At 69.6% G+C, this 55,697-nt stretch carries 54 protein-coding genes and 3 tRNA genes (1 of these 57 running past the window's edge); 24 read left to right on the top strand and 33 right to left on the bottom strand.

Translation table 11 applies throughout. The features are described 5' to 3' along the window. The 4 genes from rpoB to ACX80F_RS00270 form a co-directional block, all read right to left on the bottom strand. A protein-coding gene (rpoB, locus tag ACX80F_RS00285; protein WP_459334400.1) for a DNA-directed RNA polymerase subunit beta crosses the window boundary here: on the bottom strand, positions 1-892 show its 5' portion. 2,618 nt of this gene lie to the left of the window's left edge; the window shows 892 of its 3,510 coding nt (coding positions 1-892); the start codon lies at positions 890-892; its stop codon lies beyond the left edge, outside the window. Between the two features lie 313 nt (positions 893-1,205). After that, positions 1,206-2,828, bottom strand: coding sequence for a phytoene desaturase family protein (gene crtI, locus ACX80F_RS00280; protein ID WP_459334399.1), 1,623 nt, complete (start codon positions 2,826-2,828; stop codon positions 1,206-1,208). Next, complete coding sequence (locus ACX80F_RS00275; RefSeq protein WP_459334398.1) at positions 2,825-3,724, bottom strand: phytoene/squalene synthase family protein; 900 nt, start codon at positions 3,722-3,724, stop codon at positions 2,825-2,827. The genes crtI and ACX80F_RS00275 overlap by 4 nt, the downstream gene beginning before the upstream one ends. Next, entirely contained in the window at positions 3,725-4,792 is a 1,068-nt protein-coding gene (locus ACX80F_RS00270; RefSeq protein WP_459334397.1) for a polyprenyl synthetase family protein, read from the bottom strand. A 121-nt stretch (positions 4,793-4,913) separates the two neighbouring features. Here ACX80F_RS00270 and idi point away from each other — a divergent pair, with 121 nt between their 5' ends. Together idi and ACX80F_RS00260 are read left to right on the top strand one after the other, a co-directional pair. Continuing rightward, positions 4,914-5,516, top strand: a complete 603-nt coding sequence (idi, locus tag ACX80F_RS00265) for an isopentenyl-diphosphate Delta-isomerase (RefSeq protein ID WP_459334396.1) — start codon at positions 4,914-4,916, stop codon at positions 5,514-5,516. Between the two features lie 73 nt (positions 5,517-5,589). After that, complete coding sequence (locus tag ACX80F_RS00260) at positions 5,590-6,789, top strand: acetyl-CoA C-acetyltransferase (protein WP_459334395.1); 1,200 nt, start codon at positions 5,590-5,592, stop codon at positions 6,787-6,789. Between the two features lie 98 nt (positions 6,790-6,887). Here ACX80F_RS00260 and rplL read toward each other — a convergent pair whose 3' ends face one another. The 8 genes from rplL to ACX80F_RS00220 form a co-directional block, all read right to left on the bottom strand. After that, the gene (gene rplL / locus ACX80F_RS00255) at positions 6,888-7,265 is read right to left on the bottom strand and encodes a 50S ribosomal protein L7/L12 (protein WP_459334394.1); all 378 of its coding nucleotides are present in this window, start codon (positions 7,263-7,265) and stop codon (positions 6,888-6,890) included. Between the two features lie 57 nt (positions 7,266-7,322). Then, a complete protein-coding gene (gene rplJ / locus ACX80F_RS00250) occupies positions 7,323-7,925 on the bottom strand; it encodes a 50S ribosomal protein L10 (RefSeq protein ID WP_459334393.1) in 603 nt (200 codons plus the stop codon). A gap of 232 nt (positions 7,926-8,157) precedes the next feature. Next, the gene (locus ACX80F_RS00245) at positions 8,158-9,300 is read right to left on the bottom strand and encodes a GNAT family N-acetyltransferase (protein ID WP_459334392.1); all 1,143 of its coding nucleotides are present in this window, start codon (positions 9,298-9,300) and stop codon (positions 8,158-8,160) included. A gap of 102 nt (positions 9,301-9,402) precedes the next feature. Further along, positions 9,403-10,107 carry a 50S ribosomal protein L1 gene (gene rplA, locus ACX80F_RS00240; RefSeq protein WP_104121382.1) on the bottom strand — a complete coding sequence of 235 codons (705 nt, stop codon included), beginning with the start codon at positions 10,105-10,107 and terminating at the stop codon, positions 9,403-9,405. Positions 10,108-10,253: 146 nt separating this feature from the next. Further along, complete coding sequence (rplK, locus tag ACX80F_RS00235; RefSeq protein WP_087030133.1) at positions 10,254-10,685, bottom strand: 50S ribosomal protein L11; 432 nt, start codon at positions 10,683-10,685, stop codon at positions 10,254-10,256. A 121-nt stretch (positions 10,686-10,806) separates the two neighbouring features. Then, positions 10,807-11,673 carry a transcription termination/antitermination protein NusG gene (gene nusG / locus ACX80F_RS00230; protein WP_459334391.1) on the bottom strand — a complete coding sequence of 289 codons (867 nt, stop codon included), beginning with the start codon at positions 11,671-11,673 and terminating at the stop codon, positions 10,807-10,809. Positions 11,674-11,777: 104 nt separating this feature from the next. After that, positions 11,778-12,035 (bottom strand): preprotein translocase subunit SecE, encoded by a 258-nt coding sequence (gene secE / locus ACX80F_RS00225; RefSeq protein ID WP_459334390.1) that lies wholly within the window; start codon positions 12,033-12,035, stop codon positions 11,778-11,780. A 153-nt stretch (positions 12,036-12,188) separates the two neighbouring features. After that, a tRNA-Trp gene (locus tag ACX80F_RS00220) sits at positions 12,189-12,261 on the bottom strand. A gap of 266 nt (positions 12,262-12,527) precedes the next feature. Here ACX80F_RS00220 and ACX80F_RS00215 point away from each other — a divergent pair. Next, positions 12,528-13,763, top strand: coding sequence for a pyridoxal phosphate-dependent aminotransferase (locus tag ACX80F_RS00215; RefSeq protein ID WP_459334389.1), 1,236 nt, complete (start codon positions 12,528-12,530; stop codon positions 13,761-13,763). Between the two features lie 59 nt (positions 13,764-13,822). Here the strand turns inward: ACX80F_RS00215 and ACX80F_RS00210 are convergent, their stop codons facing one another. Together ACX80F_RS00210 and ACX80F_RS00205 are read right to left on the bottom strand one after the other, a co-directional pair. Then, on the bottom strand, positions 13,823-14,494 hold the full coding sequence (locus ACX80F_RS00210; protein WP_459334931.1) for a LuxR C-terminal-related transcriptional regulator: 672 nt from the start codon (positions 14,492-14,494) through the stop codon (positions 13,823-13,825). A 141-nt stretch (positions 14,495-14,635) separates the two neighbouring features. Beyond that, positions 14,636-16,033, bottom strand: a complete 1,398-nt coding sequence (locus ACX80F_RS00205) for an ATP-binding protein (protein ID WP_459334388.1) — start codon at positions 16,031-16,033, stop codon at positions 14,636-14,638. Between the two features lie 124 nt (positions 16,034-16,157). Here ACX80F_RS00205 and ACX80F_RS00200 point away from each other — a divergent pair, with 124 nt between their 5' ends. The 4 genes from ACX80F_RS00200 to ACX80F_RS00185 all read left to right on the top strand — a co-directional run bounded on the left by ACX80F_RS00200 (position 16,158) and on the right by ACX80F_RS00185 (position 19,542). Then, on the top strand, positions 16,158-18,077 hold the full coding sequence (locus tag ACX80F_RS00200) for a PspC domain-containing protein (protein ID WP_459334387.1): 1,920 nt from the start codon (positions 16,158-16,160) through the stop codon (positions 18,075-18,077). Further along, on the top strand, positions 18,074-18,331 hold the full coding sequence (locus tag ACX80F_RS00195; RefSeq protein ID WP_459334386.1) for a hypothetical protein: 258 nt from the start codon (positions 18,074-18,076) through the stop codon (positions 18,329-18,331). The genes ACX80F_RS00200 and ACX80F_RS00195 overlap by 4 nt, the downstream gene beginning before the upstream one ends. A 59-nt stretch (positions 18,332-18,390) precedes the next feature. After that, entirely contained in the window at positions 18,391-18,633 is a 243-nt protein-coding gene (locus ACX80F_RS00190; RefSeq protein ID WP_459334385.1) for a PspC domain-containing protein, read from the top strand. A 96-nt stretch (positions 18,634-18,729) separates the two neighbouring features. After that, the gene (locus tag ACX80F_RS00185) at positions 18,730-19,542 is read left to right on the top strand and encodes a carotenoid biosynthesis protein (protein ID WP_459334384.1); all 813 of its coding nucleotides are present in this window, start codon (positions 18,730-18,732) and stop codon (positions 19,540-19,542) included. A gap of 25 nt (positions 19,543-19,567) precedes the next feature. On the opposite strand, the gene ACX80F_RS00180 is transcribed toward ACX80F_RS00185, so the two are convergent. Beyond that, a complete protein-coding gene (locus ACX80F_RS00180; protein WP_459334383.1) occupies positions 19,568-20,995 on the bottom strand; it encodes a phytoene desaturase family protein in 1,428 nt (475 codons plus the stop codon). Then, a complete protein-coding gene (locus tag ACX80F_RS00175; protein ID WP_459334382.1) occupies positions 20,992-21,858 on the bottom strand; it encodes a UbiA family prenyltransferase in 867 nt (288 codons plus the stop codon). Before ACX80F_RS00175 ends, ACX80F_RS00180 begins: the two co-directional genes overlap by 4 nt. Before the next feature lie 220 nt (positions 21,859-22,078). Between ACX80F_RS00175 and ACX80F_RS00170 the strand changes: the two genes are divergently transcribed. From ACX80F_RS00170 to ACX80F_RS00160, 3 genes are all read left to right on the top strand, one after another. Beyond that, positions 22,079-23,104 (top strand): 6-phosphofructokinase, encoded by a 1,026-nt coding sequence (locus ACX80F_RS00170; protein ID WP_459334381.1) that lies wholly within the window; start codon positions 22,079-22,081, stop codon positions 23,102-23,104. Between the two features lie 3 nt (positions 23,105-23,107). Continuing rightward, complete coding sequence (locus ACX80F_RS00165) at positions 23,108-23,812, top strand: GNAT family N-acetyltransferase (protein WP_459334380.1); 705 nt, start codon at positions 23,108-23,110, stop codon at positions 23,810-23,812. Positions 23,813-24,023: 211 nt separating this feature from the next. After that, complete coding sequence (locus ACX80F_RS00160) at positions 24,024-24,392, top strand: DoxX family protein (protein WP_459334379.1); 369 nt, start codon at positions 24,024-24,026, stop codon at positions 24,390-24,392. A gap of 70 nt (positions 24,393-24,462) precedes the next feature. Here the strand turns inward: ACX80F_RS00160 and ACX80F_RS00155 are convergent, their stop codons facing one another. From ACX80F_RS00155 to ACX80F_RS00140, 4 genes are all read right to left on the bottom strand, one after another. Continuing rightward, the gene (locus tag ACX80F_RS00155; RefSeq protein ID WP_459334378.1) at positions 24,463-24,882 is read right to left on the bottom strand and encodes an ankyrin repeat domain-containing protein; all 420 of its coding nucleotides are present in this window, start codon (positions 24,880-24,882) and stop codon (positions 24,463-24,465) included. Continuing rightward, positions 24,879-25,970 (bottom strand): CAF17-like 4Fe-4S cluster assembly/insertion protein YgfZ, encoded by a 1,092-nt coding sequence (gene ygfZ, locus ACX80F_RS00150; protein WP_459334377.1) that lies wholly within the window; start codon positions 25,968-25,970, stop codon positions 24,879-24,881. The genes ACX80F_RS00155 and ygfZ overlap by 4 nt, the downstream gene beginning before the upstream one ends. Before the next feature lie 58 nt (positions 25,971-26,028). Beyond that, complete coding sequence (locus tag ACX80F_RS00145) at positions 26,029-26,628, bottom strand: heme-binding beta-barrel domain-containing protein (RefSeq protein ID WP_459334376.1); 600 nt, start codon at positions 26,626-26,628, stop codon at positions 26,029-26,031. A 245-nt stretch (positions 26,629-26,873) separates the two neighbouring features. Then, positions 26,874-27,626, bottom strand: coding sequence for a hypothetical protein (locus tag ACX80F_RS00140; protein WP_459334375.1), 753 nt, complete (start codon positions 27,624-27,626; stop codon positions 26,874-26,876). A gap of 180 nt (positions 27,627-27,806) precedes the next feature. Between ACX80F_RS00140 and ACX80F_RS00135 the strand changes: the two genes are divergently transcribed. The 6 genes from ACX80F_RS00135 to ACX80F_RS00110 all read left to right on the top strand — a co-directional run bounded on the left by ACX80F_RS00135 (position 27,807) and on the right by ACX80F_RS00110 (position 34,531). Further along, complete coding sequence (locus ACX80F_RS00135) at positions 27,807-28,514, top strand: winged helix-turn-helix transcriptional regulator (RefSeq protein ID WP_459334374.1); 708 nt, start codon at positions 27,807-27,809, stop codon at positions 28,512-28,514. Positions 28,515-28,714: 200 nt separating this feature from the next. Then, a complete protein-coding gene (gene mshD, locus ACX80F_RS00130) occupies positions 28,715-29,686 on the top strand; it encodes a mycothiol synthase (RefSeq protein WP_459334373.1) in 972 nt (323 codons plus the stop codon). 76 nt (positions 29,687-29,762) lie between these two features. Continuing rightward, entirely contained in the window at positions 29,763-31,985 is a 2,223-nt protein-coding gene (locus ACX80F_RS00125; RefSeq protein ID WP_459334372.1) for an RNA degradosome polyphosphate kinase, read from the top strand. Continuing rightward, entirely contained in the window at positions 31,985-32,950 is a 966-nt protein-coding gene (locus ACX80F_RS00120; protein WP_459334371.1) for an NUDIX hydrolase, read from the top strand. Before ACX80F_RS00125 ends, ACX80F_RS00120 begins: the two co-directional genes overlap by 1 nt. Positions 32,951-33,162: 212 nt before the next feature. After that, positions 33,163-33,399 (top strand): hypothetical protein, encoded by a 237-nt coding sequence (locus ACX80F_RS00115; protein WP_459334370.1) that lies wholly within the window; start codon positions 33,163-33,165, stop codon positions 33,397-33,399. 241 nt (positions 33,400-33,640) lie between these two features. After that, the gene (locus tag ACX80F_RS00110) at positions 33,641-34,531 is read left to right on the top strand and encodes a 4'-phosphopantetheinyl transferase family protein (protein WP_459334369.1); all 891 of its coding nucleotides are present in this window, start codon (positions 33,641-33,643) and stop codon (positions 34,529-34,531) included. Positions 34,532-34,651: 120 nt separating this feature from the next. Here ACX80F_RS00110 and ACX80F_RS00105 read toward each other — a convergent pair whose 3' ends face one another. Together ACX80F_RS00105 and ACX80F_RS00100 are read right to left on the bottom strand one after the other, a co-directional pair. Beyond that, positions 34,652-36,019: a M1 family metallopeptidase gene (locus ACX80F_RS00105; protein WP_459334368.1), complete on the bottom strand. Its 1,368-nt coding sequence runs from the start codon at positions 36,017-36,019 to the stop codon at positions 34,652-34,654. Continuing rightward, positions 36,016-39,930 carry a Pls/PosA family non-ribosomal peptide synthetase gene (locus ACX80F_RS00100; RefSeq protein ID WP_459334930.1) on the bottom strand — a complete coding sequence of 1,305 codons (3,915 nt, stop codon included), beginning with the start codon at positions 39,928-39,930 and terminating at the stop codon, positions 36,016-36,018. The genes ACX80F_RS00105 and ACX80F_RS00100 overlap by 4 nt, the downstream gene beginning before the upstream one ends. Before the next feature lie 181 nt (positions 39,931-40,111). Here ACX80F_RS00100 and ACX80F_RS00095 point away from each other — a divergent pair, with 181 nt between their 5' ends. The 3 genes from ACX80F_RS00095 to asd are packed head-to-tail and all read left to right on the top strand — an operon-like array spanning position 40,112 to position 42,649. Continuing rightward, positions 40,112-40,891 (top strand): thymidylate synthase, encoded by a 780-nt coding sequence (locus tag ACX80F_RS00095; protein WP_459334929.1) that lies wholly within the window; start codon positions 40,112-40,114, stop codon positions 40,889-40,891. Continuing rightward, positions 40,888-41,451, top strand: coding sequence for a dihydrofolate reductase (locus ACX80F_RS00090; protein WP_459334367.1), 564 nt, complete (start codon positions 40,888-40,890; stop codon positions 41,449-41,451). Before ACX80F_RS00095 ends, ACX80F_RS00090 begins: the two co-directional genes overlap by 4 nt. Positions 41,452-41,509: 58 nt before the next feature. Next, positions 41,510-42,649: an aspartate-semialdehyde dehydrogenase gene (asd, locus tag ACX80F_RS00085; RefSeq protein WP_459334366.1), complete on the top strand. Its 1,140-nt coding sequence runs from the start codon at positions 41,510-41,512 to the stop codon at positions 42,647-42,649. A gap of 191 nt (positions 42,650-42,840) precedes the next feature. Here the strand turns inward: asd and ACX80F_RS00080 are convergent, their stop codons facing one another. Continuing rightward, positions 42,841-44,706 (bottom strand): HNH endonuclease signature motif containing protein, encoded by a 1,866-nt coding sequence (locus tag ACX80F_RS00080; RefSeq protein ID WP_459334365.1) that lies wholly within the window; start codon positions 44,704-44,706, stop codon positions 42,841-42,843. 183 nt (positions 44,707-44,889) lie between these two features. Here ACX80F_RS00080 and ACX80F_RS00075 point away from each other — a divergent pair, with 183 nt between their 5' ends. Further along, positions 44,890-45,318 carry a hypothetical protein gene (locus tag ACX80F_RS00075; protein ID WP_459334364.1) on the top strand — a complete coding sequence of 143 codons (429 nt, stop codon included), beginning with the start codon at positions 44,890-44,892 and terminating at the stop codon, positions 45,316-45,318. A 380-nt stretch (positions 45,319-45,698) separates the two neighbouring features. Here the strand turns inward: ACX80F_RS00075 and ACX80F_RS00070 are convergent, their stop codons facing one another. The 5 genes from ACX80F_RS00070 to ACX80F_RS00050 all read right to left on the bottom strand — a co-directional run bounded on the left by ACX80F_RS00070 (position 45,699) and on the right by ACX80F_RS00050 (position 48,970). After that, positions 45,699-46,790 (bottom strand): UDP-N-acetylmuramate dehydrogenase, encoded by a 1,092-nt coding sequence (locus ACX80F_RS00070; protein ID WP_459334363.1) that lies wholly within the window; start codon positions 46,788-46,790, stop codon positions 45,699-45,701. Continuing rightward, positions 46,787-47,227, bottom strand: a complete 441-nt coding sequence (locus ACX80F_RS00065) for a MaoC family dehydratase (RefSeq protein WP_459334362.1) — start codon at positions 47,225-47,227, stop codon at positions 46,787-46,789. The genes ACX80F_RS00070 and ACX80F_RS00065 overlap by 4 nt, the downstream gene beginning before the upstream one ends. A gap of 2 nt (positions 47,228-47,229) precedes the next feature. Continuing rightward, complete coding sequence (locus ACX80F_RS00060; RefSeq protein WP_459334361.1) at positions 47,230-47,679, bottom strand: FAS1-like dehydratase domain-containing protein; 450 nt, start codon at positions 47,677-47,679, stop codon at positions 47,230-47,232. A gap of 91 nt (positions 47,680-47,770) precedes the next feature. After that, positions 47,771-48,001 (bottom strand): hypothetical protein, encoded by a 231-nt coding sequence (locus ACX80F_RS00055; RefSeq protein WP_459334360.1) that lies wholly within the window; start codon positions 47,999-48,001, stop codon positions 47,771-47,773. Between the two features lie 33 nt (positions 48,002-48,034). Then, complete coding sequence (locus ACX80F_RS00050) at positions 48,035-48,970, bottom strand: DUF2797 domain-containing protein (RefSeq protein WP_459334359.1); 936 nt, start codon at positions 48,968-48,970, stop codon at positions 48,035-48,037. 355 nt (positions 48,971-49,325) lie between these two features. Here ACX80F_RS00050 and ACX80F_RS00045 point away from each other — a divergent pair, with 355 nt between their 5' ends. Beyond that, positions 49,326-49,748 (top strand): pyridoxamine 5'-phosphate oxidase family protein, encoded by a 423-nt coding sequence (locus tag ACX80F_RS00045; RefSeq protein WP_459334358.1) that lies wholly within the window; start codon positions 49,326-49,328, stop codon positions 49,746-49,748. 9 nt (positions 49,749-49,757) lie between these two features. On the opposite strand, the gene ACX80F_RS00040 is transcribed toward ACX80F_RS00045, so the two are convergent. The 3 genes from ACX80F_RS00040 to ACX80F_RS00030 form a co-directional block, all read right to left on the bottom strand. Beyond that, positions 49,758-50,828: an ATP-dependent DNA ligase gene (locus ACX80F_RS00040; protein WP_459334357.1), complete on the bottom strand. Its 1,071-nt coding sequence runs from the start codon at positions 50,826-50,828 to the stop codon at positions 49,758-49,760. A 120-nt stretch (positions 50,829-50,948) separates the two neighbouring features. Then, positions 50,949-51,515 (bottom strand): type 1 glutamine amidotransferase domain-containing protein, encoded by a 567-nt coding sequence (locus tag ACX80F_RS00035; protein ID WP_459334356.1) that lies wholly within the window; start codon positions 51,513-51,515, stop codon positions 50,949-50,951. Between the two features lie 105 nt (positions 51,516-51,620). Further along, a complete protein-coding gene (locus tag ACX80F_RS00030; protein WP_459334355.1) occupies positions 51,621-52,205 on the bottom strand; it encodes a helix-turn-helix domain-containing protein in 585 nt (194 codons plus the stop codon). A gap of 91 nt (positions 52,206-52,296) precedes the next feature. Here ACX80F_RS00030 and ACX80F_RS00025 point away from each other — a divergent pair, with 91 nt between their 5' ends. From ACX80F_RS00025 to ACX80F_RS00015, 3 genes are all read left to right on the top strand, one after another. Further along, a complete protein-coding gene (locus ACX80F_RS00025) occupies positions 52,297-53,397 on the top strand; it encodes an NAD(P)/FAD-dependent oxidoreductase (RefSeq protein WP_459334354.1) in 1,101 nt (366 codons plus the stop codon). Continuing rightward, the gene (locus tag ACX80F_RS00020) at positions 53,387-54,016 is read left to right on the top strand and encodes a class I SAM-dependent methyltransferase (RefSeq protein WP_459334353.1); all 630 of its coding nucleotides are present in this window, start codon (positions 53,387-53,389) and stop codon (positions 54,014-54,016) included. Before ACX80F_RS00025 ends, ACX80F_RS00020 begins: the two co-directional genes overlap by 11 nt. Positions 54,017-54,086: 70 nt before the next feature. Next, a complete protein-coding gene (locus ACX80F_RS00015) occupies positions 54,087-55,256 on the top strand; it encodes an RtcB family protein (protein WP_459334352.1) in 1,170 nt (389 codons plus the stop codon). A gap of 64 nt (positions 55,257-55,320) precedes the next feature. Here the strand turns inward: ACX80F_RS00015 and ACX80F_RS00010 are convergent. Both ACX80F_RS00010 and ACX80F_RS00005 read right to left on the bottom strand, forming a co-directional pair. Continuing rightward, a tRNA-Met gene (locus ACX80F_RS00010) sits at positions 55,321-55,394 on the bottom strand. A gap of 55 nt (positions 55,395-55,449) precedes the next feature. Further along, a tRNA-Thr gene (locus ACX80F_RS00005) sits at positions 55,450-55,521 on the bottom strand. Positions 55,522-55,697: the final 176 nt, after the last annotated feature.

Here is a 55,697-nt window from a genome sequence, read left to right as displayed (position 1 = left end):
CGTAGCGCTTGGGGTTGAAGTACAGGTTGTCCAGGAGGGTCTGGGCAGCCTCGACCGTGGGGGGCTCTCCCGGGCGCAGCTTGCGGTAGATGTCCAGGAGGGCGTCCTCGCGGGTCTCCGTGGCGTCCTTCTCCATGGTGGCGCGGATGGAGTCGTACTGGCCGAACTCCTCGAGGATCTGGCCCTCGGTCCAGCCGAGCGCCTTGAGGAGCACGGTGACGGACTGCTTGCGCTTGCGGTCGAGGCGCACGCCGACCTGGTCGCGCTTGTCGATCTCGAGCTCGAACCAGGCACCGCGCGACGGGATGATCTTCGCGCTGAAGATGTCCTTGTCGCTGGTCTTGTCGGCGGTGCGCTCGAAGTAGGCACCCGGCGAACGGACGAGCTGCGACACGACGACACGCTCGGTGCCGTTGATGACGAAGGTGCCCTTGTCGGTCATGAGGGGGAAGTCGCCCATGAACACGGTCTGCTGCTTGATCTCGCCCGTGTTGTTGTTCATGAACTCGGCCTTGACGTACAGCGGGGCGGAGTAGGTCGCGTCGCGATCCTTGCACTCGGCCATCGTGTACTTGGGGTCGGCGAACTCGGGCTCGGAGAAGCTCAGGGACATGGTGCCCTGGAAATCCTCGATCGGGGAGATCTCCTCGAAGATGTCCGCGAGGCCGGAGGTGGTGGCGAAGCCCTGCAGGCCCTTCTCCAGCGCTTCCTCTACGCGGGCCCTCCAGCGCTCGTTGCCGACGAGCCAGTCGAAACTGTCCGTCTGGAGCGCGAGGAGATTGGGAACGTCAAGCGGTTCGTGAATCTTTGCGAATGAGAGCCGGGGTGCGGCGCCGTCGGCGTCGACCTGGCTGGTAGCGGTTGCATTATTAGAGGTGCTCGGGGCGACCAAGAGGGATCCTTCCACAGACCGTAAGGCTTGTCAGCGCTTTCGCCTCTGCACCGCCACCGCAGGATGCTGCGGGGATCTCAGTGCTCACCCGAGTCTGCTTCCATCCGTCCCAACCGTGCGGCCAGGTTAAACGACGAGAGCAGAGCAAAGCCCACCGCTATATGAAGGCTGAGGTTAGAGGGAAGACGCAAAGACCTACACTACGGCAAGGGCAGGAGAAAGTCCAATAGCCCCTCTCCCCCTTCTCCGTCAAGCCCGCCGCGCCCGTCCCGGGGGGACGGCGGACGGGCGGCGTCCGGCCGGCGCCGTCCGGCTACCCGGCGGCGGGCTCCGGCAGGGGTCCCGTGCTCACGTCGCCGCGGAGGCGCTTCACGATCAGCTCGGCACTGATGAGGCACATCGGGATGCCGATGCCAGGGACGGTGGAGCTGCCCGCGTAGAACAGGTTCTCGACCTTGGCGCTGCGGTTCGAGCCGCGGAAGAACGCACTCTGCTTCAGGATGTGCGCCGGTCCGAGGGACGTCCCCCGCCAGGCGTTGAGGTCCTCGGCGAAGTCCTGGGGACCGTAGCTGCGACGCACGACGATGCGCTCCGCGAGGTCGGGGATGCCCGCCCATTCGGAGATCTGGCCGATGACGGCGTCGGCGAGGTCCTCCACCCGCGGGTCTCCCCCGCGCTCCAACCCGCCCTTGCCGATCCCGACGTCCGCCGGGATGGGCACGAGCACGAAGACGTTCTCGTGGCCCTCGGGGGCGACGGAGTCATCCGTCGCACTGGGTCGGCAGACGTAGAGCGACGCCGGCGAGGGTACCGAGGTCTCCTTGCCGAAGATCCGCCCGAAGTTGTCCCGCCAGTCGGTGGTGAACAGCAGCGTGTGGTGTTCGAGCTGCGGGAGGGTGCCGCGCACACCCAGGTACAGCAGCAGCGCGCTCGGCCCGGGGACGCGCTTCTGCCAGTACTTCTCGGGGTAGGTCTGGAGGTCCACGGGCAGGAGGGTCGTCTCGGTGTGGTGCAGGTCCGCCGCGGAGACGACGATGTCGGCGGCGACCGACGTCGTCGTCGTCCCGGCGCGGTAGGTGACCGACCGCACCGTCGCGGCCTGGCGGTCCAGGGGCGATCGGCCGGGCGTGCGCGGGTCCGTGTCGATGGAGGCGACGTCGGCACCGGTGCGGATCTCGACGCCGGCCTCCTCAGCGACACGGCGCATCGCCTCGATGAGGGTCGTGAAGCCGCCCATGGGGTACAGCACACCGTCGTCGAGGTCCAGGTGGCTCATCAGGTGGTACATGCTCGGGGCCTCGAAGGGCGAGCTGCCGAGGAAGACGGCCGGATACCCGAGGATCTGCTGGATGCGGGGATCCTTGAACCGCTTCTCGACGAACGACTGCAGCGGCTGCGCCAGGAGCGCGCTGATGCGGGGCAGGCGCTTCAGGACGTCGGGCCGGAGGAACGGGAGGAAGGACTGGAACGTCGAGTAGAGGAAGCGCTTCTTCGCCATCTCGTAGGCGTCCTCCGCGGAATTCAGGTACTTCGAGAGCTGCTCGCCGGCCCCGGCCTCCAGGGACTCGAAGAGCTTGGTGACGGCTTCGCGGTCGGCGGGGACGTCGACGGTGTCCAGGCCGTCTTCGAAGATGACGCGGTAGCCGGGATCGAGCTTCACCAGGTCGAGCTGCTCGGCGGCGCTCGTACCCATCAGCGTGAAGAAATGGTCGATCACCTCGGGCATCAGGTACCAGGACGGGCCCGTGTCGAAGCGGAAGCCGTCCTGCTCCCAGGACCCCGCACGGCCGCCGACAGCGTCCCGCTTCTCCAGCAGCGTGACGCGGTGCCCCTCCCGCGCCAGGAGGGCCGAAGTCGCCAGTCCACCGATTCCGCCGCCGATCACGACGACGTCCTTCGCGCCCACGCGTGTATTCCTGCCCTGCTCTACGGTCATGCCGTCCTCTCCTGCGCGGCAGGTTCCGGTACCGCGCGACCGGTGAAGGCTTGCGCCATGATGCGGAACTTCACCGGGTTGGGAACCCGGATCCGTGCCCGGAGGAGCTCGTCGGCGGGTGTGCGCCGGAGGCGCGCCGCGAGGTCGGTGAACAGGCCCTGTGCGAGGGCGACGGCGCGGCGCGGCGTCGGGGGCAGCCCCGGGAGGGCGGCGGCCGAGATCCGCAGGTCCTCGTCGATGTCGTCCAGGAGGCGGATCTTGTCCGCCTCCGTGAAGTTGCCGGGCCGGACGCCGGGGAAGTAGCTGCGCCCCAGGGTCGTGAAGTCCTCGGCGAGATCACGCAGGAAGTTGATCTTCTGGAAGGCCGCACCCAGGTGCCGGGCGCCGTCGACCAGCACGGCGTCCTCCCCCGGCGTGACTGTCCGGCCCACCAGGAACGCCTTCAGGCACATGAGCCCGACGACCTCGGCCGACCCGTACACGTACCGGTCGAAGGACTCCTGGGTGTGTTCGTGCTGGGTGATGTCGGCGCGCATCGACGCGAAGAAGGGCCGGGTGAGATCGACGCCGATCCCGGTGCTCCTCGCGGTGACCGCGAAGGCGTGCACGACGAGGTTGGCGCTGTAGCCGGTGGCCATCGCCGTCTCGGTGTCCCGCTCGAGGTCGTCGAGCAGGCGCTCCACGTCCGCGTCGGAGAGGCCGGCGCCGGCCGCGGCGCCGTCCACGATCTCGTCCGCCACGCGCACGAGGGCGTACACGGCTTCGATGGAGCTGCGCGTGGTGCGGTCGAGGATCCGCGACGCGAGGCCGAAGGACGTCGAGTAGCACCGGATGACCTCGGCGGAGGTCCTCAGCGCGGCGTCGGTGTAGCGCGCGAGCGAATCGTCGACGCCCACTCAGTGCACCCTGTCCACGACGGCCGTCACGACGGGTTCGAGCGCGGACCGCAGGGCGGACGGCACCGCGGCCGACTCGAGGTGCGCACGGGCACGCGAGGCGTACTGTGCGGCGAGATCCGCGGAGTAGTCCTTCGCCCCGCTGTCGACGAGGATCCGCCGGACGAAGTCGGCGTCGGACGCCGACATGCCAGGGCTCCCGACGAGGGACGAGATGCTCTCCCACTCGGGGCGGGCGGACACGTAGGACAGGAGCGCCGTGCGCTTGCCCTCTCGCAGGTCCCCCCAGTTCGTCTTCCCCGTGCGTGTCTCGCTGCCGAAGACACCGAGCAGGTCGTCGGCGATCTGGTACGCGATCCCGGCGTCGCGCCCGAAGTCCCCGAGCCGTTCCACCACTTCCTCCTCGGCTCCCGCGAGGACGGCGCCGGCCTGGAGCGGCCCCTCGAAGGAGTACACCGACGTCTTGAGGCGGGCCATCTGGACGATGTCGTCGAGCGGGGGCATCTCGGCGCTGAGGGAGGTCTCGACGTCGAGGAACTCCCCGGCCGCGGAGGCGAACACCGCTTCGTCGAGGATGTCCCCCAGCCGGCGTCGTGTGGCGGGTGCTGCGTCGACCCTCTCGAGCAGGCGGTAGGCGTTGGACAGGGCCAGGTCGCCGGCGATGACCCCCGCGGAGAGCCCGACGTGGCGTGCACCGTCCGGGGACAGTCCCGCGGCCTCGGCCACGCTGCGGTAGCGTCCGGAGACATTCGGGATGCCCCGGCGGATGAAGTCGCGGTCGATCACGTCGTCGTGCACGATCAGTGCCGTGTGAAGGAGCTCGAACGCGGCCGCGAGCTCCGCTGCGTTGTCGAGGTCCCTGCCACCGAGCATCTGGTAGGCGGACATCACCAGGCGGGGCCGGAAGCGCTTGCCGCCCGTGGTGCAGCGCTCCAGGGTCTCCCACAGGGTGTGGTACCCGGGGCCGATCTTCGCGGCGCGGTTCTTGGACTCCTCGAAGAACCGCCGGAGGGCACCCTCCACCTGTTCCAGCCCGACGGGCTCGACCAGCAGAGTGTCCATGTCCATAGGTAAAGTAAACAACGGAAAGTGCGCCGTTGACGACACGGAGGCGGAGGACGGCGCCCCGGGCCCGCGGCGACGCCGAGCCCCGCGAGGCGCGCCGACAACCAGCGAAATGAGAGCCACCATGGCGAGCGAAACAGGAACGATCCACGACGGCGCGGCCGCGGGCGGCGGTGCGCGCCGGGACACCGAACTCGTCGTGCTGCTGGCGGAGGACGGCACACCGCTCGGGACGCAGGAGAAGGCGACCGTGCACACCCTCGACACGCCGCTGCACCTGGCCTTCTCGACCCACGTGTTCGACCGCGAGGGGCGCATCCTCGTGACGCGGCGCGCTCTCGGCAAGAAGGCCTGGCCCGGCGTGTGGACCAACTCCTTCTGCGGGCACCCCGCCCCGGGCGAGGACTTCGAGGACGCGGTCCACCGGCGGGCAGCGCAGGAACTGGGCTTCACCGTCACGGACGTCCGGGCTGCGCTGCCCGACTTCCGCTACCGGGCCGTGGACGCCGGAGGGATCGTCGAGAACGAGATCTGCCCCGTCTACACCGCCGTCGCCGACAGCGCCGTCGCTCCCCTGCCGGAGGAGGTCATGGACTTCCAGTGGGTCGAACCCGCAGGCCTGGTGCGCGCCGTCACGGCGACCCCCTGGGCGTTCAGCCCCTGGCTGACCCTCCAGCTCCCGCTGCTCTATCCGCAGGGCACGGACGGCACGGGTCCGCGCGGCTGAAGCGGTCGGGGGCGAAGGGGCCAGGCCCTAATCTGGTAGCGGCACCATTTCAACGACGAAAGAGAGTTTCGCCATGGCGACACCCACGCCAACCCCCGACGACGTCGTCCTCGTCGGCGGAGCCCGGACACCCCTCGGGCGCCTCAACGGACAGCTCGCCTCCTTCACGGCCGTGGACCTCGGCGCCCTGGCCATCGCCGGTGCCCTTGAGCGGGCGGGGGTCGATCCCTCCGCCGTGGACGCCGTCATCATGGGCCACGTGGTGCAGGCCGGGTGCGGGCAGAACCCGGCACGCCAGTCCGCCGTCAAGGCAGGCATCCCCTGGAACGTCCCGGCGGTCACCCTGAACAAGGTGTGCCTCTCGGGCCTCACGGCCGTGATCGACGCGGCCCGGCTCATCCGCAGTGGTGAGGCCCGCGTCGTCGTCGCCGGCGGCCAGGAGTCCATGACGCGCGGGCCGCACCTGCTCCCCGGGTCCCGCCAGGGGTGGACCTACGGATCCCTCCAGGCCCTCGACTCCGTGGCCCACGACGGGCTGACCGACGCGTTCGACGACGAATCCATGGGAGCCTCGACCGAGCGCGGCAACGTGCGGCTCGTGATCGACCGCACGGCCCAGGACACTGTCGCCGCGGCGTCCCACCAGCGGGCCGCTGCCGCGACGGACAGCGGGGTCCTCGCGGAGGAGATCGTCCCGGTGACGGTCCGGCAGCGCAAGGGCGACGACGTCGTCCTCACGACCGACGAGGGCATCCGTCCGACGACGAGCGTGGAGTCGCTCGCGAAGCTCCGGCCGGCGTTCAACCCGGACGGCGCGATCACGGCGGGCAACTCCTCCCCGCTGTCCGACGGCGCCGCCGCGCTCGTCGTGACGACGCGCGCGTACGCCGAGGAGCTCGGGCTGACGGTGCTCGCGGTCGTCGGCCGGCCGGGCCAGGTCGCGGGACCGGACAACACGCTCCATTCGCAGCCCTCGGCCGCCATCACGCAGGCCCTCGAGCGCGCCGGGTGGTCCGCCGCGGAGCTGGATTTCATCGAGATCAACGAGGCGTTCGGATCGGTCGCCGTGCAGTCCCTCAAGGACCTCGACTACCCGCTCGAGAAGTGCAACATCCACGGCGGGGCCATCGCCCTGGGCCACCCCATCGGGGCATCGGGTGCGCGGCTGGCGCTGCACGCGGCCATGGAGCTCGCCCGTCGTGGGAGCGGCAGGTCCGCGGTCAGCCTCTGCGGTGGAGGCGGTCAGGGCGAGGCCCTGCTCCTCTGGCGCTGAACGGTCCAGGACCCCTGGCCGACACGACAAGAGCCCCGCTTCGCGAGAAGCGGGGCTCTTGTCGTGGTGCTGCGGGTCGGGCGTGCCGACCGATGGTGTTACTTGAGGGTAACGGTGGCGCCGGCGGCCTCGAGGGCCTCCTTGGCCTTCTCTGCGGCTTCCTTCGTGGCACCTTCGAGGACGGCCTTGGGCGCGCTGTCGACGACGTCCTTGGCTTCCTTCAGGCCCAGCGAGGTGAGCGCGCGGACTTCCTTGATCACTGCGATCTTCTTGTCGCCTGCAGCCTCGAGCACGACGTCGAAGGAGGTCTGCTCCTCCTCGACGGCATCCGCGCCGCCACCGGCGGGGCCGGCGACTGCAACGGCAGCAGCGGTGACATCGAAGGTCTCCTCGAACAGCTTGACGAAGTCAGAGAGTTCGATGATGGACAGTTCCTTGAAAGCTTCGATGAGCTCTTCGTTGGTGAGCTTCGCCATGGGAGGCGTCCTTCCTTTAGTGGTGCAGTGCACCTTCAGTGTGTGGGCGAAGCGAAACTAGTTCGCTTCGGGTGCTGCGGCTTCCTCGACGGGAGCCTCCGCGGGAGCTTCTGCCGGGGCAGCGGCTTCCTCGGTTGCAGCGGGAGCGTCGGCATCGGCTGCAGGTGCAGCGTCGCTTCCCTCCTCGAGCTTGATGCGCAAGGCATCGACGGTGCGTGCCAGGGACGACATCGGTGCCTTGAGGACACCTGCCACCCGGGCGAGCTGGAGTTCACGGGACTCGAGGGCCGCCAGGGCGACGACCTCGGAGGCGTTCAGAGCCTTGCCCTCGAAGATTCCGGTCTTGATGACGAGCTTCGGGTTGGCTTTCGCGAAATCCGTGAGGCTCTTGGCTGCAGCAACGGCGTCGCCCTTGATGAAGGCGATCGCGGTGGGTCCGGAGAGCTGGCCGTCGAACGCGTCGATGCCCGCCTCCTTCGCCGCGATGCCGGTCAGGGTGTTCTTGACGACGGAGAACTTGTTGTCGGTGCCGAGTGCACGACGCAGGTCCTTCAGCTGAGCAACGGTGAGCCCGCGGTATTCGGTCAGGACAGCGGCGGTGGAATCCTTGAAATCGGTGGTGATCTCATCCACTGCAGAAACCTTTGTTGGCGTTGCCATAACCCTCCTTCCGGGGGAATATGCGCCGGCTTTCCAGCCCCATAAAAAACGCCCCGCGCAGATGCACGGGGCTTTGCTCGACACGGATCAGGTCCATGGAGAGGAGCTTCGTTCACCTGCGTAGGCCGTCCCTTGCGGGAACTTTCGAATCCTGATCCTTCTTCCTCGCCGCATACTGATACGCAGTGGGGAAGCGGAGGTGGATCGACCGACGGTCTTTGGTGCCTAAAGACTACGTGACGTCGGGGGCCCCTCCAAATCGAGGGAGAGGAAGCACCTTCTGCCAGCCTGCCGTGCGGCCCGCGGGCTGGAAGCCGAGTGCCGCGTTCACCTCGAGCATGAACGCGTTCTCCTCGGCGTTCCACGTGTAGATGCGCTCGGCATCGGGCCACTCAGCGAGCACCCGCCGGAGGTTGGTCGCCTTGAGCCAGGTGCCGAGCCGGTGGCCCCGATGCTGCTCGAGGACCAGTGTGTCCTCCTGGTAGACGACGGCCGGCCGGGACCCGAAGCGCTCGAGGACGGTGTGCCCGACCAGTTGCCCGGTGGCCCGATGCCGTGCCGCGCAGACCAGGGTCGAGGTCCCGCTCGCCGCGGATCTCTCCTCCTCGCGTCGGACACGGTCGGCGTCCCAGCGCTCCTCCTCCTGGGCGAAGCCACCGAGAGGCGGGTCCGTGCTCATGCGCTGCCGCAGCAGCGAGTAGTCGGCCAGCAACCCGTCCGGGCAGCGCTCCCCCCAGGCCACCAGTTCGTAGTCCGGCGCGCCCACCCTGCCCGCGTCCTGCTCGATCCGCGACACTCCGTCCAGCCGGTCCAGGTACAGCACGCTCATGCGGTCCACCTGGACCAGCTCGAATCCCGCATGCACGGCGAACATCGCCGAAGGCTCCTCGGCCGGGAAGAACCCGGACCCCGTCGGCGGAACGAGGACGGGCCCGTCGTCGCCGGCGTGTCGGCCCTTCCCTTTCTCCCGGTTTTGCCGGACAGCTGTGTCGCTCCAGGACATGATCGTCGTGCGCCCCCTGAGCCTCACCTGCTGCTCGGCGAACGCCAGCAGGGCGTCCCCCAGTCCCTGCCGGCGGTACTCCGGAAGCACGTCGATCTGCAGGTACCCGGCCCTCAGGTTGTCCCTGAGCGGGAAGGCGACCCGGGCGGTGGCAACGATGGTGCCGCCGTCCCGCGCGACGCCGAGGACGTACTCGCGATCAGGGCTCGGCTGCATCACGACGAGCCGCTCGTCCGCCGTCAGGCGGAAATCGTCGTGGCCCCACACGGCGCGCTCCACCGCGTCACTCACACCGGCGCTGTGCCGGAACGCGTGGCCTCCTTCGACGGCGAGGGATGCCGGGATCGGCAGTTGCTCGATGGTCACGGTCACCGACCCAGCCTAACCATGTGATTGATCTTTCTCAATCACTGTTGCCCCCGGACACGAAGAAGCCCCACGGCGGATGCCGCGGGGCTTCTTCGGGAGCAACACCTAGACGGCGAAGACCTTCGTGACGTTCGGGTCGACGGAGATGCCGGGACCGAAGGTGGTCGAGACGGTCGCCTTCTGGATGTAGCGGCCCTTCGACGCGGAGGGCTTCAGGCGGAGGATCTCCTCGAGCGCTGCGGCGTAGTTCTCGCCCAGCTTCTGCTCGTCGAACGACACCTTGCCGATGATGAAGTGCAGGTTCGAGTGCTTGTCGACGCGGAAGTCGATCTTGCCACCCTTGATGTCGGTGACGGCCTTCGCGACGTCGGCGGTGACCGTACCGGTCTTCGGGTTGGGCATCAGGTTACGGGGGCCCAGGATCTTTCCGAGGCGTCCCACCTTGCCCATGAGGTCGGGGGTCGCAACCGCCGCGTCGAAGTCGGTCCAGCCGCCGGAGACCTTCTCGATCATGTCGTCGGAGCCGACGAAGTCGGCGCCGGCCGCGATGGCCGCCTCTGCCTTCTCGCCGGTCGCGAAGACCAGGACACGGGCGGTCTTGCCGGTGCCGTGGGGGAGGTTCACGGTGCCACGGACCATCTGGTCCGCCTTGCGGGGGTCCACTCCGAGACGGAAGGACACCTCCACCGTGGCGTCGAACGTCGACGGGTTGGTCTCCTTCGCGAGGACTACCGCTTCGAGGGGGGCGTACTGCTTGTCCGCCTCGATCTTCGCGGCAGCTCCCTTGTATGCTTTGCTGCGCTGTGCCATCTGCTTGTTCTCCTTATGCAGTCGTGGTCTGCGGACCGCGCTCGGCCCTGCCACTCACGACGTCGTCCGCGGGAGCGTCGCCGTCGTGCCGTGAAAATGATGGTGTGCCCTGTCCGACGGAGCCGGACCGGGCGGGGGTGGGCTGGTCAGCCCTCGACCGTGATGCCCATGGAGCGGGCGGTGCCGGCGATGATCTTCGCTGCTGCCTGGACGTCGTTGGCGTTGAGGTCCTCCATCTTCATGGTGGCGATCTCTTCGACCTGGGCGTTGGTCAGCTTGGCGACCTTGACCGTGTGCGGCGTGCCCGAGCCCTTGGCGACTCCGGCCGCCTTCTTGATCAGTTCGGCTGCCGGCGGGGTCTTCGTGATGAAGGTGAACGAGCGGTCCTCGTACACCGTGATCTCCACGGGGATGACGTTGCCGCGCTGGGATTCCGTGGCGGCGTTGTACGCCTTGCAGAATTCCATGATGTTGACACCGTGCTGGCCAAGCGCGGGACCGATGGGAGGAGCCGGGTTTGCGGCACCTGCATTGATCTGCAGCTTGATGAGGCCGGTGACCTTTTTCTTGGGGGCCATGAAAGGGTCCTTCTCTTGCATTGCGTTCCCGCGGGACAGGAGCGTCCTGCGGGGTGGTGGCCGTCATGGCGTGACGGGCCTGACGGTACCTCCGGCCAAGCACGCCGGGGGCACCGAAGCTTTACTGGATCTTGGTGACCTGGTTGTAGGAGAGCGTGACCGGGGTCTCGCGCTCGAAGATCGAGACGAGCACGACCAGCTGCTGCGACTCGTGCTTGATCTCGGAGATCGTCGCCGGGAGGGTCTCGAAGGGGCCCTCGTTGACGGTGACCGATTCCCCGACCTCGAAGTTGACCGTGGCGGGGGTGAACTGCGGCTGGACCGGCTTGCCGGACACCGCATCCGTGTGGACGATCGTGTGCTCGAGCATCGAGAAGACCTCGGAGAGGCTCAGCGGGACCGGGTTGTGGGCGTTGCCCACGAAGCCCGTGACGCCCGGGGTGTGGCGCACGGCGCCCCAGGACTCGTCGGTCAGTTCCATGCGGACCAGGACGTACCCGGGGATGCGCACGCGGTTGACGATCTTCCGCGTGGTGTTCTTGATCTCGACGACCTCTTCCATCGGGACCTGGATCTCGAAGATGAAATCTTCCATGTCCAGCGTCTGGATGCGGGTCTCAAGGTTCGCCTTCACGCGGTTCTCGTAGCCGGCGTAGGAGTGGATGACGAACCAGTCGCCCTCCTGCCGGCGGAGTTTCGCCTTGAACGCGACCACGGGGTCTTCGGGGGCTTCCTCGACGGCCTCGTCGTCCGCGTCGGTAGCGACACCGGCATCGTCCGCGTCGGTGGGGGCGTCGGCGTCGGAGGCCGCTGCCTCGTCGACGGCGTCGACCGCTGTGGCCTCGATGTCGGAGTCGGTGGAGTCGTCGACCACGTCAGAGCCGTCAGCAGGCACGTCGGTGGAGTCCACCTCCGCCTCCGTCCCGTACTCCTCGTTCTCCAGACCATCTTCGGGAGTGATCTGCCGTTCGAGTTCTTGCTCGGACACCTAGCCGCCTGCTTTCTGACATTCTTCGAAGGTTGGTCTGCTTGCCTGCACTCGCCCTGACGCTCCGCCTGCGGGGCGCCGACGGGGTGTTCCCCGGGACAGCGTCAGCTGCCGCCGAACACCCACAGCGCGCCGCGGCCGAACAGGAGATCCAGTCCCGTCACGATGAGCATCATGATGATCACGAACACGAGGACGGTGATGGTGAACCGGACCAGCTCGCGTCGGGTCGGTGTGACGACCTTCCCGAGCTCAGCGAAGACCTGGCGGATGAACAGCATGATGCGTCCGAAGAGCCCGCGCTTGGGAGCCTCTTTCTCGGATGGGCTTCCCTTGGAGCTGCTCGCAGCCGTATCGGTCACCGTCAACCTCATCAATCTGTGTGGTGTTCCAACCGGACCACCAATGGCGCGTCCAGCTGATCATGTTTACCGTCGCGCGGAACCGATGCCTGCGGCGGGACTTCGTGATCTGTTTCTGCCGTGCCTTCGCCGTCGTTCCGCGAAGGCCACGCGCAGGGCAGACAGGACTCGAACCTGCAACCTGCGGTTTTGGAGACCGCTGCGCTACCAATTGCGCCACTACCCTTTGGTCTTGAACCGGTACAGCTCCACTCCGGACGGCCCCGGAGGGCACGAACCATCATGGTGTTTCAACACCGAGGAACAAGTCTACGCATTCACCGCCGGAACGTCGAACCGGCCGCCGGAGAACCCCCGTCCCGTCACCGTCCGGACGCACGGCGACGGGGTGCGGGCGGCCGCGTCGGCGCAGCGCCGGCCCGTGTCCCGGCCCGGGCACGGGCCAGCCCCTAAGCTTGGAAGGGACACATGCCCCCCAGGGAACGGGACCCGATGAACGCGACGACCGATGACTCCACCCGCGCAGCACTCCCCCGGGTCTCCCGGCGGATCGGCTCGATCGCGGAGTCCGCGACACTCGCCGTGGACGCCAAGGCCAAGGCCCTCAAGGCGGCCGGACGCCCCGTGATCGGCTTCGGTGCGGGCGAGCCGGACTTCCCGACGCCGGACTACATCGTCGAGGCGGCGATCGAGGCGGCGCGCCAGCCGCGGTTCCACCGCTACTCCCCTGCCGGTGGGCTGCCGGAACTGAAGCAGGCCATCGCCGTCAAGACACAGCGTGACTCCGGTTACGGCGTCGACCCCTCCCAGGTGCTGGTGACGAACGGCGGCAAGCAGGCCGTGTACGAATCCTTCGCGGCGCTCCTCGACCCCGGGGACGAGGTACTGGTCCCCAGTCCGTTCTGGACCACCTACCCCGAGGCCATCCGCCTCGCAGGGGGTGTGCCGGTCGAGGTCTTCGCCGGCCCCGAGCAGGGTTACCTGGTGACGGTCGACCAGCTCGCCGCCGCCCTGACACCGCGCACCAAGGTGCTCCTCTTCGTCTCGCCGTCCAATCCCACCGGGGCGGTGTACGGCCCGGACGCCGTCCGGGAGATCGGCGAGTGGGCTGCGGAGCGCGGGCTGTGGGTGGTCACCGATGAGATCTACGAGCACCTGACGTACGACGACGTCCCGTTCACCTCGATCGCGACGGCGGCCCCTGCCCTCGGTGACAAGGTGGTGATCCTCAACGGCGTCGCCAAGACGTACGCCATGACCGGGTGGCGCGTGGGCTGGATGATCGGACCGAACGATCTCGTGAAGGCGGCCACTAACCTGCAGTCCCACGCGACGTCGAACGTCTCCAACGTGCCGCAGATGGCCGCCCTCGCCGCCGTCTCGGGCCCGTTGACGGCGGTAGAGGAGATGAAGGTGGCGTTCGACCGGCGGCGCCGCGCCATGGTCTCGGGGCTCGACGCGATCGACGGCATCGAGTGTCCCACGCCGCACGGTGCCTTCTACGCCTACGCGGATGTCCGCGCCCTGCTCGGCAGGAGCTTCGACGGCACCACGCCCACGACGTCGGCCGAACTCGCCGCGCTGATCCTCGAGAAGGTGGAGGTCGCCGTCGTTCCCGGGGAGGCCTTCGGGCCCAGCGGATTCCTGCGGTTGTCCTACGCCCTCGGCGACGAGGACCTCGCGACCGGCGTGCGCCGGCTGCAGGAATTCCTCGGCTCCGCCCGCTGACGGCGTCCTCGCCCGGGCAGTGACGGCGTCCTCTCCCGGGTACGCGGAGCGCCGGCAGGTCAGAGCAGCCTGCGCTCCGTGGCCCACCGCGTGAGTTCGTGCCGGGAGGAGAGCTGCAGCTTCCGCAGGACCGCGGACACATGGGTCTCGACGGTCTTGACGGAGATGAACAGCTCCTTCGCCGTCTCCTTGTAGCTGTAGCCCCGGGCGATCAGCCGCATGACCTCCAGTTCGCGTGCCGAGAGGCGGTCGAGCTCGTCGTCGACGGCCACCGAAGCCGTCCCGAACGCATCGAGGACAAAGCCGGCGAGCCGTGGCGAGAAGACGGCGTCGCCCGAGGCGATGCGCTGCACTGCGTCGGTGATCTCCGGGCCGGAGATGGTCTTGGTGACGTATCCGCGGGCCCCCGCGCGGATGACGGCGACGACGTCCTCCGCCGAGTCGGACACGCTGAGGGCCAGGAAGCGGGACGGGACGCCGAGCCGGGAGCACCGGTGGATGACCTCCGCGCCTCCTCCACCGCGACCACCGGGCAGGTGCACGTCGAGGAGGACGACGTCTGGCCGCGCGGAATCGATCACGGTTTCCGCCTCCTCGACCGTCGCCGCCTCGCCGAGGACACGGATCACCGGGCCGAGCGCACCGCGGAGCCCCGCGCGGAAGATCCCGTGATCATCGACGATCACCACCGAGACGATTCCCGGCGCAGGGCCCTCCGCCGCGTCATCCATGCTGTCCATGTCCCTCTCCTCCGGCTGCCTGCCGTCCGCCCTCTCGTCCTGCACGGCCGTCCACCGTACACATACCGCAGTCCACCGCACCGATGGCCCGGGTGCGGGCAGGCCGACAGGACCCGTCCGAAGGCCGCGGCCTCATGCGGGAACACCCGTGGCGCGCGGCAGGCGGAGCCTCACCTCGGTGCCGTCGGCATCGCTGCGGAGTTCTGCCGTCCCGCCGTGGCGCTGCATCCTGCTGTGGATCGACTCCCGGATGCCCAGGCGGTCCGCCGGAACCGCCGTCGGGTCGAAGCCCGGCCCGCGGTCCCGCACGAACACCTCCACGGTCTCCGGTCCGGCCTCGAGGTACACCGACACGGCGACCCCGGCGTGCTTCGCCGCGTTCAGCATCGCCTCCCGCGCCGCTTGGGCGAGCGCGTCCTCGGCGGGCCCCAGACTCGCGTCGCCCACGGCGACGACGGTCACCGCGTGCCCGTACAGATCCTCGATCTCCCCCGCCACGCTCCGGAGCCGCTCGGCGAGGCTGACGGGATCCCGTCCCGGATCGGCGAACAGCCACTGGCGCAACTCCCGCTCCTGGGCCCGGGCCAGCCGCAGGACATCCGTCTCCGAATCCGCCCGGTTCTGGATGAGCGCCAGCGTCTGCAGCACCGAGTCGTGGAGGTGGGCGGCGATCTCGGCGCGTTCCGTCTCCCGCACGCGGGCTGCCTGCTCGCTCTCGAGATCCCGCCAGAACTTGAGCCCCCAGGGGGCGAGGACCAGTCCCACACCCGCGAGGACGGCGAGGACGGCGACGAGGGTGGCCATCGTCAGGGTCCACGAGCCGCTGCTGGAGAGTGCGACGAGCACCCCGGCGATGACGAGCACGATGCCCGCGAACAGGCGAAGGGCGCCGCCCGCCCGTTCCGCGCCGGCCCGGTTCATCACCCGCGCCCGGCGCACGTCGTCGAGCTGGGACCAGGCGAGGGCTGCGCCCGTGGCGACGACAGCGATCGGGACGAGGAAGCCCCAATTCACCGGGACGCCGAGCAGCTGTACCACGAGGACGGCCGCAGCGACCAGCAGGACCGTCCCGAACAGGATCTCCCGCTGCCCGGCACCTTCGATCCGGTTGCGCCCGACGCCGGTACCGAACGGGTCCGTGCCGAGCGTGTCGGCGCGCCGTGGCTCTGCGGGGGCGGGGCCCGCGGATGGCGCTCCGGACGGGACCGGTCCGGCACCGGCGCGCCCGGCGAGCGCCCCGATGGTCCGGCCCGCCGGTCCGGAGCCGCTGCCGTTTGGGGAAGCCGACGCGCCGACGTCGTGCATGAAGGCTGCAGGACCGCTCCGGCGACCCGCCGCCGCGGCCTGGTCCGACGCCGTCGGCACGAAGATCCAGAGCCACGCGTACAGGAAGGCGCCCGCACCGGAGGCGAGGGTCAGGACCGCCATGCCGACGCGGACCCATGACCGGGGAATCCCGAGATGAGCCGCGAGGCCCGCACAGACGCCGGCGATGACGCCGTCGGACGTGCGGAGCAGCGGGGGTCTCATGCCCTCATCAAAGCATGCTGCGGGCCGCTCCGGGACGGTCCCGGAGCAGATTCAGGGCCCACTCAGGGTTCAATCAGGGTAGGCCCCGATGTGCCCGTTGCGGCGTGGGCGGAAGGATGGGGGCATGACCTCAGAACCACCACCAGGCGGGCCGTCCTGGCAGCAAGAACCGGCCGCATCGCATCCTGCGGGATCACCCGCTTCGTCCCCATTCTTCCGCTGGTTGCGGGGACTCGACATCACCCGGGCTCCCGACCGCTGGGTCGGCGGAGTCGCCGGCGGCGTGGCACGCCGCACCGGCCTGGACATCGCCCTCGTCCGCGGACTGATCGTGATCCTCGCGGTCTTCGGCGGCATCGGCGTCCTCCTCTACGGACTCGCCTGGGCACTGCTCCCCGAACAGGACGGGCGCATCCATCTGGAACAGGCCGGCCGGGGCTCCTGGACCTCGGGCCTGACCGGAGCCGCGGCACTCGTGGTGATCGGTCTCTGGCGCCCGAACCTTCCCTTCCTCGGTGGCGACGGTACGGGCGGCCTGCTGTGGACCCTGTTCTGGATCGGCGCCGTCGTCCTCTTCGTGTACTGGATCATCAACTCCTCCGCCGGTGGACGGAACCGCAGGGACCTCCACGGGGGCCCGGGGAGCGGACCCCGGGACGTCCCGGGCGGGCCGGACGTCCCGGGCGGGCCGGGCGGCGGACCCGTGCCGCCGTCAGGCCCGGCGAGGGATTTGGGTGCCCCGGGGCACCCGGGCGCCGACGGACCGATCGCGCCGGGCCCGGACGGCACCGCGCCCGCGGCAGGATCCGCAGCGGGTTCCGGCGGGCACCCGCCCCACGACGTCGCCCCCGGCTCCCCCGGTGCGTCCGCTTCCCCGGCGACCTCCGGCAGCCCGGACACCGCACATACCTCCGTCACGGACCGGGACGGTGCCGGCGCACCCGTCGGTGCCACCGACGGAGGGACGGACCGCACACCCGGCAGTGCCACTGACGGCATCGATGGAGGGCCGTCCGGCACGTCCGACGGCGACGGGGACACCGGCGACGCCGCACACGGCATCGATGGAGGACCGTCCGGCGCGTCCGACGCCGACGGGGACACCCACGACGCCGCGGCTGACACCGTGCACCGCGCGGTCCCCCTGCCGTACCAGCCCCGCCCCTACTCGGCCACGGAGCCGTGGACGCCACACACGCACCCGGCCCCGCCGCTGCCCTATGAACCCGGCTCGTCGGCCTGGTCCGGATCCACCTATCCGGTGTCGTACCAGGGTCCCGCCGGCCCACCACCGGCCACCACGTACCGGCCGCCGCGGCCTTCCGGGCCGGTCACGGCCCTCCTGGTCGGTGGTGCCGTCGTCGTCGCGGCGACCATTCTCGCCCTCGACTACCTCGGCACGCCTGATCTCGTCGAGCCGGTCGTCGTCGCCCTCGCAGCGGCCTCGATCGTCCTCGCGCTCGGCATCATCGGGCTGGGTGTGGGGGGACGCACCTCCGGATTCGTCGGTTTCGCAGCGGCCCTCGCGGTCATCGGCGCCCTCATCGCGTCCTTCTCGATCGGCGGGGCGGCATGGATCGTCGCTCAGGACAAGAGGCTCACCCCGGTGTCGTTGCAGGCCGCAGCCGGCGGCTACAGCGCCCTGGGCGCACAGGCCACCATCGACCTCACCGGCCTGCCCCCGCTGTCCGGCGACGTGGTGGTGCCGGTCAACTCGCTCGCCAGCGACGTCACCGTGGTGGTGCCCGACGACGTACCGGTCGAGTTCCGTACGCGCATGGCGCTCGGCAACGCCGGGACGCGCGGAACCCTGGAGGGCCCCACCGGTTCCACCGTGGAACCCCGGAGCGAGGGTGGCGTCCTGCTGCTGCGTGACGGGACACTGAACCCGGACGCCACCGGCTCGGCGATCATCCTCGACCTGCGCGGTGCGATGAGCGACGTCAGCGTCGTCACCGCCCCCGGAGACGCCCCCGGAGACGCCTCGGGAGGAGCGAGCCTCCCCTCCACCAGCAGTACCACCCCGACCGGAGACACACCATGAGCACCGCACTGAATGGAACGAAACGCCGAGCTCGCCTCGTGACCGTCGTCTGGGGGTCGGTGATCCTCGTGATCGCCACCCTCCTCCTCGTCAGCCAGGTCGTGGAACTGTCCATCGACCCCGTGATCGTGGCCCTGGGCCTCCTCGTGGGCGTCGGACTGGCACTGGTGGCGGGCGGTGTCCTGTCCCTCCGGTCCAGGCCGGCCACCGACGAGCGGGACGACTCCCGCGAGGACCCCCTGTCCGGATACTGAATGGCGCCGGATACTTGTTCCGACCACACCACACCAGCCCGAGAACCGAAAGGCACATCATGCAGTCCTTGTACCGTTTCCTCCGCTCCTCACCGATCAAGCGTGCCCCCGGGGGCCTCCTCGGCGGCATCGCCGCCGGCATCGCGCTCAAGTACGGCTGGCGCGTGACCTACGTCCGGATCGGGATCCTGCTGAGCTTCCTGCTCCCCTTCATCGGGGTCCCGCTCTACTTCGTCCTGTGGCTGCTGCTGCCCACGACGGAAGGCACGATCGCCCTCGAGAAGCTCCTCGCCGGCGGCTAGGGACGGGCAGGAAAGGCAACAACCGGGCCCGCAGCAAGGGGCACCCGCCGGATCGCGGGTGCCCCTTGCCGCTGCATGACCTGCAAGGATGGATGGGTGTCGAAGACTCCCGCTACCCGCCGCTTCCCCCGCCTGCTCATCGCCTCCTGCGCCTTCCTGTTCGTCTCCGGCTACTTCGTGGTGCGGTTCCCCGACGTCGAGGGAGCGAGCTATGCGTCCTACGGCTTCAACCTCCTGATCGCCCTGCCCGCGTTCATCGCGCTCGTGCGCCAGTTCGGGGCCGCGCGGGGCGCCGCGGCCCTCCTGGCCGTGTCGGTCTTCGGTTACCTCATCGAGGGTTTCGGCGTGGCCACCGGGATGCCCTACGGCGAGTTCTACTACGGTGAACCGCTCGGCCCCACGATCCTCGGCCTGGTCCCGTACCTGCTGCCCCTCTCCTACGTACCGCTGGTCATCGGCGCGGTCGCCGTCGTCTCGGGTGGCGGGACCGCGCTGCGGAGGATCCTGCTCGGCGGGTTGCTGCTCGTGGTCATCGACGGCGTCCTCGATCCGGGTGCGGTGTCCCTCGGCTTCTGGATCTGGCCCGGCGGTGGCCCCTACTACGGGGTCCCGCTCTCGAACTACGGCGGCTGGCTCATCTCCGGGCTCGTCGCCTCCGCCCTGGTGACCTGGATCGGCGGGCGGCGCCTGACCGACGTCCCGCTCCGCCCGGGCCTGCTCGACAGCCTGCTGGTCTCCATGTTCCTGTGGCTCGGCGTGTGCATCTTCTCGGGACTCGTGTTCCCGGCGATGCTCGCCGTCGCCCTCATCGTCCTCGTGGTGCGTCGGCGACTCCAGGTCACACAGGCCGTGGCGTCGTCCGCGCCGGCCGCGGGCAGCGCACCGGTGGAGGCCGCACAGCAGGCCTGAACCGACCGGCCGGGGCGACGGGGGCTCAGGCCGCGGGCCCCAGGCGTGCCAGCAGCTTCTGGGTGGACATCATCGCGCCGCCGAGGACCGCAGGCAGACCGCCGCCGGGATGGACGGACGCCCCCACACGCCACAGCCACGGGCGCAGCGGATCCGAGTACGGCGGAAGGTGGAACGGTCCGCTCATCCACGCCGGGCGCACCGCCCCGTAGAGCCCCCCGCCGGCCGAGCCGCGCTCGCCGAAGTAGCCAGGGTCGAGGATCTCATGGCTGCCGAAGTAGTCCTCGAGCGGTTCGGGCAGCCCGAGGACGCGCGTCGTCCGGTCCAGTTCACGCCGCACGAACGGGTCCTCGAGCGAGTACGTCCTGCCGTTGGCCGGCGCCGTGAGCAGTAGCGCGAGCGTCGCGGAGCCGTTGGGGTAGACACCGTGCGCCGGGTAGTAGTTCGCGAACGCCATGGTCTGGTCGGGTTCCTGCCCCGCCTCGAGGCTCCGGTAGAGCGCTGCGGGGTCGTCCGGCATGACGACGCCGTGGCGGGCCGTCCCCTGGGGCAGCGGTCGCGCCAGGACGGCGTAGATCCCGATCGCGGAGCAGGTGAGCTTCCGCGGGGTGCGGGGGGCGCGCCCGCCCAGGAGCCCGCCGAGGCGATGCGCGTCGAGACCGCTGACGACGGCGTCGGCCGGGTAGCTGCCGGCGGTCGTGGTGACCCGCCGTCGTCCGATGCCCTGCGCGGGATCGCCGGTGTGGATCTCCACGCCGGCGTCCTCGGCGACGCGCTGGAGGGCCAGCACGAGTTCGTAGACGCCGCCCTCCGGGATCCAGACGCCGTCCTCGGCCATGATGGCGGGCATGCTCGCGTAGAGGGCGGGAGTCCGGGTTGGGCTGACCCCTGCGTTGAGGGTGTGGATCGCGATGACCTCGCGGAGCCCCTCGGGCAGCCACGGGAGGCTGTCGAGATAGCTGCGCGTGGTGAGCCTGCGCCCGTACAGCGCGCCGAGCCTGGCCAGGGCGGGGTAGGAGGACTTCTCGAGCGGGCCCGTGGTCAGCAGGCGCGACACGTCCTCCCCCAGGACGCCGTGTTCGGCCGCGAAGCGCGTCCAGGCCGCGTGCCAGGGATGGCCCTCCGGTACCGGCAGGGTGCACGCCTCGCCGCGGTAGTAATAGGTCCCGACCTCCGGCAGCCGTTCGAGGCGGAGGCCTGCGATGTCCGAGGCGGGCGTGGCGCCGGCGGGGGCGACGGCGTCGAGAAGGCGCAGGAGTTCCTGCCACACGCCCGGGAACGTGACGAGCGAGGGGCCCGTGTCCATGCGCTGTCCCGAGACCTCGACGCGGCGGCTCTTGCCACCGATGTGGTCCGCGGCCTCCACCAGCGTCACGCCGTGACCTGCGCGTCCGAGGAGGGCGGCGGCCGTCAGGCCACCGATCCCACCACCGACGACGACGACCCGGCTCATCGGTGGAGTCCCAGCGTCAGGGCGACGACGAGCTGGACGCCCGCGACGGTCCCGGCCACGTAGGGGAAGGCGATCGAGTACCGGTACAGGCTGTGGCCGGTCTCGGGCCGGGGATCCCGGTACAGACCCAGCAGCAGCCAGCCGGCGATCAGGGCGTTCACGACGGCGACCGGGATGTTGACCAGCGCGAAGCACACCGTGGACACCGCCCACCAGGCGCCGCTCCAGGCGACGACGCCGCGGGGGCCGAGCCGCACGGCCGTCGTCGTGATGCCCACACCGCGGTCCTCGTCGATGTCCTGGACGGCGTCGTAGGTGTGTTTCGCCGCGCTCCAGGCCATCAGGCCGAGCGCGGCGGCCCAGACCGGCGTATCGCCGAGGGCGTAGGGGACGAAGACGAGCGGGAACGCGTAGGCCGCGTTGCTGAGGGAGTCGAGGTACGGCCGGGCCTTGAAGCGCACTGGCGGCGCCGAGTAGAAGACGAACACGAGGGCGTACAGCGCGATCCAGGCGAGGGCCGGCGGCGGAATCGTGGCCGCGAACCATACGAGGAACGGCAGGTTCGTCGCGAGGACGGCGATCCAGATGGCGCGGACCTCGGAGGCCCTGATCCTGGCACCCTCGAGCGATCCCTTCCTCGGGTTCAGGGCGTCGGTGTCCTGGTCGAAGATGTCGTTCACGCCATAGATCAGCAGGTTGAACGGCAGGGTCAGCCAGAGAAGGAGGGCGAGGGCCTCCCCCTCCCAGAACGTCCCGGCGAGCCACATGCCGACGACGCCGGTGCCGAGGGTGTTGATCCAGAGGACCGGCCGGGAGATATGGACCATGCGCAGCGCCGCTGGCGCAAAACCTGCCTGGGGCACTGCTGGTGTCCTCCTCGGACGGACGGGCGAGCACCCGGGGACGCAGAGCCCTCGTGCGCTGGATGGTTCCAGCCTACGTGGTCACCGACCGGCCCGGCGCAGGGCGCAAGGCCGGTCCCGCCGGTGAAGGGGCCGGCCCGGGTGTGTCTAGAATCATAGGCGGGCCCGACGGCGTGCTCCCGATGGACACCCACACCCTCTCCGAAGGACACCACGCCATATGAAGATCGGAATCCTCACCAGCGGCGGCGACTGCCCGGGACTCAACGCGGTCATCCGCGGTGCCGTCCTCAAGGGCATCAAGGTCCACGACCAGGAGTTCGTCGGCTTCCGGGACGGCTGGCGCGGCGTCGTCGAGGGCGACGTCATCGATCTCCCCCGGCACGCGGTGCGCGGCATCTCCAAGCAGGGCGGCACGATCCTCGGGACCTCCCGCACCAACCCGTTCGAGGGCAACGGCGGCCCCGACGTCGTCAAGGCGAACATGGAGCGCCTCGGCATCGACGCGATCATCGCGATCGGCGGCGAGGGCACGCTCGCTGCGGCGAAGCGACTCACGGACGTCGGCCTGAAGATCGTCGGTGTCCCCAAGACGGTCGACAACGACCTCGACGCCACCGACTACACGTTCGGGTTCGACACCGCCGTGCAGATCGCCACCGAGGCCATCGACCGCCTGCGCACCACGGGCGAGTCCCACAGCCGCTGCATGATCGCCGAGGTCATGGGCCGCCACGTCGGGTGGATCGCCCTGCACGCCGGCATGGCCTCCGGCGCGCACGCCATCCTCATCCCCGAGCAGCAGACCAGCGTGGAGCAGATCGCCGAGTGGGTGTCCACGGCCAACGCCCGCGGGCGCGCGCCCCTTGTCGTCGTCGCCGAGGGCTTCGTCCCCTCGCACCTGGAGCAGGCACACTCCGAGCGCGGCCTCGATACCTTCGGCCGCCCACGGCTCGGCGGGATCGCCGACCAGCTCGCGCCCGAGCTGGAGGCCCGCACGGGTATCGAGACCCGCGCCACGATCCTCGGCCACATCCAGCGCGGCGGCGTCCCGAGCTCGTTCGACCGCGTGCTCGCCACCCGGCTGGGCATGGCCGCCGTCGATTCCGTGCGCGACGAGCTGTGGGGCACCATGGTGGCCCTCAACGGCACGGAGATCGCCCACGTGGGCTTCGACGCAGCACTCGGCAACCTCAAGCGGGTCCCCCAGCACCGCTACGACGAAGCCTCCATCCTCTTCGGCTGACCTGTGCAACTCGATCCCGGCACGGTCTCGATCATCCAGCTCGCCTGGTCGCGACTGCTCGGGCTCGACGACGACGCCCTCGCCTCCGGCTCCGACCGCATCTACGCGGTCGACGACGACGCCTCGGTCCTGATGTTCGTGACCCTGTTCGGCCGTGAGGTGCTGAAGGGTCCCGGCTGGGCCGTCGACGCGGGACGCTCGATGTCCTCGCCGGAGCTACGCAGCCACTCGAGGTTGCTCGCGCTCAGCCGCGAGTACGGCGGACGGGGGCTCGGCGAGGCGCAGCTGTACTTCTGCGACGACCTGCCGCGGTTCGACGGGCCGCCGGCGACGGTCTCCGGTGAAGCCTCGCTCGTCCGTGAGCTCGAGCGTCGTTGCCCGCCCGACGACGTCGCCGAAGCGGGACTCGCTGCGGTGGAGCATCCGTTCGTGCTGGTCGACGGTGGCGCCCCCGACACCCCCCTGGCCGGAGCCGGGTACGACATCTGGCAGGGCATCCTCGCGCACATCGCGGTCATCACCCCGCCCGGGGAACGACGCAAGGGCTATGCCGGGCAGGTGGCAGCCATCGCGGTCGAGGACGCCATGGGAGCCGGGCTCGTTCCGCAGTGGCGCGCACGGACGGACAACACGGCCTCGCAGCGCACCGCCCGGCGGGCCGGCTTCGCCTATGCGGGGACGCAGACCTCGGTCCTGCTCGGCGCCTGAGCTGCCCCGTCCGTACTGCAGGGGCTTCGACGCCGCTTCTGGCGTGTCATCCTGCGCCACGCCGCTGGTGGAGGCCCGATCACCGCCGAAGTCCACGCACCCGGTCCGCCTCGTGCTGGACCGTACCCGGATCTCTCCTCAGAACGAGTCCATGGCCAGAGCACCCCGGAGGGAGCATGCTTGACCTGTCCGGGTTCCAGGAGGGGACGTCATGAATATCGCTCTTTGGATCGTGGCCGGAGTCCTTGCAGTATTTTTTCTCGCTGCCGGTGTCACGAAGACATTCCAACCCATGGACAAGATCGTGTCCCAGGGGCTTACGTGGGCGGCGGACAAGCCGGGCCACGCGCGCACCGCTGGAGTATTCGAGATCCTTGGTGCCCTGGGGTTGATCCTCCCCGGCATTTTCCGGATAGCCACTTTCCTGATCCCGGCAGCAGCACTAGGGCTGGCATTGATCATGGCGCTATCGATCGCGTTCCACCTCTCGCGCGGTGAGAAGGGGTTCACCATCAACATCGTGGCTCTGCTACTCGCCTTGTTCGTCGCCTGGGGACGCTCCACCGCGTGGGCTCTCTGACAAGTGATCGACCCTGAAGCGGGCAGTCCTGCAAGGAAGATCAGGACCCATTGCGACCATGTTCTCCTCGTCAGCCGAACAGGTCCAGCAGTTCGGTCCGCCCGAACATCTCGGCTGCGGCGCGGGCAGAGGGCGTGCCCGCATCGGCGTCGGCCCCCGCGCCGACGAGCAGCCGGACGACGTCGGTGTGCCCCTTGAAGACGGCACCTGCGAGGGGTGTCTGCCCGCGGTCGTTGACCTGGTCCGCTTCCGCTCCGCGGGCCAGCAGGTCACGCACGATTGCCGGATGACCGTTGTACGCCGCCAGCATGAGCAGGCTGTCGCCGGCGGTGTTCGTCAGGGTGAAGGGCACCCCGGCGTCGAGATACCGCACCAGTGTGGCGCTGTCACCCGACCGCGCGGCGTCGAACAGGGAGTGCGCGAGAGCGATGGCGGCCGCTGCGTCGGTCGCGTCCGCGGACCCCTGGGATCCGTCGTTCCCGGCGCTCATCGCGGGGCCTTCAGGAAGCCCGAGGCGCGGCCGACGACCTGCCCGGCCTCCGGCGCCACGATGACCTCCTGGCCTGCGGCGTAGGCCTCGTCGCCGTCCTGCACCAGCAGGTCCGCGGACGCGTCGACGGACCGCTTCACGACGGCGAGGGCGATCGGGCCCATCTCGTAGTGGTGGCCCACGGACGTCACCCTGCCCACCGTGCGGCCCTCGCTGAGGACCGGACTTCCGGGCGCGGGGAGGGTGTGCTGACTGCCGTCGAGGTGCAGGAAGGTGAGCCGCCGCGGCGGGTGCCCGAGGTTGTGCACACGGGCGATGGTCTCCTGACCCTTGTAGCAGCCCTTCGCGAGGTGGACGGCGGTGCGCATGAGGTCGAGCTCGTGCGGGATGGTCTTCTCGTCCGTCTCGAACCCGGGCCGCGGACGCCAGGCCGCGATGCGCAGCGCTTCGGCTGCGAGCGAGCCCGACAGTGCCAGTCCCGTGGCGACCACAGCCGCCTCGAGGTCCGCCCGCGGCACGAGGTACTCGAACCATGGCCGCTCGCGACCCGGATGGGCGCGCTCGTCGACGACCGCGTAGGAGTATCCGCCGGGGACGACGACGGGCCAGGGGTCCTCCCACACGACGGCGTCAGGGGCCTGATCGGGCAGGGCCCTCGTCGTTCCGAGCACGGCCCAGTCGTCGGTGGCGTCGCTGACCTCGACGCGGAGCATGAACTTCATGCGGTCCAGCCAGGCGGCCAGCGGGGCTGCCTCGCCTCCCTCGGTGATGAGCCACGTGGTGGCGCCGTCGTCGACGACGTGGGCCGCGTACTCGATGCGGCCCTGGACGGTCAGGAGCAGCGTCTCGGAACTCTGGCCGGGCCGGAGGCCGAGAAGCAACTGGGAAGAGAGCGTGTTCAGCCAGCTCAGCCGGTCGGGTCCGGAGACGGTGACGACGCCGCGCTGCGACAGGTCGACGACGGACCCGCCGGCGGCGAGGAGCCGTTGCTCACGGAACGGATCGCCGTAGTGGGAGGCCACACCGGCATCGGCTCCGCCGCCCTCGACGGCGCCGGGTCGGTCCAGGAGGGGGCTTCGTGGGGTCATGTGATACAACGCCTTCCAGGCGGGTCTGTTGCGTGGTGTCCAGCAGGGATACTGCGCGTCAGGAGGTCTTGCTGAGGATCGCGGACGCGTGCGCCTCGAGGGAATTGCCCTGAGCCGCGACGTCCCAGCGCCAGTAGAGGTTGCCGTCCACGAGGCCGAACAGCCGGGTGGCCGCCACGTACTCCTTGGAGTGCTGGCCGCGCATCACGAGGTCCGTGCTGAGCTGGATCTGCGGGCCCTTGATGCTCCCGTAGTAGAGCTCGGCGATGCCGCCGGGGTGCACCACGGTGGCCGTGATGTCGAAGCCGCCGGAGTCGTTGCGGAACTGCTCCACCTCGTCGGCGCTCTTGAGGGCCGGGACGATGTCAGCAGGACTCAGGCCGGGTCCGACGTCGGAGTCGTTCAGCTTGCGGTCGAGTGCCCAGAATCCGGTCTCGGCGGACAGTGGTCGCAGCTGCGCGCCCTGCTCGTCGATGAGCCAGGATTCGGCACTGTACTGCAGGTACGGGAGACCGTTCTGCGAGAAGACGACGCGCTGCGAGAAGCGCTCCGACTCGGCGGTCCCCTCGCCGAGCATCCCCGTCCCCTCCCAGGTTCCGAGGAGCCACGACAGCGGGACGAGCTCGGGTGTCAGGTCGGTGGGCAGGTCGATCGACATAGGGCCTCCGGGGTCAGTCGGCTACTTCTGGCCCTTGTACAGGCGCGTGATGACGAGGGCAGCGAATCCGGCCATGCCGATACCGGCGATGACCAGCAGCGAGATGAAGAAGATTTCAAGGGCGAGGATGGACATGCTCCCATCCTAACGCCCGGCGCGGACAGCGGAGGAACGCCCGCGACGGCCGTCGCCCGGGCCGCGAAACCGGCCCCGCCCGGCCCCGGATCGGCGCCCGGAGGCCCTGCTCAGGCCAGGAACAGCGTGTCGAGGAAGTACACGACGGCGCCGATCGCGAGGACGGGGGCGATACCGGCGGCGACGGCCGCGATCCGGTCGATCGGCGCCTCCCGGGCGACCAGCAACCGCCGGGTCCCTGCGATCACGGCACCGCAGGCGAGCCCCACGACAGCCGCTGCGAGTGCCGGAACATCGGTGAAGAGCAACGCACCGAGCGGTCCGGCGAGCGCAGCGAGCACGACGGCGGCGGGGGCGACGAGCCGGTCAGGGAGGGGCAGCAGGCACACGGCGATCGCGATGAGGATGCTCACGCCGGTCACGAGCGTCATGCCGGAATCGGCGGCGTTGACGGCGAGCCGGTCCGTGGCCACCCAGCCCGAGCCCATGGCCACGGCCACCACGCCCGAACCCGCCCCGAGGGTCGATTCCAGCCGGAGGCTCTGGCCGGTTCCGCGCAGGAGCTGGATCATGAAGACCGCGCCGACGCCCAGTGCCACGGAGACCGGGAACCAGGTCAGGTAGAACGGCCCGGGCACCGTGGCGGTGAGGACGACGGCGAGCAGTGCGGCGAGACCGATCGCCGCCGACAGGGTCTTCTTCGCCGGTACACGCAGGATATGGGGCCAGCCTACGGCGGCCAGGACGCACAGGGCGCCGACGGCCACGGCGACGGCCGTCACGGAGATGTAGGAGGACGCGACGATCGCTCCGGTCGCGATGGCCGCGGCTCCGGCCGCTGCGGCCACACTCGTCCTCTTCACCCCAGCAATACTGCCCTACCCGTGCAGGTGCGCCGAAAAGCACCCGGTCCGCCGCCGTCGTGCGTGTGGCGCATCACAGGCGACGGCTATACTTGACCAAATTTCGAGCGCACCCTCCTCCCCGTCGGGGAGGGCGGCGCTCTTGCCCGATGATGCGCATCCCCTACCCGTGGAGGACACATGCCGCACATCCTGATGCTCACGAACACCAGTGGTTCGTCCGTCGACATCCTGCCTGCGCTGGAACTGCTCAACCACAAGGTGCACATCCTCGCGGCAGAACCCACGGCGCTCCTCGAGACGGAACCCTGCGACGTCGTCCTCGTCGACGCGCGCAGGGACCTCATCGGCGCACGGTCCCTCACCCAGTTGTTGAAGGCCACCGGCCTCAGCGCGCCGCTCGTCCTCGTGCTCACGGAGGGCGGCATGGCGGCGGTCGCCGCGAACTGGCTGGCGGACGACGTCGTCCTCGACTCGGCGGGCCCGGCGGAGGTGGAGGCACGGCTGCGGCTGGTGATCGCGCGGTCGACGGCGGCCGGCGAGGAGACGAGCACCGAGATCCACGCGTCGGGCGTGGTGATCGACGAGGCCAGTTACACGGCGCGGGTGGGCGGCGAACCCCTGAACCTGACCTACAAGGAGTTCGAGCTCCTGAAGTACCTCGCGCAGCATCCGGGCCGGGTGTTCACCCGCGACCAGCTCCTGCACGAGGTGTGGGGATACGACTACTACGGAGGCACGCGTACCGTCGACGTCCATGTGCGGCGGCTGCGGGCGAAGCTCGGCTCCGACCACGAGCAGCTGATCGGCACGGTCCGGAACGTCGGGTACCGCTTCACGCTGACCCGCCTGCCCGACGAGCGCTCGTCGGTCGACCAGGACGCCTGACCCCACGCGAAAGCCCCTCCCACCTGCGGGCGGAAGGGGCTTTCGATGTTCCCGGCCGGGCCGGGCAGAAGTGGAGGACATACGGGTCGAACGTATCGCGGGCGCCCCACTGGCGCATCCCCCTCGAGCAGTTCCCGACACTACCGTACCCGGCGGGTGCGCACCAAACCGTGGAGCGGGCGCAGGACTAGGCTGGGCGTATGACCGCCGCTCAGCACGCCCCCACCTGGACCGTCGGCAGGATCACCGGCACACCGCCCCTTGACGTCGTCGACGAGATACGGAGCCTCGCCGCCTCCGCCGCGGAAGCCGACGGCAACCCGCCGCTGTCCGAGCAGACCCTGCTCACCCTTCGCTCCGACGACGCCGACGACCGCCTGCTCGTCCTCACGGCCCGCACCTCCGATGCCCCGGACAGCGAGCTCGCGGGGGTCGCCGTCGTCACGCTCGGCTCCGAGGACGGCGCCGTCCTCGAGCTCGTCGTCCGGCCCGACTGCCGCGGGGAGGGCGCCGGGACGGCCCTGATCGATGCGGTCCTCGCCGAGGGGATCACCGGCCTCCGCGGCTGGTCCCACGGCAACCACTCCGCGGCCGCGGACCTTGCGGAACGCTTCGGCTACGCCCCCGTCCGTGAACTGTGGCGGATGCGCCTGACCCGCGCGGCCGTCACCGAGACGGTCCCCGCGCTCGAGCTGCCCGACGGCGTCGTGCTGCGTCCGTTCGTCCGCGGGCAGGACGAGGCGGCATGGCTCGCGGCCAACGCGGCTGCTTTCGCGCACCACCCCGAACAGGGGGCCACCACGCGCGCCGATCTCGAGGCGCGGATGGCCGAGGACTGGTTCGATGCCGAGGGCTTCCTGCTCGCCGTGCGCGAGATCGACGACGCCCTGCTCGGCTTCCACTGGACGAAGGTCCATCCTGCGGTGGGGGAACACCCGGCGATCGGCGAGGTGTACGTGGTCGGCGTGACGCCGGAGTCGCAGGGCATGGGCCTCGGCAAGGCCCTGACGATCGCCGGCATCGAGTACCTCCACGACCGCGGACTGCAGGCCATCATGCTCTATGTCGATGCTGACAACACGGCCGCCGTCGCGCTTTACCGCACGCTCGGCTTCACCCGCTGGGACGTCGACGTCATGTACGCGGCCGAGGCGGCGCAACCTTCCTTGTAAGGTTGGTTCGAGGCGTCCCCGGGCCTGTCGGAGCGGGGTTCCCGCCACCATGACCGCCCACGCTGCAGGAGACGTAATGGATTCACGAACCAAACGCCGGGGTGCGTCACTGTACGGGTCATCCGAAACGGCTCCGGCCCGGGCAACCCAGGACCGCATCGACATCCCGGAGTTCGCTCCCAGCCTCCTGCCGTCCGGCGACATCGGAGCGGACCGTTTCCTCGATCGCGAGATCAGCTGGCTCGATTTCAATGCGCGCGTCCTCGAACTCGCGGAGGACCCGGAGCTCTTCCTCCTGGAGCGGGTCGGCTTCCTGTCGATCTTCGCGTCCAACCTCGACGAGTTCTTCATGGTGCGGGTGGCCGGCCTCAAGCGCCGGATCGCCACGGGCCTTGCGGTACCCTCGGCGGCGGGCCTCAGCCCCATCGAGCAGCTCGAGAAGATCATGCAGGACGGCTACCAGCTGCAGCAGCGCCACGCAGCCGTGTTCGCCGAGCACATCCGGCCGGCCCTCGCCCAGGAGCAGATCCACCTCACCACGTGGGAGGAACTGGACGACACCGCACGCGCCGAGCTGCACAAGGTCTTCGCCGAGAAGGTCTTCCCTATCCTCACGCCGCTCGCCGTCGACCCGGCCCACCCGTTCCCCTACATCTCGGGCCTGTCCCTCAACCTCGCCGTCGTGGTCCGCAACCCCGTCAGCCAGAAGGAACTCTTCGCACGTGTGAAGGTGCCCGACCAGTTGCCGCGCCTCATGTCGGTGGACGGACCGCGCGCGGGCAACGTCGCCGGGCGCATCGCCCGCTTCATCCCGCTCGAAGAAGTCATCGCCGTCCACCTCGACCAGCTCTTCCCCGGCATGGAGGTGCTCGAGCACCACCTCTTCCGCGTCACGCGCAACGAGGACCTGGAGGTGGAGGAGGACGACGCCGAGAACCTGCTGCAGGCGCTCGAGAAGGAACTGCTGCGTCGCCGGTTCGGGCCGCCCGTCCGGCTCGAGGTCACCACGGACATCAACCCGAGCATCAGGGCATTGCTCTCGCGGGAACTCGGCGTGGAGGAGGACGAGGTCTTCAACCTCCCGGCGCCCCTGGACCTGCGCGGCCTCAGCGTGATCGCGGGCATCGACCGTGGGGATCTGCACTTCCCCAAGCACGTCCCGCACACGAGCCGCTACCTCAACGAGAGCGAGACGTCGAAGGCAGCGAACGTCTTCGCGGCGATGCGGCGGCGCGACATCCTGCTGCACCACCCGTACGACTCCTTCTCCACCTCCGTGCAGGCGTTCCTGGAACAGGCGGCTTCGGACCCGAAGGTCCAGGCCATCAAGCAGACGCTGTACCGGACGTCGGGCGACTCCCCCATCGTCGATGCCCTGATCGACGCCGCCGAAGCCGGCAAGCAGGTGCTGGCCCTCGTGGAGATCAAGGCACGGTTCGACGAGCAGGCCAACATCTCCTGGGCGCGCAAGCTGGAGCAGGCCGGCGTGCACGTGGTGTACGGCATCGTGGGGCTCAAGACCCACTGCAAGCTCTCGCTCGTGGTGCGGCAGGAGATCGACGGCCTCCGACGGTACTGCCACATCGGCACCGGCAACTACCACCCGCGAACGGCCCGGTACTACGAGGACCTCGGCCTGCTCACCTCCAACGAGCAGGTGGGCGAGGACCTGTCGCGCCTGTTCAACCAGCTGTCCGGGTATGCACCGAAATCCACCTTCAAGCGCCTCCTCGTGGCGCCGCGGTCGGTCCGCTCGGGTCTGATCGACCGCATCGAGCGGGAGATCGCGAACAAGCAGGCCGGGCTCGCCGCACGCGTGGTCATCAAGGTGAACTCCATGGTCGACGAAGCAATCATCGATTCGCTCTACCGCGCGTCACAGGCGGGTGTGCAGGTGGACGTGATCGTGCGTGGCATCTGCTCGGTACGACCCGGAGTTCCGGGGCTGAGCGAGAACGTCACGGTCCGCTCCGTCCTCGGCCGGTTCCTCGAACATTCCCGAGTCTTCGCCTTCGCGAACGGCGGCGCGCCCGCGGTGTTCATCGGGTCGGCGGACATGATGCACCGCAACCTCGACCGCCGCGTCGAGGCTCTCGTGCAGTTGAGTTCGGCGGAGGACATCTCCTACCTGATGAACCTCATGGACCGGTACATGGACCCGACGGTCTCCAGTTGGCACCTCGATGAGACCGGCTGCTGGACCCGGCAACACAAGGACGCCGACGGCGTGCTGCTCGAGGACATCCAGTCGTCGCTGCTCGCCTCGCGCGCCCGCCAGCGAGCAGTGTCCCGCCGCTGATGGCTCCATCAACGAAGGACGCCGCCGTCGCCACGGTGAGCGGCAGTCCTGCTGTCGTGGCCGCAGGCACGCTGTGCTGGCGGATCGAGAAGGGCTCTCTCGAGATCCTCATCATCCACCGCCCCCGGTACGATGACTGGTCCTGGCCGAAGGGCAAGCTCGATCCGGGAGAGACGACGCCCGAGTGCGCCGTCCGCGAGACGGACGAGGAAGTCGGGCTGCGCGTGCGACTCGGTATCCCCCTGGCAACGATCACCTACCCGGTGAACGCGGGCGAGAAGACGGTGCACTACTGGGCGGCCAGGATCGACCGGGCTACCCCGGTGCCGGACGGCAGCGAGGTCGACGACACACGCTGGGTGTCTCCCGAAGAGGCGCGCACCCTCCTGAGCAACCCGACCGACGTCGTGCCCCTCGACGCTCTCGTCGAGGCGCACCGCGCCAGGAACCTCCAGACCTGGCCGCTGATCGTGGTCCGCCATGCCAAGGCCAAGCCCCGCTCGTCATGGAGCAGGGCCGAGGGCGAGAGGCCCCTCGCCGCCACCGGCCGACGGCAGGCTACCGCAGTGAGTCGCCTGCTCCAGGCCTGGACGCCTGAGCGGGTGGTGAGCAGCCCCTGGGTGCGGTGTGTCCAGACGATCTCGCCGTACGTGAACCAACGCAGTGCGAAGCTGAAGCTCGTCGACGCCCTGACGGAGCACGACGCCGCGAGGAAGCCCGCACGCGCGCGAGCTGCCATCGAGCGGCTCCTGGACAAACGCAGACCGGTGGCGGTCTGCACCCACCGCCCGGTGCTCCCGCTCGTCCTCTCGGTGCTGCGCGGCCACATGCCGCACCATCTGCACGCGCTCCTGCCCGTCGAGGACCCGCACCTCGCACCCGGCGAAGCGGTGATCTGCCAGGTGAGCAGCACCAACCAGGGCCGCATCGTGTCCGTGGAACAGTTCCGCGCCTACGACGACTGATCGCTGCATCCGCCGGGTGTCGGTTCCGCAGATCGTCCATCCGTCCTGATCATCCGTGCGCTTGCCCGGCTGTTCTTCCCTTTCTCGGTTCCTGCGTTCGTGGTGTCCAACCCGTTCGTCAGCGGCCGGAATGACCCCGTTCATGCCTCGTTCACTCGCAGCGCCTAGGGTCGGTCCTCACGCAGTGACCGCACCGACGAGAGGATCCCCCCATGGCCGATGTGAAGAGCCTGGTACGGGCACTCGCGCCGCACGAGATCGAACTGATCCACCGGATCGGACCTTCCGGGCCGCTCACGCCGAAGCTCATGCACGCCATCGACCGTGCGGCAGGCGGTCCCGGCGAAGGTCGCGGTTACTACGTGTACGGACAGCCCGCGGACCCCGACCGGCCGCGGCCGTTCGTCCTCAGCGACGACGTGTGCGCTGAACTGTTCGGCACACACTAGGGCTGCGGCCTACGAGCTGACCGGTCCCAGCCCCCGGCTGCCCCGTCGTAGCCCAGGGGTCACCTCGTCCCAGCCCGCGGCTGTCCTGGCGCAGCCCAGGGGTCACCTCGTCCCAGCCCGCCGGCCGCCTACCGAGCTTCTGCAGATCCGCTGGCGACGCACGTCTGGCTCATGACCGAGTTTCCGTCGGGCTGTCCCGAGAGGATGGCCTCACGGACAGGTCCTCGGGGACGATGGTGGCGTGAAGTATCTCCCAGGCACTCCTGCCCCTGGCTCGCCCACCCCCGGCCCGTCGTCGTTGGTCGCCGATCCTGCGGACCGACCGTCGGGTGCCGTCCTCCGGTTGCAGAGGATCGGTCCCGGCGCCGATCTCCCGCCCGCAGCCACCATGCTCCGGCTCCTCGACGACGTCGAACGGGCGCGGGCGGCACGGATCGCCGATGCGACGCCGTCCGCCCTCTTCGTCGCGGGCCGGTACCTCCTCCGTACCCTTGTCGCCGACCTGCTGGGAACGCAGGCCGGCAGCCTCGTGTCCTGCTTCGAGTGCCCGATCTGTGACCCGCACCGGGTGTCGGATCACGGTCGGCCGGCCTACCTGCTGCGTGGTGAACGCGTGCCGCTGGCACTCAGCCTGTCCCGGGCCAATGGCTTCGTGCTGCTCGGAGTACTCGGGGCGGCCGAGATCCACGAAACAGTCGAGTTGTCAGGACGAGGCGGTACATCCGGCTCGGCTGCAAGCCACGGGATCCACGGTCCGGAAGGAACAGCCACGACGGTCGGGGCGAACGGGACACCGCTACTGGGAGGCGTCGGTTCGAAAGCACGACCGGGACTGGGCGTGGACCTCACCGCCGTCGCCGCCGTCGACTTCGGGGGTTTCGACGACGTCGCCCTGACTCCCGAGGAGCGGACCATGGTCGACGGACTTCCGTCCGGTGACCGACGGGCGGTTCGTGCGCGCCTGTGGGCCCGCAAGGAAGCGCTGGTCAAGGCTTCGGGCATGGGCTTCACCGATCGCGGCCCGGACGCAGTCGGGGTATTGGAGGAGCCGCGTGTCACCGATCTCAGCTCGATCGATGGGGAGCCGCTGGAGCCACTGGGCTTCGTGGCCGCCGTCGCCGTCGACCCGTGAGGAGCCATTCGGGCCCGAGAGGTAGGCCGGCATGTCGGCAGGCACGCACCCGTGCCGGACGCCGGACACCCGGCATGTGTCTGCAGGCAGGCACCCGACATGCAGCGGTATCGGCCCGTATCACAATGCGGGCAGGGGCCTCGAGAGCAGCCACGGCACCAGGAGGTCCCCGACACCGGCGCCGGGAAGCGCTCGTACCGCGAACGCGATGAAGTCCGCTGTGGTGGCGGTCCCGAAGCGGTGTTCTGCGGACCACGAGCGCAGCAGCGCGAAGAAGGCGTCGTCGCCTGCCGCCTTCCGGAGCGCATGGAGCGTGAGGGCGCCACGCTTGTAGACGCGGTCGTCGAACATGTCGACGGCGCCGGGATCGGCGAGGACGAGGTCCTGGGGCGCCCGGCTGAGGCGCTGGTGAACGGACCGCGCGTGGGCGTCCGCCGTCGTCGACCCGCTGGCCTCGGACCAGATCCATTCGGCGTAGCAGGCGAAGCCCTCGTGCAGCCAGATGTCCTGCCAGCGTGCGGCGGTGACGGAGTTGCCGAACCACTGGTGCGCGAGCTCGTGGGCGATCAGTCGCTGCGCGTCCCAGCCCTGGTCGAGGTGGTTGCGCCCGATGATCGAGAGCGTCTGCGCCTCGAGGGGTATCTCGAGGTCGTCGTCGGCGACGACCACGAGATACTGAGGATAGGGGTAGGGCCCGAAGCACTCCTCGAACACGGACATCATCTGGTGCTGGCGTGCCAGCGACACCTTGGCTGCGGGGGCGAGGGACGGCGGCACGGCAGCGTACAGCGGCACGGGTGTTCCCGGTGCGCGCTGCGCACCCGGGGCGGGCAGGCCGACGACGGGCCCCGCGGGGTCGTTCAGCGCCACAAGGGCGTATCGACCGATCTGCACCGTCGCGAGGTAGGTGGCCATCGGCTCGGCCTGCTCGTACGTCCAGGTGGTCCGGCTGGACCGGTCGACCCGCGAGACGAGGACGCCGTTGCAGACGGCCCGGTAGCCGGCATCGGTGGTCACGGCGATCCGGTAGGCAGCCTTCTGCGAGGGGTGGTCGTTGCAGGGGAACCACGACGGAGCGCCGGTGGGCTGCCCGGCGACAAGGGCGCCGTCGGTCAGTTCCTCCCACCCGATCTCGCCCCAGATCCCGGTGAGGGGGCGCGGGTTCCCCTCGTACCGGATGTCGAGCCGGAACGTGGCACCGGCGGGCACGGGATCGCGGAAGCCGACGACGAGCTTTCCCGCACGGTCCTTGAAGGACCGGATGCGGACGGTGTCCGAGGTGATCCGGGTGGTCCGGAGCCCCTGGAGGTCGAGTTCGACGTGGTGCAGTCCCCGGCGCGTGGTCACGGCCAGGACGGCACGACCGGACAGGCGATTGGTCGCGAGCCGGTAGTCGAGGGCGAGGTCGTAGTGGTCGACCTGGAAGGAAGTGCTGCCGTTGGTCGGGGTGTACGGGTCAGGCGCAATGCTCTCGGAACTGGTGCTCACGCACCGTCTCCCGGACCCGACCAGGAGCTGACCGGGTTCCCCATCCAGTAGGTCCCTGCGGGGACGGTCTCCCCGCGCATCACGAGCGACGCAGGCCCTACGGTGCCACCCTGGTCGATCCGGGCTGCGGGCAGGATCACGCTGTGGGGGCCGAGGGTTGCTCCTGCGGCGAGCTCCACGGTGTCCATGCTCATGATCCTGTCATGGAAGAGATGGGTCTGCACCACGCATCCGCGGTTGACAGTGGATCCGGTGCCGAGGCTCACCAGATCCGCTTCGGGCAGCCAGTAGCTCTCGCACCAGACGCCATGTCCGATCTTCGATCCCAGTGCCCGCAGCCACCAGACCAGCGACGGCGTGCCGCTGGCGGCCCGCGCGAACCACGGGGCGCTGACGCTCTCGATGAACGTGTCCACCACCTCGTTGCGCCAGATGAAGGAGCTCCACAGTGGGTGCTCGCCGGCCGTGATCCGGCCGACCAGCAGCCACTTCGCGACGACGGCGCTCGCGGCGGCGATCGCTCCCAGCACCGTGAACACGACGCCGCTCAGCAGGGCCGCCACGAGGTAGCCGCCCCAGGACGCCAGCGCGTCGAAGGCCACGAGGGCCGCGGCGGCGATCATCACGGTGAGGATGACCGGCACCACGCGACAGAGCTCCCAGAACGCGCGCGCCGCCCTGAGGCGCCCTGACGGCTGGAACGTGCGGCTCTGGTCCCCGGTCACGGCGAGCCGGCGCAGCCGGGAGGGCGGACTGCCCAGCCAGGAACTGCCGGCCTTTGCCTTCGCCGGCGTGGCCGACAGCACCGCGACCAGCGAGTTCTTCGGGACGCGCCGCCCGGCCGAGGTCATGCCCGAGTTGCCGAGGAAGGCACGCCGGCCGATCTTCGCGGGCGCGATGCGCAGGTACCCGCCGCCGAGCTCGTAGGAGGCCACCATGGTGTCGTCTGCGAGGAAGGCACCCTCGCCGATCGTGGTCATCTTCGGGATGAGCAGCACGGTGGATGCCTCGACGTTCCGGCCGACCCTCGCCCCGAGGAGCCGCAGCCACACGGGCGTGAACAGGCTCGCGTAGAGCGGGAACAGGAGGTCCCGCGCCATGTCGAGGGTGCGCTCCGTGGCCCAGATCTGCCAGCCGATCCTGCTACGGGCAGGATAGTAGCCTTCGCGCAGGCCGATGCCGAGCAAGCGGACGGTCGCGAGGACCAGGAGGGCGGTGACGACGATCCAGAGGACGGCGGCGAGCGCCACCGGTCCCACGAGGGTCGGCCATGCCGAGGACAGGGACCGTGCGCCGCGCAGGGCTGCCAGGACGGGCAGTGCGGCGACGACGGCGGCGGCGTACGGGATGAGTGCGAGTGCGCCCGAAGCTGCGGCGAACGCCACGAAGGACACACGCGCGCGCAGCCGGGAGCGGGCCGGCGGCGCGTCGGGCCAGTCCTGCTTGGCCCGCCCCGCCCTGGTGGCGGGCGCGCCCGAGAAGAGCTCCCCGGGGCGGACGATGCCCTGGACCGCCGACCCCGGGGCGACCTCGGCGCCGGCGCCGATCGTCGCACCCGGCATCAGTGTGCTGCGTGCGCCGACCACGGCTCCCGCGCCTACGGTGATCCCGCCGATATGAATGCGGTCGCCGTCGATCCACCAGCCCGAGAGGTCCACCTCCGGTTCGACGGACGCGCCCGGTCCGAGGGTGAGCAGGCCCGTGACCGGGGGGACGGAGTGGAGGTCGACGTCGGGTCCGATGCGTGCGCCCAGCGCCCGCGCGTAGAGCTGCACCCACGGTGCGCTGGCGAGGCTCACCGCCCCGGCGCTGTCCGAGATCTGCTCGGCGAGCCAGAGCCTGAGGTGCACCCTGCCGGACCGCGGATAGACACCGGGCTCCACGCCGGACAGCAGGAGGCGGGCCGCGAGGACGGACAGTGCCATGCGGCCGAACGGGCTGACGAACACGAGCCAGGACAGCGCCACCCACCACCACGACAGGGTGGCCGCCGCCGTGAGGATCCCGAGTCCGCCGAGGACGTTGCCTGCGATCATCGCGTACGTGAGCCAGCGCATGCCCGCCAGGAACTGCAGCGGGATGCCCATGATCGTCTGGAAGACCTGCGACCTGCGCGCCGTGCGCAGGACGGCGCGTTCGGGAGTTGGTGGCTGCTCACCCCCGCCGCCGGTTCCTGCGGCGAAGGCGGCGAGCGCACCGAGCCGCGGATGGGCGTAGATGTCGGCGACGGTGACGACCGGGTAGCGGGTGCGGATGAGCGACACGAGCCGGGCGGCCGCGAGCGACCCGCCGCCGTGCAGGAAGAAATCGGCGTCCTCGTCGGCCGGGACGGTGCCGAGGACGGCGGCCCACTGGTCCGCGATCCACCGGAGGCGCGGGTCGAGGTCCTCCAGGCTGCCAGGTGTGTCCGGGTCACCGACACCGGCGAGCGGCCAGGGCAGGGCGTTCCGGTCCACCTTGCCGCTGGTCTTCGTGGGCAGGGCGTCGGTGACGGTCAGCAGGGGCACGAGCGCGGCGGGCAGCTCCCCGGCGAGCAGCGCGCGCAGGGCCGGGAGGTCGGGGTCGCGGTCGGCCGGCACGAGGTAGCCGACGAGGAGCTGGTTGCCCGACGGTGTCGTCCGGACGGCGGCGGCGGCGCCGGCGATCCCGGGCAGGGCCTGGAGTGCCGCATCCACCTCGCCGAGTTCGATGCGCCGGCCACCGAGCTTCACCTGGTCGTCGGCCCGGCCCATGAACACCAGCCCGGCGGCCTGCAGCTGCACGAGATCGCCCGACCGGTAGGCGCGCCGCCACCCGAGCGTCGGCATCGGTGCGTACTTCTCGGCGTCCTTGGCCGGGTCCAGGTAGCGGGCCAGTCCCACTCCCCCGATGATGAGCTCCCCCGTGCCTCCCTCCGGGACGGGCGTTCCGGACTCGTCCACGACGGCGAGGTCCCACCCGTCCAGGGGCAGGCCGATGCGTATGGGGCCCTCCCCGCCCAGGCGCGCGGCGCAGGCGACCACGGTCGCCTCGGTGGGTCCGTAGGTGTTCCAGACCTCACGGTCATCGACGGCCAGGCGCTGTGCGAGGTCCGGTGGGCAGGCCTCCCCACCGAAGATGAGGAGGCGGACGTTCTCGAGCGAGTCGGCGGGCCACAGCGCCGCCAGCGTGGGCACGGTGGACACGGCGGTGATACCGCGGGTGATCAGCCACGGACCGAGATCGACACCGGTCCGCACCAGGGCGCGGGGCGCCGGCACGAGGCACGCACCATACCGCCAGGCCAGCCACATCTCCTCGCAGGAGGCGTCGAACGCGACGGAGAGGCCGGCCAGCACGCGGTCGACGGGTCCGAGGGGTTCGTGCTGCAGGAACAGCCGTGCCTCCGCGTCGACGAAGGCGGCGGCGGAGCGGTGGGAGACGGCGACGCCCTTGGGTGTGCCCGTGGAACCGGAGGTGAAGATGATCCAGGCGTCGTCGTCCGGTGTGGGGTCTCCGGGAATTCCCCGGCGTGCACCAGGTCCGGCGACCACCGACAGGCCGTGCCCGACGACGACACCGACGCGTGCCTCAGCGAACACGACGCGGGCACGTTCGTCCGGGTCGTCGGCATCGACGGGTACGTAGGCCGCTCCCGCCGCGAGTACGCCGAGGATGGCGATGTACAGCTCATTGGTGCCGGAGGGCAGGCGCACCCCGACGGTGTCGCCGCGGCCCACACCGGCGGCGCGCAGGGTGGCGGCGAACCGGTCGGCGGCCGTGACGAGCTCCGTGTAGCTGAGGTCCTCGGTGCCGTCGTCGAGCGCCGACGCGCTGGGATGCTCCGCGGCCGTGGCCCGCAGGATGTCGAGGAGCGTCCGGGGGGCCGGTGCCCGACCGGACGCCGTGAACCGCCCGGCGGCAGGTGTGGCGTGGATCTGGGGCGAGGGGATGGTCACGGCTGGATTCTTCCGGTACGAAGTGAACAGCAGGTGAGCGGCGACGCCGTCGCCTGCACGGCCCGGGGGTAGTCTACCCGCGTCACCACCGCCGACCGGGACGACCCATTCGTTTTAGACTGGCCGGGTGAGCACTCCCATCCCCACCCCCTACGAGGACCTGCTGCGCGACGTCATGGCGAACGGCGCGCCCAAGAGCGACAGGACGGGTACCGGTACCCGGAGCGTATTCGGGCGGCAGCTGCGCTTCGATCTCAGCGAGTCCTTCCCGCTCGTCACCACCAAGCGTGTGCACTTCAAGTCCGTGGCGCTGGAGCTGCTCTGGTTCCTCCGCGGCGATTCCAACGTCCGCTGGCTGCAGGAGCGAGGCGTGTCCATCTGGAACGAGTGGGCGGACGAGGACGGTGAGCTCGGCCCCGTCTACGGCGTCCAATGGCGGTCATGGCCCACGCCTGACGGCGGCCACATCGACCAGATCGCCCAGGTGGTCGAGGCTCTCAGGACGAACCCGGACTCGCGCCGCCACCTGGTCTCGGCCTGGAACGTCTCCGAGTTGCACGACATGGCGCTGCCGCCGTGCCACGTGTTCTTCCAGTTCTACGTGAGCCCCGGCGTGGACGGTGGCCCCGGCCGGCTCTCCTGCCAGTTGTACCAGCGGTCCGCCGACACGTTCCTCGGGGTCCCGTTCAACATCGCCTCCTACGCCCTGCTGACCCTCATGGTCGCCCAGCAGACCGGTCTCGAGCCCGGCGAATTCATCTGGACCGGCGGGGACGTCCACGTGTACGACAACCACGTGGAGCAGGTCGCCGAGCAATTGTCCCGGGAGCCCTACCCGTACCCCCGCATCGAGCTGAAGCGTAGGCCGGACAGCATTTTCGACTACGACCTGGAGGACTTCGACGTGATCGACTACCGGCACCACCCCACCATCAAGGCGCCGGTGGCGGTTTGAGCGCGGATCCCTCCCCCCGGGCCCTGAGCGTGCCCGATGCCGTCGGGTCCCGCCCTGTGATCGGCATGATCTGGGCGCAGACCGAGGACGGGGTGATCGGCAAGGACGGCGGCATCCCCTGGCACGTGCCGGAGGACCTCGCGCACTTCAAGGCCACAACGACGGGGCATCCCGTCATCATGGGCCGGCGTACCTGGGAATCCTTCCCGTCGTCGGTTCGTCCCCTGCCGGACCGCACGAACATCGTCGTCTCCGGATCGCGCCTGGACCTGCCCGGTGCCGTCGTCGTCGATTCGCTCGACGCTGCCTTCGAGGCCGCGAATGCCAGTCCCGGCGCCGAGGAGGTGTGGGTCATCGGTGGCGGCCGCGTGTACGCCGATGCCATGCCGCGTGCCAATGCGGCGCTGGTCACCGTCGTCGAATCCGCGGCGGAGGGCGACACCCTCGCGCCCCTGCTCGGAACGGACTGGTCGCTGGCGGCCGTGACCCCGGAAACAGGCTGGCTGGAATCGACGAAGGGTACCCGCTACCGCATCAGCCTCTGGACCAAGCAGTCCTGACGCAGGGGCACCGGTCACAAACCGGCGCCTCTCGGCGCCTCCGCCTAAACTGGAGGGCATGACTTCAGCACCCGAGAGTTCCGCACTGCCCTCCGTCGGCTTCGTGGGCTGGCGCGGCATGGTGGGCTCCGTCCTCATGCAGCGCCTCCAGGAGGAGGGCGACTTCGCCAGGATCAACCCCGTGTTCTTCTCGACCTCGGCCGTCGGCGGCGCTGCGCCGCGGTTCGCAGAGGGATCCGGCACCCTGCAGGACGCGTACGACGTCGAGACGCTCGCCAAGCTCCCGATCATCGTCACCGCCCAGGGTGGCGACTACACGGCCGAGGTCTACCCGAAGCTGCGCGACGCCGGGTGGCAGGGCCTCTGGCTGGATGCCGCCTCGACGCTGCGTATGGAGCAGGACAGCATCATCGTCCTCGATCCCGTCAATCGTGAGGCCATCGACGCAGGGCTCGCGCGCGGGGTGCGCGACTTCATCGGCGGCAACTGCACGGTCTCCTGCATGCTCATGGGTCTGGGCGGGCTTTTCCGTAATGGTCTCGTGGAGTGGGGCACGTCGATGACCTACCAGGCCGCCTCGGGTGGCGGTGCCCGCCACATGAGGGAGCTCCTCAACCAGTTCGGTGCGCTCCACGGCACCGTGGCCGTGAACCTCGACGATCCGGCCTCTGCGATCCTCGACATCGACCGCGCCATTCTCGCCAAACAGCGGCACCCCAGCCTCGAAGCGAGCCAGTTCGGCGTACCGCTGGCCGGGTCCGTCATCCCCTGGATCGACAGCGATCTCGGCAACGGGGTCTCCCGCGAGGAGTGGAAGGCTGGAGCGGAGACCAACAAGATCCTTGGTACCGAGACGCGCATTCCGTTCGACGGCCTGTGCGTCCGGGTGGGTGCGATGCGCTCGCATTCGCAGGCGTTGACCCTGAAGCTGACGCAGGACCTGCCAGTCAGTGAGATCGAGTCGATCCTGGCCGCGGACAACGAGTGGGTGCGCGTCATCCCCAACACGAAGACCGACACGGTCGCCGGGCTGACGCCGGTCGCAGCCACCGGGTCGCTTGAAATCCCTGTCGGACGGATCCGGAAGCTCGAGATGGGCCCGGAGTACATCAGTGCGTTCACGGTGGGTGACCAACTGCTGTGGGGAGCGGCCGAGCCGCTCCGCCGGATGCTGATGATCGCCACCGGCAACCTCTGAGGGTCCCTGGCGGGCGCCGCGCATCCTCGGGGCGATTCGGCCGGCGTCGGAGTTCTCGGGTCGATTCGATCCCCTGTTCCTCCACCCGTCACTCGGGCCGTGCGGCTCCATCACGTGCGTCCACCCGCCCCACGGGCCGCGCGGCTCCGTCACGTGCCTCCACCGGTCACTCAGGCCGTGCACTTCCGCCCTCACTCCCACAAGGAGACCGCGTCCGCGGCGCCGACAGTCGACCGAGGCTCGGCGTGCCAGTATCTGTTGCGCCTGGCAGTGGTGCCATGTCGGCCGAGGTGTGGCGGTGCCGTGAACCACGGTATGCCGTTGTGCGATGCGACCGTCCAGCCACCGTCATGGATGGTGTGGTGGTGGTGTGCACACAGCAGGACTCCGTTGTCGATACTGGTGCCGCCCCCGCGGGACCAGGGCGTCAGGTGGTGCGCCTCGCACCAGCTGGCTGGAACGGTGCAGTCCGGGAAGGCACAGCCTCGGTCGCGTGCGACCAGTGCCCGACGCAGATGCGGTGGGAAGAGCCTCCCTGCACGACCGATGTCGAGGACCTGACCCTTCCCACCGAGCACGAGCGGGATGAGGTCGGCATCGCACGCGATCCGCCGAATCGCACGGGCGCTGAGTTGCTCTGAGAAGACGGCTCGCCCGGTTCCGCTTCCGCCCGTCCGGCCGGTGCCGCGACCATCAGCCGAGGTGTCCCAGTCAGGGACCTCTGCACTGCTGACGTCTCCACCGCGGGTGTCACCAACGCCGACTTCTGCACCGCGGGCTTCTCGCCCGTTGACCTCTGCACCGTAGATGTCCCTACCGCCGGCCTCTCTGCGCCGGGCCCGTGGATCGGTGGTCGCTGGGCCGCAGGTTCGTCGTCCGCCGGTGTCGCGGAGCTCGCCGAGGAGGTCGCGGTAATCGATGGTGACCATCACCTGGGGTCGATGGCCTCCGGTGGCCGGCAGCTCGGAGGTGGACAGGGCTATCCGACATGCTCCGACCAGTCCGTCGAGCAGGCTCTGGGCCCGGGTGGGGCTTTCCGCTCCGGTCGACGATGCGGATCCGCGAGCCCATTCTTCCAGCGAGGCTCCGGCAGCCACACCCTCCTGCGAGACTCCAGCAGCCACACGGTCCGGCGAGGCACCAGCAACACCGAGGCTCGGCGAGTAGTTAGGAGAATCGTGCGCGGTGCGGTCCGAAGCACGGTTCGTGGACATGCGGGGGTTGGTGGCAGTGGTCATCGCCGTGACCAGATGCTCGTACTGTTCGTCCGTCGCTCCGATTTCGAGGATCCGCAATCCATTGCGGCGACCGCGGAGAAATACGCCCTGGCGGCTCCGCAGGATTTTCTCCGTCGGTTCCTGCCCATCCTGGTCCAGAACGGTCTCCCAGCGACGGGCAAGGACACGCAGGACATCCTCATCGGCCTCCAGCGCCTGCCTGGTGAGGTGATGCTCCATCGACACCAGTTGATCGGGGTCGGCGAGGCAACGGACCCGGTCCACCGCTGAACAGATGACGGTCGCTGCTCGCCCGCTCAGGGTGCCTGAGGCGAATGCAGCACTGACAGCTGCCGACTGCGGCTCCACGGGTGCCCCTGTGGGCGAGACACCGGGCAGCACCTTGTGTGCCAACTCCAGTCTGCGTTTCGCCTCTGCGCGACTGATTCCCAGCCTGGCGCGCAGGTAATCCGTACAGCTCCGGAAGCGGGACCCGCTCGCATCACCATCTTCATGCTCACCCGATGCCGCCTCCCCTACCGCGCCGGGTCTCTTTTGCTCTCCGATCCACTGTTCCGCCCGGACCCGCAGAGAACCACTGTCCAGGGGCTTGTCACCCGAGGCCAGGTCCCGCTCCTCCGCCAGGCCCGCAGCAAGTACCTGCAGGTAGTCGACGACCCGTGACATGTCCTCGATGTCGACGATCGTCCGTGCGGCTTCACCCGAGGTGAGCATCCGGCCCCTGCCCTCCAGCGAAACCACCACCTGCATCAGTACGGCGTGCGCCAATCCCAGGGAGACGTCCGGGTCCCCGAAATCTTCCACCGGTGCGATAGCCATACCTGATTTTATCGAACCTATGTACTATTTCCGAGGGCAGGGAGCGATTGTGGAGGAGGAGTCGAGGATGGCTTATCCACATATCTCCTGCAACGCTGTCGAACACGCATCAGCCGTGTTCCGAACCTCGGCGCAGCCGAACAGTCGGGCCAAAAGGTCGGAGGGCACCGGAAGGATGGGCGCATGGATCCCGTGAACGCAGACATCGTCCTCCGGCGCTTCTTCGCGGCCAGCGGCCACACGCGGCACCCCGAGAGCCTGCTGCGATACGAGCGGGTCCAGGACCACCTCCGCGCCTACCTCGAACACGTCGCCGTGACCAGGCTGACGGACACCGAGCAGGACCTACTCGACCTGGAGCGACAATTCGGCACCGAGGACCCCTACGTCACGATCATGGGTGCGCGACAGCTCCTGCACGCCCTGCCCGAGTTCCTCGCAGCACCACAGCTCCTCCCCGACTTCCACGATCGCCTGGCGCAGATCAGTGTCGCCTCACGCCTTGCCCAGTGGCTCTGCTCACGGCAGCTCGTGCAGCGTGAGGACAGCTGGCAGGACGTCGTCCTCACGCGTGCCGCCGCCGAACAGGCACGACGCTCCCCCGCCCGCTGACGAAACCCGACCATGAGGACCAACGGGCTCCGCTGGCAGGACGCCAACCGGCAATCAATATCGGGCAAGGAAGGAGGGGACAGGAGTGGGGCGAACGGCAGCGCGCCCCCGGCTGGTAGGACGCCGGCCCACCACCGCGTAGCCGAGCCACCTCGTGGCCGAGCCGGACGCCGGCCCGCCACCGCGTAGCCGAGCAACCCCGTGGCCGAGCCCGCAGACCGGCCCCCGACTGGTAGGACGCTGGCCCACCACCGCGTAGCCGAGCAACCCCGTAGCGGAGTCAGCGCGTAGCCGAGCAACCGCGTCGCTGAGCCCGCAGACGGACCCCATCCGAGCCCGCAGCCGCGCCCTGACGGACGGGCTGCCCGGCGCCCGACGAGCTAGAGGGAGCAGTCGATGAGCAGCGGCTCGGGCTCCAACCGGATACCGAAAGCCTGATGCACGCCGTCACGCACGAGCCTGGCGACGGACAGCAGATCCGTCGTCGAAGCCCCGCCCCTGTTGGTCAGGGCCAGTGTGTGCTTCGTCGACAGGGAGGCACGGCCGCCGGCAGCAGCGAAGCCGTCGTCGTCCGCGAGACCGAAGCCTTTCGAGAACCCGGCGTGCTCGATGAGCCAGGCAGCGCTCAGCTTCACCGAGCCGTCCTCACCGGTCGGATACCGGGGAGCATCTGCCGGCAACCGCGCTGCGACGTCCTGTGGAACGATCGGGTTGGTGAAGAACGATCCCGTGCTCCAGGTGTCCGGATCGGGTGCGTCCAGCACCATGCCCTTGCCCGCCCGCAGCCTGAGCACCTCACGGCGCACGTCGTTGGCGTAGGCACGCGCCCCGACCTCGACGCCGAGTACCCGGGCGAGCTCGGCGTACCGGATCGGGGTGCTCATGCGTCCGAGACCGAGCTGGAACTCGACCGTGAGCACCACATAGCGCGGTGACCCGTTGATGGTGCTGCGCTTGAGCAGGGAGTCCCGATAGCCGAACTGCAGCTCGAAATTGGTGAAGCTCTTGATGCTGTCCGTCTCGCGATCGAAGGTGCGCACCGTGGCGATGGTGTGGGACACGTCCGAACCGTAGGCCCCCACGTTCTGCACGGGCGTCGCACCGGTGGACCCCGGGATGCCCGAGAGGGCCTCGAGGCCGGTGAACGCGTGCAGCACGGTGTACTTCACGAGATCGTCCCAGTCGTGCCCGGCCTGCACCTTCACCATGACACCGCCGCATGTGGCGTCGTCGTCGTCGACGGTGAACCCGCTCGACGTGATGCGGACGACGGTGCCCGCGAAGCCGTCGTCGCCGATCAGCAGGTTCGACCCGCCGCTGATGACGAGCAACGGGTCACCGGCGGCGTCGGCGGCCCGGACAGCATCGACGATCTCCTGTTCCGTCGAAGCCTCCACGAGTGTGCGTGCCGGTCCTCCGACGCGTGTCGTCGTGAGATCGGCCAGGGGCGTGCCGGTCAGGGGCACGCTCATGACAGTCTCACCACGGCCTGCGCCTTCACGAGCACCTTCTGCCCGCCGAACGTAACGGTGAAGTCGATGCGTGCCGTCGACCGCTCGGCGTCGATCGCCCCGACGACGCCGACGACCTCCACCACGGCGCCGGGCTCCCCGGGCCGCGCCGTGGTGTCCTCGACGACGACGGGCTTGGTGAAGCGCGTCTGGTAGTCGATGACGGCAGCGGGGTCGCCGACCCAGTCGGTGACCAGCTGCACGACGGCGCCCATGGTGAACATGCCGTGGGCGATCACGCCGGGCAGGCCCACGCCCTCGGCGAACCCCTGGTTCCAATGGATCGGGTTGAGGTCTCCCGAGGCACCCGCATACCGGACGAGGTCCTGGCGGGTGATGTCGAGGGTGGCGGAACCGATCTGCCGGCCCACCTCGAGTGTGCTGATGGATACGGTCATGGCTACTGGTCCTCCCCACGGACGAGGAGGGATGACGTCGTGGTGGCCGTGGGCTCACCGTCGACGGTCGAGATTTCCGCACGCGTGGTGATCATCGCGCCACCGCCCATGGCCCTGACCTGGTCGACGTGGAGTTCGGCGACGAGCTCGTCACCGGCGAGGATCGGACGGTGGTGGACGAAGCGCTGGTCGGCGTGGACCACGCGCGTGAAGTCGATACCGGCCGCCGGGTCCGCGATGAGCTGCGCGTCGGCCCGCTGCGCGACGATGATCGCGAACGTGGGCGGTGCCACGAGGTCCCGGTGTCCGAGCGCCACCGCGGCGTCCACGTCGTAGTGCGCCGGATGCGTGGCTTTGACGGCCCGGGCGAAGTCGCGGATCGCCTCGCGCCCCACGGAGTAGGTCTCTCCTGCGGGGTAGCTGCGCCCCTGCAGGTCTGGGTCGATGGTCATGATTCCTCCGGTGGAAACGTCGTCGGGCGGGCGGGAGATTCTGGGTGAAGGCGCGGGAAGGGGACGGCATCCGCCGTCGGGCTGTGCCGGCTCAGCGCCGGTCCCTGAGGCGACGACGCGTATCGCGCGAGCGCACGACCAGCCCTGCGATGTGGCACACCATGCCGACCACGATGATCGGGATGCCGGTGTAGACGAGCGCACTCTGGTCCGTGACGGCCCCGACCACGGCAATGAGGATCCCGAGCGCCGTGGTCGCCAGGGCGGAGACCACCAGTTTGCGGTACAGGTCCGAGCCGGTCTCCCAGGGCGTATTCAGCATGCACCGATTCTACTGCCGCCCGCCGCACGGTCCTCAGAAGAGCGCTTCCTGGACGGCGGGCACCGGCGTGCTGAAATTCCCCGCCCGGAGCCGCCTGCCCTTGAGCTGGGACAGGTCGGCGACGAACACGAGGTCCGAGCCGTCGATCGAGACCAGCGCCGACGGACCGAGTACCTCACGCACGGTGACGCCGTGCCGGCCCCGGCCGAGTGGTTCCGGATACGGCTGGAGTCCCCGGTGGCGGAAGACAGCGGACCACGACGACGGCGACTCGAACTCCTCGCGCACCACCTCGAACCCCTCGACCCCGACTCCACCGGACAGCAGTCCCCGGGCTGCCAGGGCGAACCCGTCGTTGAGTCGCTCGAGCTCGACAGGGGGAAGCGGCGCGCACAGGGACGCGGCCTTCGCGGCGGATCGCACGGCCTGCGGCAGGCCCACCGTGCGGGTTACCTCGTCCTCGAGGATCCGGACGATCCGCCCGTCCCGCGCATAGGCGACGAACTGCGCGACGACGGCGCCCTGCTCCACGAGACGCGCCCGCTTCCGCAGGTCCGACGCCGTCCCGACCTTCGTCGCGCCGTCCGCGAAGGTGGCCACATACAACCAGTGGGGCTGATCGAGGTAACGCTTCAGACCCGCCGGGGCGATGCCGGAGCGGTGGATGTCGTGCATGAACCGGAGGTCGTCCTGCGCGAAGCACCGCCCGCACTGGTAGCCCCGCTCCGCGGGCGCATGGCCTGCGCAGCCCACCCACGTGCGGTCGTCCCGTCCATGGACGCGGTGGAAGCCGAGGCAGTACTTCCCCTCGGCGGTGACCTCGAAGGCCAGTCTCGCGCCGGGCGCCAGCGGGAGATCGTGCAGCCCTTCGTCCTGCGTGCCGGAGTTCTCCACCGACGTCTCGTGCAGGGAGAGGGCCGGCCCTGACTCGTGCCAGGCCACGCCGCTGCAGAGATAGGTGGGTTCCACGCTTCCAGCCTAGGGGCCGGCGCCGACAGCGGTGCGCACCGCGCCCTCCCCTGCGGTGATCGACCAGGCTCCCGGCGCAGCGAGGCAGGGCTCCCGGCGCAGCGAGGCAGGGCTCCCGGCGCAGCGAGGCAGGGCTCCCGGGACCGCGAGACAGGACTCCCGGGACTGCGAGACAGGGCTCCCGGGGCAGCGAGGCAGGGCTCCCGGCGCAGCGAGACAGGGCCCCCGGGCATCGACGCCGGGCTCCCGGGCATCAGGGCCACCCGGCTCTGGTGCCCGCCGCGGGCGTCGGGGACACTGGCGGCACCAGCCCCGCGTCCGACCGGAGGCCCCGACGCCCCAGGAGAATCACGCCATGGAAAGTGACGAACGACCAGGAACGGTCCTGTCCGAGACCGAAGCATGGGACCTGCTGAAGCGTGCCGACTACGGTCGCCTAGCCTTGAGCGTGTTGGGCGAGCCGGACATCTACCCGCTGAACTTCGTCGCGCACGACGGGGCGCTGTTCATGCGGACGAATCCGGGGACGAAGCTGGCCGAACTCACCGTGAACGAGCGCGTCGCCTTCGAGGTGGACGAGGTGAAGGACGACGAGGCCTGGAGCGTGGTACTCAAGGGCAGGGCCCGGGTGATCGTCTCGCAGTCCGAGGTGGACGCGGCGGACACCCTACCGCTCAAACCCTGGATCCCGACGCGGAAGTACACCTATGTGGAGATCACGCCGACCCACATCCATGGTCGCCACTTCGAGCTCGGCGAGGAACCGGAGCGCTACTGACACCCGGGGTCACCCCGGCGCCGCGGCCCCGCCCGTGAGCACGCGACTGAGGTCGTAGGCTGCCGGCAGGTCGAGTTGCTCAAACGTGCAGGAGCGGGCCTCCCGGTCCGGTCGCCACCGTTCGAACTGCACGGTATGGCGGAAGCGGTCGCCCTCCATCTGGTCGTACCGCACCTCCACCACGCGGCGCGGATGCAGCCGGATGTACGAGACGTCCTTCGCCGAGGCGAACCGGCTCCGCTCGGTGGCACCCAGTTCCGGAGCGCCGTCGTCGTCCCGCATCACGTCCTGCTCCAGTTCGTCGACCAGCTCCGACCGACGCGCGTCCGAGAACGCGGAGATCCCGCCGACGTTCCGTAAGACGCCGTCGTCGTCGTACAGACCGAGCAGCAGCGAGCCGACCCCCTGCCCCGAGGTGTGGATCCGGTAGCCCAGCACGACGGTGTCGGCGCTACGGTGGTGCTTCACCTTGAGCATGCGCCGCTTGTTCGGTTCATAGGCCGCAGCCAGCGGCTTCGCGACGACGCCGTCGAGTCCCGCCCCCTCGAACTCCACGAGCCAGCGACGCGCGAGCTCGACGTCGTGGGTGACCTGCGAGAGATGGACCGGGGGCGCGAAGGACCCACCGACGCCCTCCAGTGCTGTCCGGCGCTCACGGAAGGGGGCAGCCGTGAGGTCGGCGTCGTCGAGGGCGAGGAGGTCGAAGGCAATGAACGACGACGGCGTCTGCGCGGCCAGGAGCCGCACCCGGCTCTCCGCCGGGTGGATCCGCTGCGACAGGGCGTCCCAGTCGAGTCGCTCCGCCCCGGGCTTCCCCTTCCGCACCACGATCTCCCCGTCGACGACGCAGCGTTCCGGGAGGTTCTCGAGCAATGCATCGACGAGTTCCGGGAAGTACCGGGTGAGCATCTTCGAGCCACGACTGCCGATCTCGCAGGTGCCGTCCGCGATCCTCACGATCGCCCGGAAGCCGTCCCACTTGGGCTCGTAGACGAGGCCGCCGGCCACGCCGTCCTGTTCCGGGACGGCGGCGACGGCCTTGGCGAGCATGGGGCGGACGGGGAAGGGGAGGTCGGTCATGCTCTGATCCTGTCGTATCGGCCCGCACTTGACCATGACGGGCCGGCCTGGGACTCCGGAGAACACTGCAGGGCCCGCCGGACGGCGGACCCTGCGGTGTGGTGTTCGGTGAACCGCGCGCTACGCGGTCTGGCCCTCGTGGGGACCTTCCTCGATCTCTTCGAGGAGCTTGTCGTTGAAGGCATCGAGGTCTCCCGGGTTGCGGCTGGTCACGAGCCCCTGGTCGACGACCACTTCCTCGTCGCTCCAGTTGGCGCCCGCATTCCTCAGGTCCGTGGCAAGCGTGGGGTAGGACGTCAGGTCCCTGCCGCTGACGACGCCGGCCTCGATGAGGAGCCAGGGTCCGTGGCAGATGGACGCGACCGGCTTGTGCTGCTCGAAGAACGCACGGGTGAACACCTGGGCGTCCTTGTCGACGCGCAGGAAGTCAGCATTCACCACACCGCCGGGCAGGACAAGCGCGTCGTAGTCGTCGGCCTTCGCGTCGGCCACGGCGAGGTCCACCTCGAAGGTCTCACCCTTGTCCATGCCGTCGAAGCCCTGCAGCGTCCCCGTCTTGGGCGAGACCAGCGTGGGGATGCCGCCCGCCTCCTTGACGGCGTTCCAGGGGCTGGTGAGCTCGATCTGCTCCACCCCGTCCGTCAGCAGGAATGCGACCTTCTTGCCGGAAATGTCGTGCTCGGACATGCTGTTCTCCCTTGCGTAGAGCGTGGCTGTCGTACGGGATCCAGCCTAGGAACGCCGAGGATCATAAGCAAGCTGAGCATTGTGTCCGAGCGCCGACGGGGCGCGTCAGGGCCGTTTCGGCCGGGCGCGGACGTGCATCCGCTCGCCCTGTTGGCCGAAGAGGCTAATGAACTCCACGGGTCTGCCATCGGCGCTGGCGAACCAGTGGGGCGTCCGGGTGTCGAACTCGGCAGCCTCCCCCGGTCCCAGTACGAAGTCGTTGTCGGCGAGGACGAGCCGGAGGGAGCCGTTGAGGACGTACAGCCACTCGTAGCCCTCGTGGACCTGGCGATCCGGTTCGGTGCCTCGTGCGTCACCGTCGAGCACCATCTTGAAGGCCTGCATGCCGCCGGGCCGGCGCGTGAGGGGGATGGCGGTGACCCCGTGGTACTCGACGGGCCGAAGGTGGATGCGGGGATCCCCGGTCGGCGGGGCACCGACGAGATCGTCGAGCGGCACCCCGTATACCCGGGCGATGGGCAGGAGGATCTCGAGATTCGGGCGCCGCAGGCCGGACTCGAGCCGCGAAAGGGTGCTGACGGAGATGCCCGAGGCGGAGGACACGTCGCCGAGCGTGAGATTGCGCTGCATCCTCAAGCCGCGAAGGCGGGGGCCGACGGCGTCGAGCACGGCGTCGAGGTCGGTAGTCATGACACCAGTTTGCCAGACCGGCAAAGAAATTTGCGACCGGCACTGGAGCAGCCGATGCTTGAACCATCGGCGAACCAGAAGGAGACCCACCATGCCCCCCACCCCACGAACTCTTCACCAGCGATACGACGTGGTCATCATCGGCGGCGGACCTGCCGGCCTGAGCGCTGCTGTCACACTGGGTCGAGCCCTGCGCTCCGTCGTCGTCCTCGACGGCGGGCAGCCACGCAACGCCCCGGCCCGGGCCGTCCACGGGTTCCTGACCCGGGAGGGCCTCGGCCCCACGGCGCTGCTCGCCGCCGGCCGCTCCGATGCCGAAAGCTACGGGGCCACACTCGTCGAGGCCGACGTCGTGAGCGTCCGACGCGGAACCGAAGGCTTCACCGTCGTGCTGGCCGACGGACGCAGCGTCATCGGGCGACGCGTGCTCGTCGCCACAGGCCTCACCGACGGTCTGCCGCCAATTCCCGGCCTGCGCGAGCAATGGGGTGCGGGCGTGGTGCACTGCCCGTACTGCCACGGGTACGAGATCCGCGGGCAGCACATCGGCATTCTCGGGACGGGCCCGATGTCCATCCACCAGACGCTCCTGTTCCGGCAGTGGTCGGAGCACATCACCCTGTTCCTCAATGACGAGGTCACTCCCACCGACGAGGATTGGGACCGGCTGGCCGCCCGCTCCGTCCGCGTGGTGGACGGCGCCGTCGTCTCGGTGGATGCTTCCGATGGCACCCTGACGGGGGTGACGGTGGGCGACGGCACGTTCTTCGCCCTGGACGCACTCGCCGTCGGGACCCGCATGGAGGCCCGCAGCGCACTGCTCGAACCACTCGGCCTCGCGACGCAGGAGCACCCGTCCGGCATGGGACACGCCCTCGCAGCCGGACCCATGGGGGCGACGGCGGTGCCCGGGCTCTACGTCGCGGGAAACGTCTCGAATCTGGCGGCGCAGGTCATCGTCGCCGCGGCGGAGGGAACCATGGCCGGTGCCGCGATCAACGCGCACCTCCTCGAGGAGGAAACGGCGTGGGCGGTCGAGGGGTACCGCGGACCGTTCGCCGCCTCGATGGAGGCCGCCGTGACCGAACGGGTCCTTGGCACCCGCCGTCACGGGTTGGATGATGAAATTGTTCCGGCCATGCCCGCGCCCGCGGGCCCACCGCTTCGGGAAGGGGTTCGCCGTGCTGGTTGAGTACACGCAGGAGTTCTGGGACGACCGCTACCGGCAGCGCACCCGCATCTGGAGCGGCAAGCCGAACCGGCAGTTCGTCGCGGTGGCGGAAGCATTGCCACCGGGCCGGGCGCTCGACGTCGGCTGCGGTGAAGGTGCCGACGCCGCATGGCTCGCATCCCGCGGGTGGGACGTTCTCGGCGTCGACGTGTCGGAGGTGGCGCTGGGCCGGGCCCGGGCGCATGCAGAGACGCTCGACCCAGCGGTCTCGGCACGACTCGACTGGCGTCAGGTGGATCTGCTGGCGTCACCCGAACTCCCACGGGACCTCGATCTCGTCTCCGTCCAGTTCCTGCACCTGCGCGAACCGGAGCGCTCCCGCGTGATCCGCGAGCTGGCTGCACTGGTCGGTGTCGGGGGAAGCCTCCTGATCGTCGCCCACGACCCGTCGGACCTCCACTCCGGCGTGGGGCGGCCGCACCAGGCGGATCTCTTCTCCACCCCGGAGGACATGGCGGCGCTGCTCGACGACGCCTGGGACGTCCGCGCCTGCGAATCCCGCCCGCGGGTCGAGCGGACCTCGGACGGTCGCGACGTGACGATCAGCGACGCCGTGGTGCACGCGGTGCGCATCCGCTGACGCGCGCAAGGTCGCGGGTGGGAGCGGGCGCAGCGTGCGCTCCCACCCGACGCGTCGATAGCCTCGACTGATGCAGTGGATCACGGAGCAGTACGTCAATTTCGCCACCGTCATCGATGATGCGACACTCGCGCAGAACCGGATGAGCAGCTCCATGCCGTTCGTCTACCCGCACTTCGCCTCGATGCCCGACGCCCACCTGGGTCTGGGGTGCGCCGTCGGGTCCGTCCTGCCCACCCTCGGCGCGATCATCCCTGCGGCGGTCGGGGTCGATATCGGCTGCGGCATGGTCGCCGTGCGCACGGGGCACACCGCAGCCGACGTGGCACGCCTGGACCGCCGACTGCTGCGGGAGGCCATCGAACATGCAGTGCCTCTCTCGGCCGGCAACAACAACAAGCGGGTGGGCGCCTCCGCGCAACCCCGGATCGACGCCCTCGAACAGGACGCCGAATCTGCCGGTTTCGACCCTGCGCACTACGTGAAGCAGTGGCGGCTGCAGCTCGGGACGCTCGGCTCGGGCAACCACTTCATCGAGGTGTCCCTCGACGAGGACGACAGGGTCTGGCTGTTCCTGCATTCCGGGTCGCGAGGCATCGGGAACCGGATCGCCCAACGGCACATCCGCGCAGCCCGGGACTACTGCGCCCGGCGCTCCATCGACCTTCCCCACCAGGACCTCGCCTTCCTCGAGGAGGGAACAGCCGAGTTCGACCGCTACATCAGTGAGCTCCTGTGGGCACAGAAGTTCGCCCTGCTCAACCGCGAGGAGATGATGGACCGCGTGGTGCGGCAGTTCGCGGACTGGGTGGGCGAGCCTGCGCAGGAACGCGAACGCATCAACTGCCACCACAACTACACGCAACGCGAGACGCACTACGGGAAGGACGTCTGGCTCTCCCGCAAGGGCGCCATCGCCGCCGACCCGGGCCGGCCCGGACTCATCCCCGGTTCCATGGGCACCCGCTCCTATGTGGTCACGGGCCGGGGTAACCGGGAGTCCCTGAACTCGGCGCCGCACGGAGCCGGCCGCGAGTACTCCCGCACCAGGGCCCGCAAAACGTTCACCCAGGACCAGCTCCGGGCAGCGATGCGCGGCATCGAGTTCAGGGACACGCCGGCGTTCCTCGACGAGATCCCCGCCGCCTACAAGGACATCGACGTGGTCATGCAGGATGCCCGGGACCTCGTGGACGTGCGGCACACGCTGCGGCAGATCATCAACGTCAAGGGCGACTGAGGGGCGGGGAACACAGGGAAGGCCCCGGAGCCGAAGCTCCGGGGCCTTCCCTGTGTTCTTCCTGTAGCGGTGGTGGGACTCGATCCCACGACCTCACGATTATGAGTCGTGCGCTCTAACCAGCTGAGCTACACCGCCCTAAATGAGTCTGCCCGCACCGATCGGATGATCGTCACGGGCCCCCTCATTTGCGAGCCCCCCACCGGAATCGATCCGGTGACCTCGTTCTTACCAAGAACGCGCTCTACCACTGAGCTAGGGGGGCAACAGCAAGAAACTTTACCAGTTACCGACCGCTGGTGCGAAATCGACAGCCGCCCTGCTGGGCGGACCCCGGATCCCGCGTCGGGGGCGGGTAGGGGGCGGGGTTGGCGGGGGGGGGTAGCTAGGTTCTCCCCCCTCTCTGACCTTGTGGCGGGGGGGTCCCCACCTCTTTACGCA

The sequence above is a fragment of the Arthrobacter sp. TMS2-4 genome (assembly GCF_054511075.1).
The sequence above is the reverse complement of the archived record's forward strand: the minus strand, read 5'-3'. Positions and strand labels throughout refer to the sequence as shown.

Bases quoted from the DNA above. Each gene is read 5' to 3' on its own strand.
- ACX80F_RS00115 (WP_459334370.1), top strand. From the start codon at position 33,163: ATGGCCGATGTGAAGAGCCTGGTACGGGCACTCGCGCCGCACGAGATC.
- ACX80F_RS00205 (WP_459334388.1), bottom strand. From the start codon at position 16,033: ATGAGACCCCCGCTGCTCCGCACGTCCGACGGCGTCATCGCCGGCGTC.
- ACX80F_RS00195 (WP_459334386.1), top strand. From the start codon at position 18,074: ATGAGCACCGCACTGAATGGAACGAAACGCCGAGCTCGCCTCGTGACC.
- ACX80F_RS00260 (WP_459334395.1), top strand. From the start codon at position 5,590: ATGGCGACACCCACGCCAACCCCCGACGACGTCGTCCTCGTCGGCGGA.
- ACX80F_RS00045 (WP_459334358.1), top strand. From the start codon at position 49,326: ATGGAAAGTGACGAACGACCAGGAACGGTCCTGTCCGAGACCGAAGCA.
- ACX80F_RS00065 (WP_459334362.1), bottom strand. From the start codon at position 47,227: ATGACCGTATCCATCAGCACACTCGAGGTGGGCCGGCAGATCGGTTCC.
- ACX80F_RS00160 (WP_459334379.1), top strand. From the start codon at position 24,024: ATGAATATCGCTCTTTGGATCGTGGCCGGAGTCCTTGCAGTATTTTTT.
- ACX80F_RS00120 (WP_459334371.1), top strand. From the start codon at position 31,985: ATGGCTCCATCAACGAAGGACGCCGCCGTCGCCACGGTGAGCGGCAGT.
- ACX80F_RS00145 (WP_459334376.1), bottom strand. From the start codon at position 26,628: ATGTCGATCGACCTGCCCACCGACCTGACACCCGAGCTCGTCCCGCTG.
- idi (WP_459334396.1), top strand. From the start codon at position 4,914: ATGGCGAGCGAAACAGGAACGATCCACGACGGCGCGGCCGCGGGCGGC.
- ACX80F_RS00040 (WP_459334357.1), bottom strand. From the start codon at position 50,828: ATGACCGACCTCCCCTTCCCCGTCCGCCCCATGCTCGCCAAGGCCGTC.
- ACX80F_RS00210 (WP_459334931.1), bottom strand. From the start codon at position 14,494: ATGGATGACGCGGCGGAGGGCCCTGCGCCGGGAATCGTCTCGGTGGTG.
- ACX80F_RS00075 (WP_459334364.1), top strand. From the start codon at position 44,890: ATGGATCCCGTGAACGCAGACATCGTCCTCCGGCGCTTCTTCGCGGCC.
- ACX80F_RS00030 (WP_459334355.1), bottom strand. From the start codon at position 52,205: ATGACTACCGACCTCGACGCCGTGCTCGACGCCGTCGGCCCCCGCCTT.
- ACX80F_RS00035 (WP_459334356.1), bottom strand. From the start codon at position 51,515: ATGTCCGAGCACGACATTTCCGGCAAGAAGGTCGCATTCCTGCTGACG.
- ACX80F_RS00270 (WP_459334397.1), bottom strand. From the start codon at position 4,792: ATGGACATGGACACTCTGCTGGTCGAGCCCGTCGGGCTGGAACAGGTG.
- rplK (WP_087030133.1), bottom strand. From the start codon at position 10,685: ATGGCCCCCAAGAAAAAGGTCACCGGCCTCATCAAGCTGCAGATCAAT.
- rplJ (WP_459334393.1), bottom strand. From the start codon at position 7,925: ATGGCAACGCCAACAAAGGTTTCTGCAGTGGATGAGATCACCACCGAT.
- mshD (WP_459334373.1), top strand. From the start codon at position 28,715: ATGACCGCCGCTCAGCACGCCCCCACCTGGACCGTCGGCAGGATCACC.
- ACX80F_RS00080 (WP_459334365.1), bottom strand. From the start codon at position 44,706: ATGGCTATCGCACCGGTGGAAGATTTCGGGGACCCGGACGTCTCCCTG.
- ACX80F_RS00180 (WP_459334383.1), bottom strand. From the start codon at position 20,995: ATGAGCCGGGTCGTCGTCGTCGGTGGTGGGATCGGTGGCCTGACGGCC.
- ACX80F_RS00125 (WP_459334372.1), top strand. From the start codon at position 29,763: ATGGATTCACGAACCAAACGCCGGGGTGCGTCACTGTACGGGTCATCC.
- ACX80F_RS00055 (WP_459334360.1), bottom strand. From the start codon at position 48,001: ATGCTGAATACGCCCTGGGAGACCGGCTCGGACCTGTACCGCAAACTG.
- ACX80F_RS00215 (WP_459334389.1), top strand. From the start codon at position 12,528: ATGAACGCGACGACCGATGACTCCACCCGCGCAGCACTCCCCCGGGTC.
- ygfZ (WP_459334377.1), bottom strand. From the start codon at position 25,970: ATGACCCCACGAAGCCCCCTCCTGGACCGACCCGGCGCCGTCGAGGGC.
- ACX80F_RS00025 (WP_459334354.1), top strand. From the start codon at position 52,297: ATGCCCCCCACCCCACGAACTCTTCACCAGCGATACGACGTGGTCATC.
- rplL (WP_459334394.1), bottom strand. From the start codon at position 7,265: ATGGCGAAGCTCACCAACGAAGAGCTCATCGAAGCTTTCAAGGAACTG.
- asd (WP_459334366.1), top strand. From the start codon at position 41,510: ATGACTTCAGCACCCGAGAGTTCCGCACTGCCCTCCGTCGGCTTCGTG.
- ACX80F_RS00060 (WP_459334361.1), bottom strand. From the start codon at position 47,679: ATGACCATCGACCCAGACCTGCAGGGGCGCAGCTACCCCGCAGGAGAG.
- ACX80F_RS00155 (WP_459334378.1), bottom strand. From the start codon at position 24,882: ATGAGCGCCGGGAACGACGGATCCCAGGGGTCCGCGGACGCGACCGAC.
- ACX80F_RS00095 (WP_459334929.1), top strand. From the start codon at position 40,112: ATGGCGAACGGCGCGCCCAAGAGCGACAGGACGGGTACCGGTACCCGG.
- crtI (WP_459334399.1), bottom strand. From the start codon at position 2,828: ATGACCGTAGAGCAGGGCAGGAATACACGCGTGGGCGCGAAGGACGTC.
- rplA (WP_104121382.1), bottom strand. From the start codon at position 10,107: ATGGCACAGCGCAGCAAAGCATACAAGGGAGCTGCCGCGAAGATCGAG.
- ACX80F_RS00190 (WP_459334385.1), top strand. From the start codon at position 18,391: ATGCAGTCCTTGTACCGTTTCCTCCGCTCCTCACCGATCAAGCGTGCC.
- ACX80F_RS00135 (WP_459334374.1), top strand. From the start codon at position 27,807: ATGCCGCACATCCTGATGCTCACGAACACCAGTGGTTCGTCCGTCGAC.
- ACX80F_RS00170 (WP_459334381.1), top strand. From the start codon at position 22,079: ATGAAGATCGGAATCCTCACCAGCGGCGGCGACTGCCCGGGACTCAAC.
- ACX80F_RS00070 (WP_459334363.1), bottom strand. From the start codon at position 46,790: ATGAGCGTGCCCCTGACCGGCACGCCCCTGGCCGATCTCACGACGACA.
- ACX80F_RS00015 (WP_459334352.1), top strand. From the start codon at position 54,087: ATGCAGTGGATCACGGAGCAGTACGTCAATTTCGCCACCGTCATCGAT.
- ACX80F_RS00200 (WP_459334387.1), top strand. From the start codon at position 16,158: ATGACCTCAGAACCACCACCAGGCGGGCCGTCCTGGCAGCAAGAACCG.